This is a genomic window from Bacillus capparidis, from assembly GCF_017832095.1.
Lineage (GTDB): Bacteria > Bacillota > Bacilli > Bacillales > Bacillaceae > Bacillus > Bacillus gobiensis.
This window is the reverse complement of sequence record NZ_JAFDST010000001.1, coordinates 1-57,671: the sequence shown is the minus strand read 5'-3', so window position 1 is coordinate 57,671 and position 57,671 is coordinate 1. Positions and strand designations below refer to the sequence as shown.

Annotated in this window: 55 protein-coding genes and 1 pseudogene (1 of these 56 running past the window's edge); 23 read left to right on the top strand and 33 right to left on the bottom strand. The window is 42.1% G+C overall.

Features of this window, described 5'->3' with window-relative positions:
• Positions 1–212: the 3' portion of a spore germination protein gene (locus tag JOC74_RS00280; protein WP_053602418.1), read on the top strand. 7 nt of this gene lie to the left of the window's left edge; 212 of the gene's 219 nt are visible here — the last part of the coding sequence; the start codon falls outside the window, past its left edge; the stop codon is at positions 210–212.
• 50 nt (positions 213–262) lie between these two features.
• Here the strand turns inward: JOC74_RS00280 and sbcC are convergent, their stop codons facing one another.
• The 6 genes from sbcC to JOC74_RS00250 all read right to left on the bottom strand — a co-directional run bounded on the left by sbcC (position 263) and on the right by JOC74_RS00250 (position 14,032).
• Positions 263–3,652 (bottom strand): exonuclease subunit SbcC, encoded by a 3,390-nt coding sequence (sbcC, locus tag JOC74_RS00275; RefSeq protein ID WP_211086013.1) that lies wholly within the window; start codon positions 3,650–3,652, stop codon positions 263–265.
• Complete coding sequence (gene sbcD, locus JOC74_RS00270) at positions 3,649–4,821, bottom strand: exonuclease subunit SbcD (RefSeq protein WP_053602416.1); 1,173 nt, start codon at positions 4,819–4,821, stop codon at positions 3,649–3,651. Before sbcD ends, sbcC begins: the two co-directional genes overlap by 4 nt.
• A gap of 27 nt (positions 4,822–4,848) precedes the next feature.
• Positions 4,849–8,526: a helicase-exonuclease AddAB subunit AddA gene (addA, locus tag JOC74_RS00265; RefSeq protein ID WP_053602415.1), complete on the bottom strand. Its 3,678-nt coding sequence runs from the start codon at positions 8,524–8,526 to the stop codon at positions 4,849–4,851.
• Positions 8,513–12,013 (bottom strand): helicase-exonuclease AddAB subunit AddB, encoded by a 3,501-nt coding sequence (gene addB / locus JOC74_RS00260; RefSeq protein ID WP_053602414.1) that lies wholly within the window; start codon positions 12,011–12,013, stop codon positions 8,513–8,515. The genes addA and addB overlap by 14 nt, the downstream gene beginning before the upstream one ends.
• Positions 12,014–12,164: 151 nt before the next feature.
• Positions 12,165–12,935, bottom strand: a complete 771-nt coding sequence (locus JOC74_RS00255; protein ID WP_053602413.1) for a C39 family peptidase — start codon at positions 12,933–12,935, stop codon at positions 12,165–12,167.
• Between the two features lie 269 nt (positions 12,936–13,204).
• The gene (locus tag JOC74_RS00250) at positions 13,205–14,032 is read right to left on the bottom strand and encodes a helix-turn-helix transcriptional regulator (RefSeq protein WP_053602412.1); all 828 of its coding nucleotides are present in this window, start codon (positions 14,030–14,032) and stop codon (positions 13,205–13,207) included.
• A gap of 99 nt (positions 14,033–14,131) precedes the next feature.
• Between JOC74_RS00250 and JOC74_RS00245 the strand changes: the two genes are divergently transcribed.
• A complete protein-coding gene (locus JOC74_RS00245; RefSeq protein WP_225970323.1) occupies positions 14,132–14,998 on the top strand; it encodes an NAD-dependent epimerase/dehydratase family protein in 867 nt (288 codons plus the stop codon).
• 195 nt (positions 14,999–15,193) lie between these two features.
• Here JOC74_RS00245 and JOC74_RS00240 read toward each other — a convergent pair whose 3' ends face one another.
• Both JOC74_RS00240 and JOC74_RS00235 read right to left on the bottom strand, forming a co-directional pair.
• The gene (locus tag JOC74_RS00240) at positions 15,194–15,988 is read right to left on the bottom strand and encodes an SDR family oxidoreductase (protein ID WP_053602410.1); all 795 of its coding nucleotides are present in this window, start codon (positions 15,986–15,988) and stop codon (positions 15,194–15,196) included.
• A 113-nt stretch (positions 15,989–16,101) separates the two neighbouring features.
• Positions 16,102–17,421 (bottom strand): aminotransferase class I/II-fold pyridoxal phosphate-dependent enzyme, encoded by a 1,320-nt coding sequence (locus tag JOC74_RS00235; protein WP_053602409.1) that lies wholly within the window; start codon positions 17,419–17,421, stop codon positions 16,102–16,104.
• Positions 17,422–17,680: 259 nt separating this feature from the next.
• Between JOC74_RS00235 and JOC74_RS00230 the strand changes: the two genes are divergently transcribed.
• Entirely contained in the window at positions 17,681–18,835 is a 1,155-nt protein-coding gene (locus JOC74_RS00230) for an AbrB family protein (RefSeq protein WP_053605960.1), read from the top strand.
• 51 nt (positions 18,836–18,886) lie between these two features.
• Here the strand turns inward: JOC74_RS00230 and JOC74_RS00225 are convergent, their stop codons facing one another.
• The 5 genes from JOC74_RS00225 to JOC74_RS00205 form a co-directional block, all read right to left on the bottom strand.
• Positions 18,887–19,759 carry an ATP-binding cassette domain-containing protein gene (locus JOC74_RS00225; protein ID WP_053602408.1) on the bottom strand — a complete coding sequence of 291 codons (873 nt, stop codon included), beginning with the start codon at positions 19,757–19,759 and terminating at the stop codon, positions 18,887–18,889.
• A complete protein-coding gene (locus JOC74_RS00220; protein WP_053602407.1) occupies positions 19,756–20,151 on the bottom strand; it encodes a GntR family transcriptional regulator in 396 nt (131 codons plus the stop codon). The genes JOC74_RS00225 and JOC74_RS00220 overlap by 4 nt, the downstream gene beginning before the upstream one ends.
• Before the next feature lie 24 nt (positions 20,152–20,175).
• The gene (locus JOC74_RS00215; RefSeq protein WP_053602406.1) at positions 20,176–20,913 is read right to left on the bottom strand and encodes a hypothetical protein; all 738 of its coding nucleotides are present in this window, start codon (positions 20,911–20,913) and stop codon (positions 20,176–20,178) included.
• A 169-nt stretch (positions 20,914–21,082) separates the two neighbouring features.
• On the bottom strand, positions 21,083–21,583 hold the full coding sequence (gene lepB / locus JOC74_RS00210; protein WP_053602405.1) for a signal peptidase I: 501 nt from the start codon (positions 21,581–21,583) through the stop codon (positions 21,083–21,085).
• A 2-nt stretch (positions 21,584–21,585) separates the two neighbouring features.
• Positions 21,586–22,206, bottom strand: coding sequence for a TVP38/TMEM64 family protein (locus tag JOC74_RS00205; protein ID WP_053602404.1), 621 nt, complete (start codon positions 22,204–22,206; stop codon positions 21,586–21,588).
• A gap of 158 nt (positions 22,207–22,364) precedes the next feature.
• Here JOC74_RS00205 and JOC74_RS00200 point away from each other — a divergent pair, with 158 nt between their 5' ends.
• Entirely contained in the window at positions 22,365–22,727 is a 363-nt protein-coding gene (locus tag JOC74_RS00200; protein WP_053602403.1) for a YhjD family protein, read from the top strand.
• Between the two features lie 92 nt (positions 22,728–22,819).
• On the opposite strand, the gene JOC74_RS00195 is transcribed toward JOC74_RS00200, so the two are convergent.
• Positions 22,820–23,398, bottom strand: coding sequence for a competence protein ComK (locus tag JOC74_RS00195; RefSeq protein WP_225970322.1), 579 nt, complete (start codon positions 23,396–23,398; stop codon positions 22,820–22,822).
• Positions 23,399–23,663: 265 nt separating this feature from the next.
• On the opposite strand from JOC74_RS00195, the gene JOC74_RS00190 reads away from it, so the two are divergent.
• Entirely contained in the window at positions 23,664–23,897 is a 234-nt protein-coding gene (locus JOC74_RS00190; protein WP_053602401.1) for an IDEAL domain-containing protein, read from the top strand.
• Positions 23,898–23,970: 73 nt separating this feature from the next.
• On the opposite strand, the gene JOC74_RS00185 is transcribed toward JOC74_RS00190, so the two are convergent.
• The 6 genes from JOC74_RS00185 to JOC74_RS00160 all read right to left on the bottom strand — a co-directional run bounded on the left by JOC74_RS00185 (position 23,971) and on the right by JOC74_RS00160 (position 29,908).
• A complete protein-coding gene (locus JOC74_RS00185; RefSeq protein ID WP_376773342.1) occupies positions 23,971–24,621 on the bottom strand; it encodes a methyl-accepting chemotaxis protein in 651 nt (216 codons plus the stop codon).
• Between the two features lie 203 nt (positions 24,622–24,824).
• Positions 24,825–25,262: a protoglobin domain-containing protein gene (locus tag JOC74_RS00180; protein ID WP_158320285.1), complete on the bottom strand. Its 438-nt coding sequence runs from the start codon at positions 25,260–25,262 to the stop codon at positions 24,825–24,827.
• Between the two features lie 100 nt (positions 25,263–25,362).
• Positions 25,363–26,190, bottom strand: a complete 828-nt coding sequence (locus JOC74_RS00175) for a carbohydrate ABC transporter permease (protein ID WP_053602400.1) — start codon at positions 26,188–26,190, stop codon at positions 25,363–25,365.
• A gap of 15 nt (positions 26,191–26,205) precedes the next feature.
• On the bottom strand, positions 26,206–27,501 hold the full coding sequence (locus JOC74_RS00170; RefSeq protein WP_053605959.1) for a carbohydrate ABC transporter permease: 1,296 nt from the start codon (positions 27,499–27,501) through the stop codon (positions 26,206–26,208).
• Between the two features lie 27 nt (positions 27,502–27,528).
• Complete coding sequence (locus JOC74_RS00165; RefSeq protein WP_053602399.1) at positions 27,529–28,824, bottom strand: ABC transporter substrate-binding protein; 1,296 nt, start codon at positions 28,822–28,824, stop codon at positions 27,529–27,531.
• A 223-nt stretch (positions 28,825–29,047) separates the two neighbouring features.
• Positions 29,048–29,908, bottom strand: a complete 861-nt coding sequence (locus tag JOC74_RS00160) for an SDR family oxidoreductase (RefSeq protein WP_053602398.1) — start codon at positions 29,906–29,908, stop codon at positions 29,048–29,050.
• A 114-nt stretch (positions 29,909–30,022) separates the two neighbouring features.
• On the opposite strand from JOC74_RS00160, the gene JOC74_RS00155 reads away from it, so the two are divergent.
• From JOC74_RS00155 to JOC74_RS00135, 5 genes are all read left to right on the top strand, one after another.
• Positions 30,023–31,561 carry an FAD-dependent oxidoreductase gene (locus JOC74_RS00155; RefSeq protein ID WP_098945183.1) on the top strand — a complete coding sequence of 513 codons (1,539 nt, stop codon included), beginning with the start codon at positions 30,023–30,025 and terminating at the stop codon, positions 31,559–31,561.
• A gap of 163 nt (positions 31,562–31,724) precedes the next feature.
• Positions 31,725–32,357 (top strand): GDSL-type esterase/lipase family protein, encoded by a 633-nt coding sequence (locus JOC74_RS00150; RefSeq protein WP_053602396.1) that lies wholly within the window; start codon positions 31,725–31,727, stop codon positions 32,355–32,357.
• A 59-nt stretch (positions 32,358–32,416) separates the two neighbouring features.
• Positions 32,417–32,986 (top strand): histidine phosphatase family protein, encoded by a 570-nt coding sequence (locus JOC74_RS00145; protein WP_053602395.1) that lies wholly within the window; start codon positions 32,417–32,419, stop codon positions 32,984–32,986.
• A gap of 60 nt (positions 32,987–33,046) precedes the next feature.
• Entirely contained in the window at positions 33,047–33,565 is a 519-nt protein-coding gene (locus JOC74_RS00140; protein WP_053602394.1) for a DUF6886 family protein, read from the top strand.
• 3 nt (positions 33,566–33,568) lie between these two features.
• Entirely contained in the window at positions 33,569–34,090 is a 522-nt protein-coding gene (locus tag JOC74_RS00135; protein WP_053602393.1) for a P-loop NTPase family protein, read from the top strand.
• Positions 34,091–34,112: 22 nt separating this feature from the next.
• On the opposite strand, the gene JOC74_RS00130 is transcribed toward JOC74_RS00135, so the two are convergent.
• Positions 34,113–34,499, bottom strand: coding sequence for a VOC family protein (locus JOC74_RS00130; RefSeq protein WP_053602392.1), 387 nt, complete (start codon positions 34,497–34,499; stop codon positions 34,113–34,115).
• A gap of 132 nt (positions 34,500–34,631) precedes the next feature.
• On the opposite strand from JOC74_RS00130, the gene JOC74_RS00125 reads away from it, so the two are divergent.
• Positions 34,632–34,829 (top strand): DUF4177 domain-containing protein, encoded by a 198-nt coding sequence (locus JOC74_RS00125; protein WP_053602391.1) that lies wholly within the window; start codon positions 34,632–34,634, stop codon positions 34,827–34,829.
• A gap of 624 nt (positions 34,830–35,453) precedes the next feature.
• Here JOC74_RS00125 and JOC74_RS00120 read toward each other — a convergent pair.
• The 4 genes from JOC74_RS00120 to JOC74_RS00105 all read right to left on the bottom strand — a co-directional run bounded on the left by JOC74_RS00120 (position 35,454) and on the right by JOC74_RS00105 (position 38,375).
• Complete coding sequence (locus tag JOC74_RS00120; protein WP_053602390.1) at positions 35,454–36,722, bottom strand: M48 family metallopeptidase; 1,269 nt, start codon at positions 36,720–36,722, stop codon at positions 35,454–35,456.
• 84 nt (positions 36,723–36,806) lie between these two features.
• Complete coding sequence (locus JOC74_RS00115; protein WP_053602389.1) at positions 36,807–37,115, bottom strand: branched-chain amino acid transport AzlD family protein; 309 nt, start codon at positions 37,113–37,115, stop codon at positions 36,807–36,809.
• A complete protein-coding gene (locus tag JOC74_RS00110; RefSeq protein WP_098945182.1) occupies positions 37,108–37,812 on the bottom strand; it encodes an AzlC family ABC transporter permease in 705 nt (234 codons plus the stop codon). The genes JOC74_RS00115 and JOC74_RS00110 overlap by 8 nt, the downstream gene beginning before the upstream one ends.
• An 11-nt stretch (positions 37,813–37,823) precedes the next feature.
• Complete coding sequence (locus JOC74_RS00105) at positions 37,824–38,375, bottom strand: helix-turn-helix domain-containing protein (RefSeq protein ID WP_053602387.1); 552 nt, start codon at positions 38,373–38,375, stop codon at positions 37,824–37,826.
• Between the two features lie 123 nt (positions 38,376–38,498).
• Here JOC74_RS00105 and JOC74_RS00100 point away from each other — a divergent pair, with 123 nt between their 5' ends.
• Positions 38,499–38,903, top strand: a complete 405-nt coding sequence (locus tag JOC74_RS00100; protein WP_053602386.1) for a YhfM domain-containing protein — start codon at positions 38,499–38,501, stop codon at positions 38,901–38,903.
• A gap of 38 nt (positions 38,904–38,941) precedes the next feature.
• Here the strand turns inward: JOC74_RS00100 and lplA are convergent, their stop codons facing one another.
• Both lplA and JOC74_RS00090 read right to left on the bottom strand, forming a co-directional pair.
• Positions 38,942–39,931, bottom strand: a complete 990-nt coding sequence (gene lplA, locus JOC74_RS00095) for a lipoate--protein ligase (RefSeq protein ID WP_053602385.1) — start codon at positions 39,929–39,931, stop codon at positions 38,942–38,944.
• Between the two features lie 12 nt (positions 39,932–39,943).
• Positions 39,944–40,678, bottom strand: coding sequence for an MBL fold metallo-hydrolase (locus JOC74_RS00090; protein WP_211086011.1), 735 nt, complete (start codon positions 40,676–40,678; stop codon positions 39,944–39,946).
• Between the two features lie 152 nt (positions 40,679–40,830).
• Here JOC74_RS00090 and yhfH point away from each other — a divergent pair, with 152 nt between their 5' ends.
• The gene (gene yhfH, locus JOC74_RS00085; protein ID WP_082363669.1) at positions 40,831–40,965 is read left to right on the top strand and encodes a protein YhfH; all 135 of its coding nucleotides are present in this window, start codon (positions 40,831–40,833) and stop codon (positions 40,963–40,965) included.
• Between the two features lie 76 nt (positions 40,966–41,041).
• On the opposite strand, the gene JOC74_RS00080 is transcribed toward yhfH, so the two are convergent.
• Entirely contained in the window at positions 41,042–42,088 is a 1,047-nt protein-coding gene (locus tag JOC74_RS00080; protein WP_053602383.1) for a M42 family metallopeptidase, read from the bottom strand.
• Between the two features lie 130 nt (positions 42,089–42,218).
• Here JOC74_RS00080 and JOC74_RS00075 point away from each other — a divergent pair, with 130 nt between their 5' ends.
• Positions 42,219–43,109 carry an NAD-dependent epimerase/dehydratase family protein gene (locus JOC74_RS00075; RefSeq protein WP_053602382.1) on the top strand — a complete coding sequence of 297 codons (891 nt, stop codon included), beginning with the start codon at positions 42,219–42,221 and terminating at the stop codon, positions 43,107–43,109.
• A gap of 218 nt (positions 43,110–43,327) precedes the next feature.
• Here the strand turns inward: JOC74_RS00075 and JOC74_RS00070 are convergent, their stop codons facing one another.
• Positions 43,328–43,999, bottom strand: a complete 672-nt coding sequence (locus JOC74_RS00070; RefSeq protein ID WP_053602381.1) for a DUF3298 and DUF4163 domain-containing protein — start codon at positions 43,997–43,999, stop codon at positions 43,328–43,330.
• Positions 44,000–44,116: 117 nt separating this feature from the next.
• On the opposite strand from JOC74_RS00070, the pseudogene JOC74_RS00065 reads away from it, so the two are divergent.
• The 3 genes and pseudogenes from JOC74_RS00065 to JOC74_RS00055 all read left to right on the top strand — a co-directional run.
• Positions 44,117–44,458 (top strand): annotated as a pseudogene (locus tag JOC74_RS00065) (sensor histidine kinase); the annotation flags it as partial.
• A 319-nt stretch (positions 44,459–44,777) separates the two neighbouring features.
• Positions 44,778–45,785: a ketoacyl-ACP synthase III gene (locus JOC74_RS00060; protein ID WP_098945181.1), complete on the top strand. Its 1,008-nt coding sequence runs from the start codon at positions 44,778–44,780 to the stop codon at positions 45,783–45,785.
• Positions 45,786–45,832: 47 nt separating this feature from the next.
• Positions 45,833–45,988 (top strand): hypothetical protein, encoded by a 156-nt coding sequence (locus JOC74_RS00055; protein ID WP_192841133.1) that lies wholly within the window; start codon positions 45,833–45,835, stop codon positions 45,986–45,988.
• A 51-nt stretch (positions 45,989–46,039) separates the two neighbouring features.
• On the opposite strand, the gene JOC74_RS00050 is transcribed toward JOC74_RS00055, so the two are convergent.
• Positions 46,040–46,288: an alpha/beta-type small acid-soluble spore protein gene (locus tag JOC74_RS00050; protein ID WP_053602378.1), complete on the bottom strand. Its 249-nt coding sequence runs from the start codon at positions 46,286–46,288 to the stop codon at positions 46,040–46,042.
• A gap of 167 nt (positions 46,289–46,455) precedes the next feature.
• On the opposite strand from JOC74_RS00050, the gene JOC74_RS00045 reads away from it, so the two are divergent.
• Complete coding sequence (locus tag JOC74_RS00045) at positions 46,456–47,493, top strand: PTS sugar transporter subunit IIC (protein ID WP_053602377.1); 1,038 nt, start codon at positions 46,456–46,458, stop codon at positions 47,491–47,493.
• A gap of 130 nt (positions 47,494–47,623) precedes the next feature.
• Complete coding sequence (locus JOC74_RS00040) at positions 47,624–48,529, top strand: nuclease-related domain-containing protein (protein WP_053602376.1); 906 nt, start codon at positions 47,624–47,626, stop codon at positions 48,527–48,529.
• Between the two features lie 588 nt (positions 48,530–49,117).
• On the opposite strand, the gene JOC74_RS00035 is transcribed toward JOC74_RS00040, so the two are convergent.
• Entirely contained in the window at positions 49,118–50,167 is a 1,050-nt protein-coding gene (locus tag JOC74_RS00035) for an NAD(P)/FAD-dependent oxidoreductase (RefSeq protein WP_053602375.1), read from the bottom strand.
• A gap of 177 nt (positions 50,168–50,344) precedes the next feature.
• On the opposite strand from JOC74_RS00035, the gene JOC74_RS00030 reads away from it, so the two are divergent.
• The 4 genes from JOC74_RS00030 to JOC74_RS00015 are packed head-to-tail and all read left to right on the top strand — an operon-like array spanning position 50,345 to position 54,098.
• Complete coding sequence (locus tag JOC74_RS00030) at positions 50,345–51,193, top strand: ABC transporter ATP-binding protein (protein ID WP_053602374.1); 849 nt, start codon at positions 50,345–50,347, stop codon at positions 51,191–51,193.
• Positions 51,141–52,058 carry an iron-hydroxamate ABC transporter substrate-binding protein gene (locus JOC74_RS00025; RefSeq protein ID WP_053602373.1) on the top strand — a complete coding sequence of 306 codons (918 nt, stop codon included), beginning with the start codon at positions 51,141–51,143 and terminating at the stop codon, positions 52,056–52,058. Before JOC74_RS00030 ends, JOC74_RS00025 begins: the two co-directional genes overlap by 53 nt.
• 25 nt (positions 52,059–52,083) lie before the next feature.
• Positions 52,084–53,094 carry a FecCD family ABC transporter permease gene (locus JOC74_RS00020; RefSeq protein ID WP_053602372.1) on the top strand — a complete coding sequence of 337 codons (1,011 nt, stop codon included), beginning with the start codon at positions 52,084–52,086 and terminating at the stop codon, positions 53,092–53,094.
• Positions 53,091–54,098, top strand: coding sequence for a FecCD family ABC transporter permease (locus JOC74_RS00015; RefSeq protein WP_053602371.1), 1,008 nt, complete (start codon positions 53,091–53,093; stop codon positions 54,096–54,098). The genes JOC74_RS00020 and JOC74_RS00015 overlap by 4 nt, the downstream gene beginning before the upstream one ends.
• Before the next feature lie 134 nt (positions 54,099–54,232).
• Here JOC74_RS00015 and JOC74_RS00010 read toward each other — a convergent pair whose 3' ends face one another.
• A complete protein-coding gene (locus JOC74_RS00010) occupies positions 54,233–56,497 on the bottom strand; it encodes a YhgE/Pip domain-containing protein (RefSeq protein ID WP_053605958.1) in 2,265 nt (754 codons plus the stop codon).
• A 45-nt stretch (positions 56,498–56,542) separates the two neighbouring features.
• Positions 56,543–57,118: a TetR/AcrR family transcriptional regulator gene (locus tag JOC74_RS00005; RefSeq protein WP_053602370.1), complete on the bottom strand. Its 576-nt coding sequence runs from the start codon at positions 57,116–57,118 to the stop codon at positions 56,543–56,545.
• Between the last annotated feature and the right edge of the window lie 553 nt (positions 57,119–57,671).

Here is a 57,671-nt window from a genome sequence, read left to right as displayed (position 1 = left end):
CGATTGTCGGACCAATTAGCATCAATTCAATTTCAGGCGGTGTCGTAAACTTTGGAGACTCCTTTTATCTCTCACCAAAAAGCTCTTCTAAAACCGCGAGTGGTGCCGGAGCAGGAAATACAGGAGATTTCCTGATTGTTAATAATGGCATTAATGCAACAAACTATATTGATCCGGATGTCAACGACCAAAACATGGTAGGAAATGGGTAAAGCAGCTTCTCGTAAAAATGAGAAACTGCTTTTTTCTTTTGATTAATTTATTATGATATTTCTATTACAACCGCAGTTCCTTTGCCGCCAGGTTCGGATGGGTGAACGACAAGCTTTCGATGAAGCCTTTCCCTGAGCTCCTGCACGTGACTGATCACTCCGACAGAGAGATTATCCGATTGAAGTTTTTCCAGGGCGGAGATTACTGTATCCAACAGCTCCTGATCTAACGTTCCAAATCCCTCATCCAAGAAGAAGAATTGTAACGGATACTCTCCTCTCAGCTGAATTTGGGCAGACAATGACAAGGCCAATGCCAGTGAAGTTAAAAATGTTTCACCGCCTGACAAACTCGATACTGGCCGCTTAAAGCCTCCGTTCGCATCATCTCTCATGACAAAGCCGCCTTCTGAATCGACTTCTATCGCATACCTTTGCCTTGTCAGATTGCTAAGACGCGCGGATGCATCCCGGCTGACGCTTTCCAGCTGTTTCTCCGCCAAAAATTCGACAAAGCTGTTGCCTTTAAAGACTGTCTGCAATTTACTGAGTCTGTCAATGTCCACTTGAAGTTTGTTCAGTTGGTTTTCCAAGGTTGAATATCGCTCATGGCGGACCTTCAGCTCGATCAAAATTTTGTGGAAAGCACCACGCTCTTCCATTGCCGAATCATAGGCATCGTCTGCTTCCTTTTTCGCATCCACCGTTTTTTTCCATTCATCTTCAGTTAGGCATCGTCCTTGAAGCAGCCCTTCCACTCTTTTCAGATTTGCATTACATTGCTTTACTTGATCCTCAAAAGCTTCAACTTCTTTTTTCAAAATAGACATATCTTCATGAGAAAGTAAATGCTCATTGATTTCCTGCCAATCAGAAAACGGAGTTCCTGCTGTTTTCTCCTTCCATGCTTCTTCTGCTTTTAGCTTACCTTTCCTTGCGTCCTCAAGAAAGGACTGACTGCTTTTATAATCAGCTTCCGACTGAGTGAGACCGCCGAGAAGCGAGCTTTTTTGTTCAGTCAGTTTTCTTTCTTTTTCAGTGATATGATCCAGTTCCGCAGAGACATTGTCAAGCTGCTGTTGAAGTCCTGTCGCTTGGGAAAAAGCAGATAACTTCTGTTGTTTTTCTGCGATCGACTTTTGTAAATGCTCCAAGGAATAGTGAACATCCCATTTTTCTCGCTCCAGCAATTGAATTCGGTCGGAACGTTGTGTACGTGTCTCTTCCTTTTCCTGAAGAAACGTAACGCTCGTTTCAATCCGCTTGGAAAGCGCTTCAGATGCTTTATCCTTTTCGTCGATGGCCTTTTGCCATTCAGCAGCCTTAGAAACTTCGATTCCCTTAAAACGACCGGAAAACTCGCTGTGCGCTTGATCGATTGAAGCTTTTAGTTCAGATGCTTGATTGCCAATTCGCTCGCTTTCCTTTGCTTCAAATTCGAGTTTTTCTAGAAGCTGCTCCTCCTTTTTAGCCGTTTCTTTATATTTTTTCAGCAAACGAGCCGTTTTATCTTTCGATTCTTGAATATCCTGCTTCAGCTTTCTCCAATCCCACTCCATCTCCTCCAGCTGCTCGAGAGAAGGGGCTCTTTCCATTGCGGCGGCAGCTTCTTGCGCATTGCTTTCCGTGTTTTTTACGAAGGGCGCTTCACGCAGAAGATAGTCAGCTTGCTCCTCCAGCTTGATTTTTGTTGATAAAAATTCATCGGATAAAGGCTTTGCGCTTGAGATCACCTTCTCCAATCCCGCCATTTCTTCTTCAAAAGGATAGTCTGAGGAAGCCGCGTGGTGCTCCAGCCTTTGATCATGATGAATCGAGCCGCAAACGGGACAGGCTTCACCATCTTTCAGCTTTTTTCTCAGCTCATCAGCAAATGCTTCCATTTTGGCTTCCTCACGCCGTTCCGATAATTGACGGAGCTGATGCTGTGCTTCATGAACAGTATGGGTTAGTGTTCTTTCAGAATCACAAGTTATTTCATAAAGCTCAAGCAAGGTGCCAAACGCCTGTTGAATGTTTTCCTCAAGCGACTTCTTGTTTTTTGAAGCCTCATCAGCGAAGCGCTGTGTTTTCTTTATCGCTTCATCTGCTTCAAGTTTGCGTTTTAGCTCTTGGTCATACTGCTCAGTGATTCTGTCCATTTGATAGGCAAACTGACCGGCCTCCTGGCATTGTTTTCGTTCCTCACTTGATACAGCGTATGAAGTCAACTCGTTTTTTAAATCGTTTTGCTTTTTTTGTGCCCGATCGAAAAGTGAGGTTTCTTTTTCTAATTGAGCCTGCATTTCGCTAATCTCTTTATCCTTTTGCTGTCTTGCCGTTTCTAGCGTTTTTTCCTTTTGTTTTTCTTCTGAAAGTGCCTGTTCCACCTGTATGGCATGCACAAGCTTTTCTCTTTTTTGAAGAAGTTCTGGCTCTGTCTTTCGCTTATAGCTAAAAAAAGCCTCCTCTTCCTGCTGAGAACCTGTATATTCTTTTTTTCTTTTTTCATAGATACGTTCAGCTTCTTGCATGCGCTTGCTTGCTTCATCACATTTCTTTTGCGAATCAAGGCTGGCATCAGCGTATGGCTTTAAAGCTTCAGCGGTTTGTGAGAGAGCAAGCTTCTCTTTTTTGCTCTCGATGTTTTTTTGATTTTCATGTAATTTTTTTTGTTCTGCCAAGTAGCTGTCACGATCTTTTTGAAGCACCCAAAGTTCTTGAGTTTTGAGGTGGTGAGCTGCAGCTTCTTCTCGTTCAAGCTTACGTTTAAGAAGATTCTCTTCTGCCTGTGCTAAATTTGTTTCAGCCAGCTCGAGCTTCTCACTACTCGCATCGCCTAGTCCGGTCAGCTCCGCCATCATTTCGTTTTTTTCCGATTGGGCTTCGGCAGCCCTCGTACGTAAAGCTTGCATGAATCTGTCGCCGTATTGCTCCAGATTAAAAAGGCGCTGGAGCATTTGTCTTCTGTCCGCTCCTTTTAAAGAAAGAAATTCGGCAAACTTGCCTTGAGGAAGTACGACGGCTCTTGTGAAATCATCAATTGTTAATCCAAGGAGGCTTTCCACTTGGCGATTCACTTCACTGGCTTTATCAGCAATGACCGTTTGTTCTGAAGCAATTTCTATCAATCGGCAAAGAGACGTTTTCACTTTTGTATCATCGACCCTTTTAAATACACGTTCTACCTTATATGAAATCTCCGAGCTCGATTGGAGCGTAAATGTAAACGAGACGGACAGCTGGTCTTCCGCATGATTTAATATTCCGTGCGTATTGTTTGATGCGCGCTCGACCTTTCCGTATAAAGCCAGGGTCATTGCATCCAATATCGAGGACTTTCCGCTTCCGGTCGGGCCGAATATGCCAAACACCCCGCTTCCGCACAGCCTGTCAAAGTCTATCAATTGTTCTTCCCTGAAGCTGTGAAGACCTTTTATTGCGAGTTTAATAGGCTTCATTCCAGATTGCCCTCCTGTCCTGAAGATAGCTCCAAAAAGAGCTTGATCATTTCATCATCGGGAAGAGCTCCGCCTGTTTGCCGTTCATAAAATTTAACGAACATCTCATCAATCGGCAGCTGCTTCGTATGTATTGAATCACGAGAAGTTGCGCGTTCCTCATAAATCGGCCTAATATGAATAAAGCCGGGGTTCAGCTTTCTCAAGCGATGAATTTCTTCTATGGAGAGTTGATCTGAAGCATAAACTTCAAGGTCAATCCACGCGTTTTTGTCTTTCCCTTCCTCAATCCAGCTGTATACCTGGTTCAGCCCTTCCCGTGCCTGCCACTTCACAAGCGGTTTTCCGCTCGATAAGAAAATTTCCTTGAAAGCTGCTTTTTCACCAGCCTTTGCATCAATAATTGTCACCGATTTTGCGTAGCCCGCCTCTGAAAAGCTATACGCAAGGGGTGAGCCTGAATACCGCGCCAGTGTACTCGCCCGTTTAATCGTTTGCGGTCGATGCAGGTGTCCTAGTGCAACGTAGTCAGCGGCTGCTGGAAGGCTTTCTGCTGCGACAGTATAAGCACCTCCGACTTCTATCGGACGCTCGGAATCGGACTGGCTTCCTCCGGCTACATACAAGTGGCTGACGGCAATATTTACAGCTTCTTTCTTAAATGATTTGGAAATTTCGTGATAAGCCTGTTTGATTTTTTCATTGTAATGGTCCCGAAGCAAAGCTTCATCGAAATCGTCAGCCAGGACTTCATTCAGCCTGGCCTCTGATGGATAGGCAAGCGGCGAGACAGCAAGAACCTCTCCTGATTGCTTGATCGGAATATCTATCACGCCTGTTGTCGGGAAGCCCGCCAAATAAATAGGCTGCCCGTCGGTTAAAGGAGATGCAGCTTGAAGCCGGTCGGGATGATCATGATTTCCCGCGATGACGACAACAGGCCTCCTTCCTTTGTCAGCTAAAGATGACAAGCTCTCATAAAAAAGCTTTTCTGCTGAAGATGGAGGATTAACCGTATCAAACGCATCACCTGCCATGATCACTGCATCAATTTTTTCTTCATTTACAATTTGTTTCAGTTCATCTAAAAACGCTTCCTGTTCCGGCAGCCGGCTCCTGCCTTCAAGCGTTTTGCCAAGATGCCAATCAGCGGTGTGCAATATTCTCACGAAGCACTCTCCTTTCTCCTAGATTTTTTAGTACCAGATGACATGGCCGCCGTCAAAAAAGTACAAAGCTTGTCCAGAAAGCTTTCTCTTAGTAATTTGCTCGACCGCCTTTGAATAAAGCTCAATTTGCGTTTCGTATCGTTTGGTAAGAATCGGCTCTGCTGTTTTGAATCCTTCTTTATACTTGCCATATATCCGGTCTGTTTTATAATCGAGCAAAAACAGCCCTTCCTCTGTTTCAAATAGGCAGTCAATCACTCCTTGAACAAGGACGATTTCGTCACTGTGATCCGCAGCAGGCAATGACATACTGAAAGGCACCTCACGCTTGACCCAATTGGATCCCAGCAATCTCTTGGCAATTTCAGTAGAAAAAAAGCTCAGAATCTCTTCGAATTGGATAACGGAGCACTGTTCCTCTGTCAAATGCTCTTTTTCAACGAGCAAGCGAGTAAGTTCTTTCAATTGCTTTTCATCAGGTGCGGAATCGAGCGGAATATGCTGCATAACAGTGTGCATTGCTGTTCCTTTTTCCGCAGCATTCAAACCTTTTTTCATCATGAATGACGGTCGTTGAAACAGCATTTCTTTCGTCTGCGGAAATAGAATCCGTTCCCCATATTCATCCTCGAATTCTTTCTGTCTTTTAATCTCTGAAACAGTTTGTTTCGTACGGATCGTCGTGAATGCTTCTTGAGGATACGTCCACTGGAGCCTTTCTTTCGTTTCTTCTTTAAAGTCAAAACCGGCATCAACCGGCTGTCCCTCCTGAATGGAAGACAAAAACGTTATATTTGTTTCTTCATTAAGAGAAAATTCGGCGGCTTGGAGCTCCGAAGACGGTATGACGTTGATTGAAAAACGTGATGAGTGCCGATAGATCTCTTCGTTTGTAACATTCATTATATGATGAAAACATGCAGCGTCCCGATGGCGAATAAGCGCCGGACCGATAAAATCCAGATAGCTCTTGGCTTGGTAGCGCTCAAAATCGGGCAGCAGCCAATCCTTATGATTCGCAGATCGCATCCACATGCTTACAGATTTCTCTTGATCTTTACACGTACCAATCAAATATAATTTTTCCTTGGCCCGTGTCAGTGCTACGTATAAGACGCGTAATTCCTCAGAGAGCATTTCTCTGCGCATTTTTTTCTTCATTGCGGTTAACGCGAGAGTCGGGTAGCTGACACGATATTTTGGATGGATAAATTTCGAGCCGAATCCAAGCTCTTTATCCAGCAGGTATGGCTGATTTAAATCCATCATATTAAAGTTCCTGTTGATCCCTGCAACAAAAACGACAGGAAATTCTAAGCCTTTACTCGAATGAATCGTCATCAGCCTGACGACATCCTCCTGTTCACTAATGGCTCTCGCCGTTCCAAGATCATCTCCGCGATCCTGCATTCGTTCGATAAACCTCAAGAATCGAAACAAGCCGCGAAACGAAGTCGCTTCATATTGCTTTGCCCGCTCATATAAAGCTCTTAAGTTTGCCTGCCTTTGCTTGCCGCCCGGCATTCCTCCTACGTAGTCCAAGTAGTTCGTATCCCTGAAAATCTCCCATATCAGCTCGGCAACCGAATGATTTTTTGAGAAATCCCGCCATTTTTGCAGAAGTCTGTAAAAAGAGTCAAGTTTTTTAAAGGTCGAATCATCGGCAGGCACAGCCTCTAAAAATTCCTTGACTGCAGAATAAAATGGCTCTTTCTTTAGATGTATCCTAATTCGGGCAAGTTCATTTTCATCAAGTGAAACGACAGGGGATCTTAACACAGAGGCTAAGGGAATGTCCTGATACGGATTATCGATCACAGTTAGAACGGACATCATTATCGCAATTTCCGTCGCATCAAAATATCCCGAACTTAAATTGGCGTAAACAGGAATCCCCTGCTGCTTGAACTCGTCCATAATCGCCGGTGCCCACGGCATCGACCTGAGCAGGATGACGACATCACGATACTCGATGTTTCTCGTCATATTTCGTTTTCGATCATAAATTTGAAATCGCTCATCAATAAGCTCGCGTATCTTTTTCGCCATTGCCCTAGCTTCAAGCTGAACCGTCTCAAAACTCTCCTGATCCTCATTTTCTTCTCCACCGTTGGAGCGGTCGATTAATAGGAGCTCGGTTTCACAGCCTTCCAGTTCCGGATAATGGGCACCTTCCTTAAGTTCGGCATCGATGTCATACTCGATTTCCCCAACCTTTTCGCCCATCAACTGCTTGAAGAGAAAGTTTGTGCTAGAGAGCACTTCCTTTCTGCTCCTGAAGTTTTGGTTAAGATCAATTTTCATTCCAGAAGTTTTACCCGCAACCGTAAACCGTTTATATTTCGATAAAAACAAAAAAGGCTCAGCCAGCCTGAATCTATAAATCGACTGTTTCACATCTCCGACCATGAAAAGGTTGCCTGCAGCTTCTTCCTCATTTGAAACAAGCGATAAAATGGCTTCCTGTACAAGGTTCGTGTCCTGATATTCATCGACCAGCACTTCCTCAAACTGTTCACGATAGAATCTCGCCGCTGCACTTGGAAATTTTTTACCCGTTTGATCTGTTTCTGTTAAAATGGCAAGACACAAATGCTCCAAATCTGAAAAATCGACTAACCCTTTTTCTTTTTTTGCGGATTCAAATCTCTCACTATACGTTTTTACAAGCTCGACAAGTCTATGAATCACAGGCTTCATTTCATTTAAATCCTTTACCTGCAGATCCGGAGCACGCGTGAAATAATCTTTTTTCACTTTATCAATTTGTTTTTTTACTTGATTTCGGATATTCGTAGCTTCTTCCAGCAGTTCGGGAAGAAAGTCGTCTCCCTTACAAGGCTTTGCCCTTTTAAAAGTGACCTTCTGAACTCGGTCAAAAAGCGCACAAAAATCGCCGCTGTACGTTAGAAGTTCCTCCACTTGAGCGAGATCATCGCGGAAATTTTCTGCACGCGGAGAAGGTCCGCCTGGCTGCGAAGCGATTTCCAAGGCACGAAGCAGCTCCTGGCGGCAGCCCTTTAAAACCATTTGAATATCCTCCTGTATCACCCTATAAAACGGCATGTTTTCAACCTTGCCATCTTGATCCGCGTTATACAGATCAACGAGACGATCGAGCCATCCATTCGGGTCAGGATGAGACCTGGAAAATTCATAGAGCTTTTTTACCAACAGCTGCAGATCGACATCCGTTCTATCCCCGGTGTACCGGTCTACAAGGTCAAAAAAACCTGGATCGGCAGCTGCATACTCTTCTTCAAATACGTCTTCCAGCACTTCGTCGCCAACCAGCTCTCCCTCGGTTTGATCAGCAATTCGAAAGCCGGGGTCCAAATCTATTAAATAATAATATTTGCGCAAAACCTGCAGGCAAAACGAATGAAGTGTAGAGATACTGGCACGATTAATCAGCGAAAGCTGCCGTCTTAAGTGAAGTGAGCTGGGAGCCTTCTTCAGCTCTTTTTCCAGTGCTTCAGCTATTCTATTTTTCATTTCCGCAGCTGACGCATTTGTAAATGTAACCACCAGCAGCCTGTCAACATCGACCGGGTTGTTACGTGAAATCATCTTGGTAATCATCCGTTCAACGAGAACCGCCGTCTTTCCCGAGCCTGCTGCTGCCGCTACCAATGTGTCCTGGCCGCTGGATACAATCGCCTTCCATTGATCGTCTGTCCACTGGCTTCCTTCAGGCTTCCTCATCTTCTTGATCCTCCATTTTCAGCTTTTCTAGAATAACATCATCTTTTTCAGAAGCTAACAGCCTGTACTGATTTTCCTCCAACGATTCATCGAATTGGCAAACCGATCGATAGGAACAATATGTACAAGGCATTTTATCTTTTATTTTATACGGCTCAATCGCGATCTTTCCATCCATGATTTCCTCACCGGCTGTTTGGAACGTTTTTCGGATATGACGCCTTAAATTGCGAAACTGTTCTTCATTGACCACAGTTGAATCTGATCGAAGGCTTCCATCTTTTTTAAAACCGGCTTGAACGATTTCTGAACGCCCTTCCGTTAACGATTGATCCATGAGCCGAATTGCATCGCGGTCGTCTAGAAGATACCCCTTCATCTTGAATTGCTTATAGATTGCTTTTTCAATTTCATCAAACCCAAGCGGAACATCCGATTGGATTAAAGGATCATGAATATGAAAATAAAGCACTCCCGCAGGTACAGCCTCAGTCCCGAGCCATTCCTTGGAATACGTGACTGACATATCTAGATAGGTCAGCATTTGCAAAGCAATTCCATAATACACCTCAGATAGATCGAGGCCTCTGCTGCTTGACTTATAATCAACAATTCGAAGGAGAAGGCGTCCATTGTTTTCAGCTTGATCGATTCGGTCAATTCTTCCGGTTAGTTCCATCGTTTGGCCGCTTTTCAGCTGAAAACGCATCGGAGGAAGCGGTCCTTTTTTTCCAAAATCAAGCTCGAGACCTGCCGGAGCGAACCCGCTGGCTTTGGCGTGCTCACTTAAGATGCTGACTACCCTTGCGATAATTTTTTCGAGTTTCTCTTTCATATACTGATAGCGGCTGCTGCTCAGCAAAATCTCTTTTTGCAGACGTGGAGCAAGGTGATTCACTGCTTCATGAGACAAAGTGGCGCTCTCTTTTTTTGTCACATCACTCCAATTGATCCGGAGCTCGTGCAACCGGTCCGAAATCAGCTTTAACGCTGAATGAAAGAGCTGGCCGATATCAGGCGCCTCAAGCTTATAAAACTGTCTGTCCTTCAAACCGAGTCCGTGCGAGGCAAAATGGGAAAATGCGCATGAATTAAATCGTTCCATTCGTGATACGCTGCCTTGTAATGTCTCCCCGTATAAATCCTGGCTCACCTGCTTTTCCAGCTTGCGAACTTCATTTTTATAAAAAAGGCTGGACAAAATCCTTTTTGTAAACAGCTTTTCCGGCTCATTCATAAGAAAATTGTACGTACTCCACCAGACATCGCTGATAGGATATTTGCTTTTCCAAAGCCGCAGCTGCGATGCCAAATACGACAATGCAACATGCTTATTTACGATAAAATCAAGCTGTGCCTCATCTGAATACTGTTCGGGCTCGTTAATGAGCAGCTTTTTTTGATGCAAAGGAAACCATTCTTCCACTCTTTTTATAACAGGAGACGGAAGCATCGCCTTCCCCTCAGCATCTGCGATCGGATAGGAAAGATATAGTTTTGAAGACGCGCTTGCCATCGCCAAATAAATAAGAAAATTTTCATCCAGCAGGCGCTCTCTTCCCGATGGTGAGAGCTCGATGCCGTTTCTTACGAGCCAATCCCTATCGTCCTCAGAAAGTACACTGTCGTCTGAAGGATTAGCTGGAAGTACGCCGTCATTTGCCCCTATGATAAACGTACATTTCGTACCGTACATTCTTGATATATCCATATTTCCGATAAATATTTGATCGAGAGCAGGCGGGACAAGCGCGTAGCTTAACGACTCCACACCGGTTTCAATCATCTGCTGAAAGAGCTGGATCGAGATGTTCGTATCACCCATCATTTCAACAAACTCTTCCAGCATTTGAACAACCGCATTCCAAACCTGATCGTGCTGTCTCGCTTCAATGACCTGTCCTTTATCCTCTGCTTCCTGCCTTAGCAAATCAAGCTTTTCCGGGATTTGAATCTCTTCTAAATACGTATAAAACGCAACACCCATCTCTCTGACGGATTTTGCTTTCTTCAGGCGCTTCTGCAAAGAGTATACTGGAGCTGAAATCCATTCCCTCAACTCATTCAGCATGGTCTCCATCTCCACTTCCTGGTCGGTTAAAGGAAATTGGTCATCCAGAGATGAATAGCGGCGATATTGAAATCGTTTATTGTTTGTCCATTGGTCCCCTTTGATTCCATAAGAAATACAGTAATTCTCCAATTGATCAATTTGCTCTCTAATTTTCTGTTTGTTTCCTTTCAAAGGATAGAGAAGCTCAGTTTTAACGCATCTGAAAACAGCCTCGTACCTCCAATTCCCTGTAATCATATCCATTGTTGAGCGCAGAAGCTCAATTAGAGGGTGATTTTGCATTGGTTCTTTTCCATCTATGAAAAAGGGAAGCCCGTAATCTTTGAATACCTCTTGGATCGTTTCTTTGTAATCCGCAGTATTTCTTGTCAAAATCGAAATATCTTTATAACGGTATTCTCCTTTTCTCACAAGGGAATGAATTTCACGCGCGATTCCTTCGATTTCCGTCCGTTTGTTGGAAGCCTCTAGAATTGTAAGGCCATCAGCCGCGTCACCATAAGGGATCGTCGGTCGAGCTTCGAATGTCTTTTCCAAATGGGCAAGCTCCGGACTTGCAAGTTGCCTTTTCGTTTCTGAAAACGGAACAATCTCCGGTTCAACATTCAGTTCCTTCGCCTTTTGATACAGTTTGTGAAAGGTTTTTCCCGTCATGCGAAACAAGTGCAGCTCATAGGGAAGGTGCTGGGTAAATGGACGATCTGCTGTCAAGCTGATTGTTACCCCTTCACTGTAGATCATCAGCTGCTCAAGAATGCGGTACTCTTGGGCTGTAAATTGATGAAACCCATCCACGTACACATGAGCCTGTTTTATTTCTTCCGAATAAGGTATTTTTTCTGACAGTAAATTTAAATAATCCTCCGAATCCAAATAATGCCCTTCAAGAGTAGTTTCCAGCTTTTGATAGAGCAGATAGAGGTCATGAAGCTTATCTGCGAGAACCCGTTCCTCTCCAAAATGAGAATTGCTGCTTCCTTCCATCACCTGACGCAGATCGGCAGGAGAAAGCGCATACTGCTTAAATTCTGTAATCATTGCCGCAGCTTGTTTAATAAATCCTGATTTATCACTTGCTTTTTGATAGACCTTAAATTCATGCTTATGCTCTTCGATCAGCTTTCTGAGCAGCATTTGTACACCTGTTGTGCCTAAAAATTGCCTGCCCATGCCGCCTTCCTGCTGGAGAATTCTCCAAGCAAGCCTTGAAAAGCTGTAAACTTGTGCTCTGATCATCCCGCCAAGCTCTTCTGTTTTAGCAAGCTCATATTCCATTAAAAATGTCATTTGATCCGGGACTAAAAAAATGATTGGCTTACCAAGGGGGTCTTCTCGAAGTTGATCCCTTATGCTGTTTAAGATGGCGGTCGTTTTCCCACTCCCCGATCGGCCTACTAAAAACTCTACTTTCAAACTGTAAGACTCCCTTCGCTTTCTCTTTATGATCTATCCATATTTTATCTAAAGTTATTCGACTTGACTACCTGAAGAAAATGCCGTTTTAGATGTAAATAAAATAAAAAAGTGCAGTACGGAAATCCACTGGCTGCACTAAAGTTCTTTCTTATTGGTGAATAACCATCATTTGTTTTCCAAGCTGATTAAGTGATTTTTCAAACGGCGCTCTGTCAACTTTGCGATTTTTATAGCCATACGGATCGTTGACAAACACACGTTTTTTATTATACCCTGTTACGACTACGCTGTGAACGCTATAGGTAATCTCCACTTTTCCATTCGGAGTCTCCCATTGCTCGATGTCATCTACTTGTGTAAAGTCCGCGGTCGTAATCACCCAGACAGGATTTCCCTTGCTTAACTCTTTGTACATTTCGTTTAGATCTCGTCCGGACAAATCTGTTACTCGGTTTCCTGCATATGAACGGGCTAGCTCATAGACCGGTTCGTGATACACGCCAAGCCCTGGTCCATCCTCCATATTGCCGACAAATCCTTCATTCGGATCACCTTTTAGGCCATTCTCATAATTTAAGGGAACCTTTTTTACTTTGTCCGCCAGCTCATTTTTTGTCACATCAAACCCGTTATATTGAAGCAGCATTGCCAAGCTTGTGATCTCACAGCCATTATAGAGTCTCGGGTTATCCAATTGATTAATCAGCGGGACATTTTTAGGCTTGACTTCGTTCTTTACCGGGTCTGATTCCTGGACGATTTTTGGTTCTTGTTTTTCTTGATCCTCTACACTGTTGATTTCGTCTTCTTTTAAATCTACATTATTCCCCTCAGCTTCATTGTCATTATCAAAACCAATAAAAAGAAAGGCAGCTAATACAAATACAAGGATAAATGTAAAGATGGCTTTGCGTATCATGAACTGAAATTGCCCCTTTATTTGATTTTTTCGTTTAGTTTAGCAGAAGAAGAAGTGAAAAGCGAAAGAATTGTCTAGTGCATGGTTTACCAAAAAATATGTAACAAAAAAGTTCTTTACTAAATCCGTTATCCAACTTTAGCTTTTAGTTCAGAAAGAAGAAGGGATCCTTTCTTCTTTCTGAACTAATGATCCCGTAATTTACTAAGCAACTGAGAGATTTGACCCCTATTATGTGATTGGCGCTGTTCCTGGAAGCAAAACTTTTCTTAAGTTCCCAGCAAACTCTTCAAACGCTCCGCAGTTGATGATGATGCGGTATAAATCATGATCTTTAGCGCCGGATTGTTTGGTTGCTGTAAGGTCACATGCTCAAACTCCATCTCCCCGATCAAGGGGTGACTCCATCGCTTGTGGCAATCGGTGACGATTTTTACGTCATGCCGCGGCCAACAAGAACGGAATAGTTCACTTATCTCCATAAATTCCTCTATTAGCTCCTTAAACCTTGCGTCATGATGGAAGTACGCATAATCTGCACGAAATCGTGCAATCATGATATGCGCTTTTGCTTCCCAATCCATGTTGTCCATTTGAAGCAATGGATCCGTCAAAAACCGTCTTAACCAATTGGGCTGCTGCTCCATTTCCTTAGAGAATGCAGGTAGGCGAAAAACAAACTCCGCCGCTTTATTCCATATCAACAAATCCCAACTTCTCCCCAATACAAAAGCAGGGTTAGGTTCAAGAGCTAGCACCGTTTGCTCCAAACCGGTACTCACCTCTTGAGTCGCTTCATCTTTCTTCAGATCAATTTGCCTTGCCAACATGTGGAGATGGCGGCACTCATCTACAGACAATTGCAACGCTTCTGCTAAACTATCCAGCACCTGTTCGGATGGATTTACTTCTCTGCCTTGTTCTAATGAGGTATACCAGGAAGTACCTATATAGGCGAGTTGTGCCACCTCTTCACGACGAAGACCAGGCGTTCGACGTCGACCATATGACGGTAACCCCACATCTTCCGGGGTAAGGCGTTCTCGACGCGCCCGCAAAAATTCACCAAGCGATACGTTGGAAGAAATCTCTTTCATAGACTAGTCCCCCTTACCCTGACACTGCCAATCGTACGATAAACACGGGAGGGCAGTTGATTCCACCATCTGTAATACTACTAGTATAGCACTGACAATATGAGGAGGTCATTGAGAATGAATGTTTTCGTAACTGGGGCAACAGGAAAAATAGGTAGCCGATTTATACCACGTTTGCTTCAACGTGGTCATAACGTTAAAATTTTGGTTCGTGATCCTGCGAAGGCGGATTCGTTTCAACAGAAAGGGGTCGAGGTTTTAGAAGGTGACCTACTGCAAACAGAAAATCTCGCTAACGCGTTGCAAGACATTGATACCGTGGTACACCTGGCAGCACAATTTCGTGGAGTAGATGAAGCAACTGCGAGAATATCAAACATCGATGCCAGCATTTCTTTAGCGGAAGCTGCCCTGAAGGCAAACGTTCCAAGGTTTGTGTTTGCCAGCACGAATTTAGTGTATGGTGCAAGTAATCATAGCAGACCGAGCCGTGAAGATGATGAGCTGCGACCTGCGTTCCCTTATCCGCAATCGAAAGCGGCAGCTGAAGAAAATTTGCTTAGGCTCCATCTTGAGCAGGGATTAGGACTTCGCATCGTACGGTTTGCTTTTGTCTATGGTGAGGGTGATCCCCATGTTTCCGAATTTCTGCCGATCATGAGCAAATGGAATCCTGCTAAACGGCTTCATATGGTGCACCATGCGGATGTAGGACAAGCACTGTTGCTTGCCGCCTTCACACCGGACATTGATGGCCATATTTATAATGTTGCTGATGACTCCCCTATAACGGTCGCAGAGTTGTTTCAGCTCAACGGGTTGCCTCATCAAGAATCGGAGGAAACCTTGCAACAAGGGCTTAATCCATGGGATATGATCGTGGATACTACGCGCATAAGGGATGAATTAAACTATCGTCCGATCTTCCCCTCGTTCTACACGGCAAGGGAGGCAGGAGCATTATAAAAGTTCCACCTTAAGCCCTTTATCGGGGCTTTTTCAGGTTCATATCATGCACCTAAGTTACCTAAAAGATCCAGTAAGTAATAAACAATCCTGCGAGAGGAACAGCAGGGTGAAGGTGGCAATGATGGAGATTCTTAGAGGTGCTACTCAAGAAAATAATAAAAAGACAACGCCATAAAAAGCGTTGCCTTCTCCCTAACCTCTTATAAGCGATTCAGCGCCATCAATATACATCCGTGTGCCGGTGATATGATTGGAGGCATCGGATGCAAGGAAATGCACCAAATCAGCAACCTGTTCAGGTTCACCGCTTTTGCCTCGAAGCGGCTTGTCTCCTTCAGGAAATTCAACCGGGATTTTTATTTTCTCCAAACTGTCTTGGTCCGGATATGTACGGTTATCAATGTTCGTTGAGATTGCTCCGGGACATATAATATTCACGCGAATTTTGTAGCGCGCCAGCTCAAGAGCTGCCATTTGCCCAAATGCTGTCTGGCCTGCCTTAGACGTACTGTAGGCGGAAAAGCCAAAGTTTGAAAATACTCTGTTTCCGTTGATTGAACTGGTAATGATGATGCTTCCGCCTTTTTCTTTCATGTAAGGCAGTGCATACTTCACTGTGAGAAATGTACTTTTTAAATTTGTTGTCAACGTTTTGTCCCAATCCTCAGGTTCAAGCTCCTCTATCGGCGCGATTCTTCCATTGATTCCGGCATTTGCAAATACAGTATCGATTTGTCCCCATTTGCTGTAGATAGAATCAATCGCGCTTTTTAACTCAGCAGGATTAGACACATCAGCTTTTGCTGTAACCGCTTCGCCATTCGCATTTGTGATCTTGTCTTCGACCCGCTTTGCATTTTCCTCATTAATTTCGATCAGTCCTACTTTTGCACCCGCTTTTGCTAAACGAACGGCAGTTGCTTCGCCAATTCCTGATCCAGCTCCTGTAACAATTGCTACTTTTCCATTTAACATTAAGTTTTCCATCATTTAACCACCTTTCATTAGCGTACATTTTCCGTTTTTCTTGAAAATTAAACATGGTTCCTTAAAAAACGCCGGACATCCTTTCAGGTGTCCAGCGTTTACGTGCACTCTCTTTATTTTTCCAATGCTTCCTTCTGTTGCTCTTCGACTTTCTTAGCTGCTTCATAAATCAGTGTATACAGCTCTTCGAGATCTTCTTCCTCGATGCAGGAGAAAGCTACGCGAAGATCTGATTGACCTAAAGCGATCGTTCCGATGCCGTATTCTTCAAGAAGAAGTGTCCGGACTTTTTCTGCATTCGCTGTTTTCAGCTTCAGACACATAAAATAGCCTGAGTTAAACGGGTAATACTCCCAAGCACTTTCGAATTTACCGCTGTCGAGAAGCGCTTTAACTTTGTTTGCTCTGCGTTTCATTACCTCGAATTTTTCTTCTTTTTGCTTTTTGTATTCCGGCGATTTCATCGCTTCAAGCACAAACGTCTGCGAAGGATGAGAGCCGCTTGACGTTGCCGCGCGAATGATTCCCAATGTTTTTTGCTCTAACGCTTGAAGAAGCTCTTCACTTTCTGCTCCAAACGTAAGGAATCCTACGCGGAATCCCCATACATAATCTTCCTTCGTTGAACCGTCAACCTTCAATGCTAGTACATTCGGATGAATATTGCTTAATTCGGAAAAGAGCGATTCCTTCAAGGAGTTTTCGAAAAACAAGCCATAATAAGCGTCATCCGTAATGACGACGAGCTTAATTCCCTCTTTGGCACCTTCTTCAATTGCCGCCGTAATTTGCGCAGCTTCTTCCTTGTTAGGTGTATAGCCTGTCGGGTTATTAGGAAAATTCAACAAAACAATCGCTTTTCCTTTTTCTTTTTGATTTAAAATGGTTTGGCGAAGGCCCTCAGCATTAAAACCGCCATTTTCATTAAAGAAAGTGTACGAGGTGATTTCAGCACCTCTTCGGACGCCGAACGTCAACTCGTAATTTTCCCAATTTTTATCCGGCAAAATTACGGAATCCCCCTCATCCGCAAACAAATCTGCTGCGATGCTTAACCCGTGTGTCAGTGCATTGGTTACAACAGGAAGGCTGAACGTTTTTTCTTTTAAAGACGGGCTTTCTTCCAGCAATTTTTCCCGCCATAACGAACGCAGTTCCGGCTTACCTGCTGGCGGGGCATACGGATAAAGATCTTTTGGTGAATATGCGGATAAGTTCTGTTGAAACACATCCAGATGCATGGGCTCTCCGTTTTCAAGCGCAATTCCTATCGTCGCATTAAATTTTGAAGCCTTCTTCTTCGCTTCTGCTGATTGGTTTAAAATTCCTACTTTCGGAAAATAAATTTCCTTTCCAAGCTTGCTTAGCATGGCAAATATATTTGGGTTTTCACGATAAATGGTTTTATTTAGTTGCTCGGCTAATGAATGCAAGCACATCTCCTCCAAGTTCTAATGATAAATTCTGCTCTCTAGTATAACACTATATGAAAACGCCTTTTAGGGAAAATGTGATTTTTTTCCGAAAAAAATCATCTTTTCGCTTACAGCTATTTTAACTCACAATTCAAATTTATTATGACTCTCGAAAAAATTTTCGTAATTTACCAATCATAAAAAGTATAATATAGTGAAAGAAGAAATTATTTTACTAAATGAACTATTTTTTATAGAAAAGGAAGAAGGGTTTTTATTGAAAGGAAACAAGCTGATCCTTCGTGATATATGGTTTATTCTTCTCTGTACATGCGGCGGTTTTCTTCTCTCATTAACGGGGATGTCCATTGGATGGATGATTGGGACTCTCATGGCAGCGTGCTTTTTTTCATTTTTACGCCCGGCTTGGTCAGGAATTCCCGATGCCGGGAAAGGGGTTAATAAGCTTTGGCTGAACCTTGGCCAATTGATATTAGGGGTCGAGCTCGGACAGAAATTGAACGGATCGGTCGTTTCTATTTTTTTGGAGAACTGGCTGACGGTAACCATCATGCTGATCTTATCCATCGTTTTCGCCTTGCTTACAGGTTTGTATCTGTATCGATTCAGTCAAAGCGACATATTGACAAGCTTTGTCGGTACAGCTCCTGGCGGCATGTCTGCGATGCCGGGAATTGCTCAGGAGGTTGGCGCCAATACAGCGACCGTCACATTGGTTCAAACCATCCGGGTGCTGCTTGTCGTTTTGACGATTCCGATTTTAGTTTTCTTCCTGCACTCTCATGACATCGGTGGTTCTTCACCTGCCGCACCAGCAGCGATTCCCGCATCAGCAACTGGACAACTCTCGTTAGCAGGCATTGGGATCACGGTCTGCTTTTTCTTAATTGCATGGGCAGGCGCTTTTGCAGGAAAAAAACTTAGAATTCCTGCCCGCTGGCTGCTGGGTAGTATGCTCGCTGTTGCTATTACGCAAGTCATCAGCGGAGCACTCGGGTTTGAGCCTACGGCTTGGTGGCCGCAGGGGATGAATGTTATTTCCCAGCTTTTTTTAGGCGCTTCGATTGGCTCCCGTTTTCATAAAGAAATGTTCAGAGGTGTACGAAAAACGCTAACCGTTGCTTTTACTGGTTCAATCGGCTTCGTTATCGCCATGCTTTTATGCGCCTTAGTCGTCTCCAAGGTGACAGGAATTTCACTGACAACCTCTATTCTCGCCTTCTCACCCGGCGGAATAGCTGAAATGGCCAGCACTTCAGTCGCCTTGCATGCAGATTCGACTTTTGTCGTAACTGTTCAGGTTTTGAGGCTTATATTGGTTATTGCCATGCTCCCGCCGTTGTTTCGATTTCTGCATTTAAGGACAGAGAGGGTAAAAAGGAAAAAAATTCATTCCTTGAAAACGAGATGATTGGAGCGGCACGAAGAAAAAAGACAGAACCTGATTCTAAGTTCTGTCTTTTTAATGCTGTTTAGCTGTTTTTTTACTTAGCTCTGTCAAAATCTCTCTAAGCTCTATCGCCTGTGTATGCACTATATCTATCCCATAGTTTTTCAAAGTCTCCATAGTCGCAACATGATTCTCAGTTATCAGCTCTGTCCCTCTTGATTCCACCCGCACTATGCCCGGAGTCGGTTCGTTTGAATGGATAGGTTGAGATATCCATATTCGCTTCCAGGATTCTTGAAGCTGGTCCTTTTCATAAAAACCAAGCATTTTCCCTTCTTCGATAAGCAGGATATAGTCAGCGACTCGTTTCATTTCATCACCGGAATGGGTCGAAAACAATATCGTCTGTCCCTCTCCGCGCTCCATATAGTTCACGATTTCCTGATCCAGAGCTGTCTGGCTTTCAAAATCCAAGCCAGCATACGGTTCATCCATCAGAAAAAGCTTGGAGCTTCGGCTAAGATGCAGGCCGAGCATTGCTTTTCTTTGCATACCCCCCGATAAAGAATCCAGCTTCTTCTTGATCGGTATCTTAAAGCTTTTCATATATTCAATAAACGATTCCTCCGACCAATCGTCAAACGAAAGCCTGTATAAATTAGCAATCTGCAAAGGAGAGAATTTACCATACAGCTCCATCCCTTGAGAAAGATAAGCCGTATCTTTTTTCGCTTCCAAACTGCCGGCCTTATGGCCAAAAATAATTACTTCTCCTTGCTCGGACTTGATTAGCCCAGCCAGAAGCTGCAGCAGTGTCGATTTTCCAGAACCGTTCTGACCTGCTAACGCAATCACGCTGCCGGCCGGAAGTTCGGTTTGAATCGGCCCTAAGGAAAAGTGCTTGTCTACCGTTTTTTGAATCTGATTGATCAGTATCCCGTTCATTTTTTCTCCTCCATATATTTTCTGATGATTTCTTCTGCCATTTCTTTAATTTCTTCCAGCGTATAGTCGTGCTGCATCGCAACCTTGACTGCCCGATCCAGTGTTTGCATGACGGTCATTTTTTTCGTTTCAGCAATCTCCCCTGCTTCAATCTCAGCTACAAAGGTCCCTTTTCCTTGGGACGTTTTTATGTAGCCGCTCTGTTCAAGGTTTTGGTAGGCACGACGCGTTGTAATGACGCTGCATGCTAAGTCCTTGGCAAGTGTTCTTATGGAAGGCAGAGAATCTCCGGGCCTTAAATGTCCGGAAACAATGAGCGCCGTTAGCTGAGTTTCAATCTGATGATAAATCGGCTCTCTGGAATTTTCCTCGATTTGTATTGGAAGTTTCATACATGATTGCTCCTTGCCCTCAGTTTACACATGATAATCTACCTTCTTTGCCAACCTTTTCGCTTCAAGAAAAGCAAGTACATTACTGATAAGGAAAACTAGCAAAGCGATGCAAACTGATAGGAATGGAGCATTTGTCACGATATCGAACGACCATCCAACCAACCCTTTCCCAGTAAAGAAATGAAGTGCTGCGAAAAGAATAATGACACTCGAATAAAGCAATACATTGTAGTTGATAAGCTGTTTTATAGAATATTTGCCGCCAACATCTCCTGCGGCTAAGAATGCTCCTGCTGATGCTGCAATAAGTGCCCACAAGAGAATAAATGCGACTGATTGGCCCAAAGAAAGCTCTGAGAAGAGAGGGTTACTGTTAGGTAAAAGGAACGCTCCTGATACCCCCACAACTGCCGTGAGAAACGTATAGAAAAAAGAAAGGATTAAACGGCTTGCCAGCAAGACCTCCTGCTTAATCGGCAGCATGGAGGCTTGAACATAAAATGCATTGGCATATAGATGGCTTTTTATTTTCACCACTCTGAAAATTTGGAGCCTCCCTGAATACGGATAAAACATAACAAAGATACATAAGACCAAATCTGCGATGACGGCTCCCCAATTTTTTATATCCCGGTCAATAAAAAAACCAAAGAAAAAAGCAATGATAGCAGCCATAAAAAGCTGGCGCAGCAGCTGATTCACAGGAGTTACCTTTAATTCATACGCCACGAGCCCCCACAATTGTTTTTGATTTGCCACGTTGTTCCCTCCAATAGTGTTTATATGTTTATATACAGTAATACACAATCATCTTTTTTTCAAGCTTTTTTCGCAAAAAAAGAACGCGTTACCAATTCATTGCCCGGGGAATTTTCATATACAAAAAAAGAAGAGTGAATAAATCCCCCTCCTTTTAAACGTATCGTAATTAATCCGATACAATCCCCACTACATCACGATTTGAAATAAATCCGAAATGACGGCTGTCAAAGCTGTGTATTCGGTTGTCTCCCATTACAAAATAACTATTCTCCGGAACTTCCTTTTCACCTGTTACTTCTTTCAAAGTAAAATCACCTGTTAACGGGTAGCCTTGATTAACTGTCTTTAAATCCTTAAGAAAAGGTTCATTAACAGGTTTTCCGTCCACATACAGCTGATCCTTGTCATATTCAATCGTATCTCCCGGCAGTCCGATCACTCGTTTGATATAAACATTATTTTCAGGACCATTAAATAAAAGGATATCGAAGCGCTTGATTGTTTTGAAATGATGGGCGTACTTATTAATCACAAGCTCGTTTCCCTCTTGAAAGGTTGGGTTCATGCTGATTCCTTCTACCTTGTATTCAATAAAGACTACATTTTTCACTTGTATTCCCAACACAAGACAAGCTACTCCTGCAATCACCCAGAATTTTTTTTTCACTATCAACGCTCCTCTCTCTCGTTTTCCCTCTTCACGAACTTCACATTAAGACGCTGTTCAAGACGTTTTCCAATAATCCACAAAAGAAAAATGACCGAAGCAGCAATAATTGATCGTATAGGTTGAGTGATTAGCGCTTGTAAATCGTAACCGATAAAGCTGATCATAAAAATCATCACAAGCTTTCCGGCAAACACGGCGAGCAAAAATTGCCAAACACCTATTTTTGACAGACCCGCGACAACATTTACTGCAGAAGAAGGAGTAAACGGAAAGCAAAGGAGCAAAAACAACGGACCAAACCCTCTTCTTTCCACCCAGTGCATCAGTCTTCGCACGGACTTGTGTCTGCGAACAAAACCAAGCAACCGCTCTTGTCCAAAACGTCGAACCAAAAAGAAAACAAAAAATGCACCCGCTGACGAACCGAGCCAACTTAAGACAAACCCTTGCCACAATCCAAACGAATTGGTATTGGCAACCACAAAAACAACCAGAGGCAAAAACGGAAGAAACGCCTCAATAAATGGCAATAATATCGCAATAAACGGACCGAAAGCCCGATAGGATTTAAACAGCTCTGTTAAATTTTCATTCGAAAAAAAATTGAGGAATTCTTGCACTTCGATACTCCTTAAGATTCGTCTCTCTTTATTCTACACATTTATCAAAAAACTTTAAATCATTCGTTTCATTTTTCGCTCTCTTGAAATAATAACAGAAAATATGTAAAATAAGAAAAGAACATACGTTCGCTACTTGGAGGAAAGAAGGTAAGGATATGTCAAGAATTCCATCAAATATCCAAAACATGATTGAACAAGCCATTTACCTCCCGATGGCTATCGCTATTTTAAACCGTGATCTAACGTTCATTAAAGAAGGACCTTTTAAATTAAAGGATCCTTATTTACATCTTATCGAGGAATCGCTGAAATTAGCACTAAAGGATTTATCTGAAGTAAAACAAGAGCTTAGGAGGAAAAGAATTCGGATACGAAAGGTCAAACAGGATGAAGGATTTACGAAGTACTCATTTCTTTATGACGGATACGAGGAAATGCATAAGTATTTCAATCCCCGTATCCGTGAGCAGGTGAATCTTTTATTAGAGCATTATTTATTTAAAGCCGACCCTTCTTAGCATGCTTTGCATAAATACCCGGGGCAGACTATAACTTAGCCATCAGAATACCCCTGCTCCAATGAAAATTACTGAGGTAATAATTCTTAAAGCTAGTACCTTTTTCTTATTTCACGCAGGATGTAATCGTAGAAAAGCTTGGCTTGGTTTTCTGGAGATAATTCCATAAAATCAGGCAGGTTTGCAGTTTTTGTTTCAAGTCGATCCAAAAATTTGGTTCTAAGCCATGCTGTACGTTGGACTTGATGTTTAAAAGAGGCGGATGAAACAGGGATCTCTAAGGTGCGGCCGTTCTTTAAAAGGACTTTCGTGTTATCCAATTCTGTAGAATTACAGTCATCCACATGCTTAAGCGAAACCCATCCGCATTGTGGACGGCTTGAGGAAAAGGTTGGAAACATAAAAATATTATTAACGTGGTCAACCGCTATTGGCGGTTTATGGGAAACGTTAATCATTTCAAAGGTTCCCGCTTTTCTTCCAGCATAGCTTGACCCATAGTAGCGACAGCTTCGGTCAATAATTTGCATTGGTTTCAATTTGACCTGGAATGACTTTTCTGTCTCAATCACAAGCGAGTAAATGCTTTTTTCTTTTTGCAGAGGCAACACTGCAATGGTTGAACTATTTACCTCGTACGATTTTCTGATTTCATCATTATTAGGATTCAATTGCATACCTCCTGGTTTTGATAGGTATATTATACTATTAATCTACCATTAATATATACATTTATCTATAATTTTACAATATATTTTCCAAACCATGCGTATTTCTGCATTTTCCGCGTATAAATTAGGTCTTTTAGACTGCTATTTTTCAAAAAACCTTCTATCCACTCGACTCCCTGTACAACTTGTCTAAAAATTTTAAATATTTATTGATTTTTTCGCCAAAAGTCCATATAATATAAAAAAGGCATCAGGGGGAATCTCTATGAAAGAGAAAAAAACGTATGCTGAGCTCATGAAGTCCCGTAACACTCAAAAGGGCAATGAACTTGATGTGACGATGCTTGATGTTTATATTCAAATGGTTTTGGACGAAGCGTTATTTACGCGGCGCTTGACAACACTAACTGAAAAGATAAATAAGGCTCTGGATAATCGAGATGAAGAGGCTTTCATAGCTTTATCAAGAGAATACCAGAAACTGTTGGAAAACACATAATGCCGATCCTTTACGGATCGGCTTTCTTATTTTCTAATATGAAGACTCTTGTCCAATAGAGTTCAGCTACCCATTACCTGTTTGTAAGGTCCATTAACGAATCGATAGAAGCTGATACGTGAGAAATCGCACCCTTTACGTCCTCAAGATCATTGATAAAGGAGAACACCTCTTGATTAATCTGGCTGTCCTCGATTTTGCTCATTTTCATGTTTTCAACAATCTCATCAAACAACAGATTCACAGAGGTCATCTTCTTTCCGCTTTCTGTGACCATTTCATTGACTTCTGATACATGGCTGGAAACGATGGAAATCTGTGTATTTGTATTTCCGATCAAATTTGATACGGTGGAGACCGATTTTTTTGTTTCTTCCGAAAGCTTTCTCACTTCACTAGCCACCACCGCGAACCCTTTGCCGTGCTCACCGGCGCGAGCTGACTCAATTGAAGCGTTCAAGGAAAGCAGATTGGTTTGCTCCGCAATCTTGGAAACGATTTTCACGATGTCCCCAATTTCATTTGCAATGACCTCCAGCTTCGACATCTCTTCTTCAATTCGATTCATGCTTTGCTCAATCTGATTCATTTGCGTTTGCTGGACGTCAAGTTCCGCTTTTCCGTTAATTGACTTTTTTTCAACTTTTTCAGAGGTTTCTGCTCCTGCCTTTGAAAGAGCCGCTACATTTCCTGATTTGCCGGTTAATCTTTCAACAGAATCCATTGTCTCTTGAAAAATATTTGCTAAGGATTCAGACGTCTCCTTTATTTTAGTATGGAGCGTATCCCTTTTGGCTTCTTCCACATCGCGATGCCTCGTATATTCCGCTTGAAAAAGCATCCAGGACAAGCTGCTGCTCAAGGTTCAAAATTTTTGTCGTTGCCTCCATTGCCCGTCTCATTTCTTGCTTATCCATGATATGCTTATCAAAAAGGATGATAAATGATAAAAGCAAATTCTAAAAATGCACATATGTACCATTTGGGAATCAGCCCGATCCGAAGATGAATATGTGCGATTCTTTTTCTTTTTTCTAAAAACTCTTCTTCTATCCTTCCTGTGAACATTTCCTGGATATGGATCATCAGCGTTTTTTTTAACCTCTCCACTGAGCTGTGCCGATTGATCGTTTCTTCGAGGGAGCTTTCTATCGCAAGGTTTTGATAAAATTTGTTGACGATAGTTTCAATCTCTCTGCTTACGATTGGTTTAAGACGTGATAAAATCTCAAGATCCTCTTCCTCCAGGCTGATCATTTGCAGTTGTCTTTTCATCTCCCCGCTTAATTCTGAATTGATTCTTTGCCCCGTTCCGGCTTGCAGCCACTTAAAAATAAGCGGTTCATTCTTTTTACCAAATAACAAAACCATCCGCCTCCACTGTATAAATTCGTAATTTTAATATCGGATAGCGACGGCCATTTTTTAACAATAAAAAAGCCCCCTTTATCAGGGAGCTGATCTTTCATTCTTTTACAGAGCCTGATGTAAGTCCTGACACAATTCTGCGTTGAAAAAGCAGGACGAGTATGACAAGCGGAACGGTTACGATGACAGTCGCTGCGCTTATTTCTCCCCATGGTATCGTGTATTGCCCTCTGAACATGGCGATGCCGACGGGAACCGTTTTAAATGGTTCATCTGTATTAATGGTTAAAGAAAATAAAAATTCATTCCAAGCCGCGATAAACACGAGAATGGCAGTCGTAAAAACGCCCGGTACTGCAAGGGGAAGCACGACCTTGAAATAGGTTTGCATTCTGGTTGCGCCGTCGATTCGGGCGGCTTCCTCCAAATCGAAAGGGATTTTCCGAAAAAAAGTGACGAGTAACCAGATGGATAGCGGCAAAGCAAAAGTAGTATAAGGGATAATCAGTCCCAAATAGCTGTTAGTTAAGCCAACGTTTCTTAAAAAAAGATAGATCGGCGAAATCGTTGCTATCTGCGGAAACATCGACACGGATAACACGATGCCAAGAAACAATGTTTTTCCTTTAAAATCAAGCCTGGCGATCGCGTAAGCGGCAAATGCTGCCACAAACACGGTATAGGCTGTTGTAATTCCGGCAACTACGGTTGAATTCCACAAATACTTAATAAACGGATATTCAGTAAACACTGAAACGTAATGCGAGAATGTGGGATTAGAGGCAAACCAATCGAAAGCCCTTTCCCCGAACAGCGCGGACAAGGGTTTGATGCTGGCAAGCAAAATCCATAAAAAAGGAAACATGACGAAAAAAACAAATAAGATTAAGCCAAGATAAAAGAAAGGTCCCGCTTTTTTTTTCACGGTTGCACCACCTCCTTATTTTTTGTCAGAAATGAGGTCTGATCCGAGCAGCTTAATATAAATAACGGATATAACCGCCACACATAGAAAGACGATAACAGAGATTGCCGAGCCTTGACCGAAATTGGTTTGGGAAAACATGATTTTATACGCATAAAGAGAGATTACCTCTGTACTGTTTGCTGGTCCTCCTCCAGTCAACACATAAATCAAATCAAAGACACGGAAGGCATCCAGCGTTCGAAATAACAATGCCACAAGGATGCTCGATTTCAAAAGTGGCAGTGTAATCGTGACAAACCGTTTCCACTTTCCCGCACCATCAATCGAAGCTGCTTCATATAAGCTATTTGGGATCGTTTGTAATCCAGCGAGCAACAAGAGAGCCATGTAAGGCGTCGTTTTCCAAACGTCTGTAAAAATAATGGAGAACATCGCACCTGCCCCACTTGTCAATAAATCTCCCATCGACTCGAACAGCCCAATGTCAGACAAGTATTTTGCGATAATTCCGTTTTGGCCGTCGTATAAAAACTTCCACATCAAAGCCGATACAGCTGTCGGAATCGCCCACGGAATAAGAATGGAAGCACGTACCATACCTCTTCCAAAAAAGCTTTTGTGAATTAACAGGGCGATCGCAAGACCGATAATAAGCTCAATGCAGACCGAAATGACGGTAAAAAACAACGTATTATAAAGAGAATTCCATAGCCTCATGTTTGAAAATAAATTGCCGTAATGAGCTAATCCGATAAAATTCGGCTCTACCACAGCATCGTCCATGCGTTTTGCAAGCCCCGTGATTTTCTCATCTTTTTCCAGAGCTGCGATTCCAGTTATCAATTCACTTGCTTGCTTTGATTTTTCAGTATAGTTTTCAGCCTCTTGTTCATTCAAAGAAACCATCTTCTCTTCAGAAGAAGGGGTTTCGAATTCCATCAGCTTCGTATTAATTTCATCATAACGTTCGTCAGAATACTCCCTTACGTCCTCATCCAGGCTCGTCAAAACATTGACCGCTTCATCCAGTTTCCCCTGTTCATTCGCCGGTATTTCTTTTACTTCATCTAGGGCTGCCACAAGAAATGGCTGGGTATCCAAATATACGGATAAATCAAGCTGGTGCTCATATTGAAGCGTTGAAGCTTTTGGGTCATTCAGCCTGTAATCAAACAGGCTGAAATAAAAGGACTGGATGACGGGCCAAATGGCGACGACAAGAATCAGTACTACAGAAGGGATAATTAACAGATAAGCCAATCTGCGTTCAGCTTTTTTCTCCCGGCTAACTTTAACTTTTGTTGCCATCTCACTCATCCCTTTTTTGAAAGACACTTATTGACCAAGCACGGCTTTCAGCTCTTTCTCCATATTTTGAACTGCTTGTTCCGGTGTAACCTCTTTTGCAATCGCTTTGCTCAGTTCAATTTGAATCACTTCGGATACTTCAGGATAATTGGCAGTTACCGGTCTTGGCACGGCAGTCTCAAGGCCTTTTTGGAAGCCTTCTTCAGCAAAGAACGGATTTTTCTCAATGATTTCTTTATCTTCGTATAAAGCCGGAATAGTAGGTGCGAGTGCCCCGTAAAGCGCTCCAATTTTTTGCCCTTCAGGTCCGGTCATAAATTTCACAAATTCCCAGGCTTCCTTTTTATGCTTAGAAAACTTATTAATTCCGGTCATCCATCCGCCAAGCGCGGCCGCTGTCCCTGCATCCCCTGCTGGAAGAGGCGCCACTCCAATCTTATCAACAATTTTCGATTGCTCAGGATCGTTAGCAAGACTATATTGGTACGGCCAGTTGCGGATTAACGGGGATTGACCTTCGATAAACGCGGTATGTGATTCTTGTTCGATAAAGGTCGTAACGTTGTCCGGAACAGCATCCATAGTGGCTACTTCAACCATTTTCGCAACACCTTTTATCGTTTCAGGCGAATTGACAACTACCTTTCCGTTATCATCGAGGAATTTTCCGCCGTAAGAAGAAATAAATTCAATTCCGTTACAAACTAGACCTTCATATTGCTTCGCCTGCATTAGATACCCATACTTCATACCGTTTTTCCCTTGGTTTTCTTTTGCTGAAGCAATTAGCTCATCCCACGTTTTCGGCACTTCATTCTCAGCAATAATATCTTTTCGATAGAATAAAAGACCGGTATCAATATACTTAGGCATCGCCCACTGCTTCCCATTAAACGATGCTGCAGACACAGCTCTCTGATTGTAGTCTTCAAGTTTAATATCTTTATCCTGCTGCAAGAAACGGTCGAGCTCCACCAAATACCCCGCCTGGGCAAATTCTGCCGGCCAGATGGTATCAAGCTCCATCACGTCGATTTCAGATGATCCCCCGTTAAACATCGTAACGTATGCATCGTGCTGCTGCCCTGTGTCAGCAGGCATTTCTCTGAATTTCACTTGAATTTTCGGGTTTCGTTTATTAAATTCTTCTACAATTTTTTTCGTTCCTCCAGTCGCGTCCTGCCCCTTCGAATAAACGATTGTTACGACTTCGTCTTTCTCTTCCTCGTTTCGCTTTTCTCCGCTTGTCGAGCTGCTGGAACAACCACTAATAACGAGAACAAAAGCCATCAACAATAAAGATAGCGCTTTCATTTTTAGCATAAATAAATCTCCCCTTTTGTTTTGTCGGAAAACCTATCAGTCTTGCAATCTCCCTTCTCCCACTATGAAATCGCTTACAATCTATATTATAACTAAGCATTCAGAAATTTCAAATCATTAATGTAATTTTATATTTTATTTTTTAGAAAAGCTGGAAGAAGTTGTTCGATCTTTTCCGTAAAGAAAAATCAACCCTTTGATAAGAAGAGTTGATTTTCTTTTTCTAGCCATTTACAATGCTTCCTCCGTTGATGTGAATCACTTGTCCAGTCACGTAGGATGAATCGTCGGATGCAAGGTAAACGTAAGCAGGGGCTATCTCTGCCGGCTGGCCAGGGCGCTGCATCGGAGTTGTTGAACCGAATTCCGCCACCTCTTTTTCTGTAAAAGTTGAAGGGATAAGTGGTGTCCAGATTGGCCCCGGGGCAACACCGTTGACACGAATTCCTTGTGTAGCAAGAGAAAGCGACAACGAACGAGTAAAGGTAGTGATCGCGCCCTTCGTCGACGAATAATCAAGCAGCTTCTCATGGCCGGCATATGCTGTTATTGAAGTCGTATTAATGATTGTGCTCCCCTTTTTTAGATGCGGCAGCACAGCTTTTGTTAAAAAGAACATGGAAAAGATATTCGTGCGAAACGTCCGTTCAAGCTGTTCTTTCGTAATTTTCTCAATCCCAGTTTGCGGGTGCTGTTCTGCAGCATTGTTTACGAGAATATCAATGCTTCCAAACGTGTTTTTCGTTTGTGCAGCCGCTTCATTGCAGAAGGCTTCGTCACCTACATCTCCTTCAATGAGCAAGCAGCTTGTCCCTTCTTTCTCTACCAGCTCTTTTGTCTTTTGGGCATCCTCTTTTTCATTTAAATAAACAACAGCTACGTTAGCGCCCTCTTTACTGAACAAAACAGCAACTGCTCTGCCAATCCCGCTGTCGCCGCCGGTAATAATCGCTGTTTTCCCTGCCAGCTTTTTATCTTTTTTTGGGAAATCAAACACTGGAGTGGGATTCATGACATGCTCAAGGCCCGGCCGCTCATTTTGATGCTGTGGCGGGAGCACTTGTTTAGGTGTGTTCTTTGTCAAGTACAAAAACCTCCTTAGATAAAGTGACTATTTTATTATGTTTTATTTTTCCTTCTTCATGCATGAATACTTTCATTTTGGAAAAATTAAGGAATACAAATATGGGGAGGTGCCATTTTGACAGACTCTATCGAAAAAAAACCAGAGCCGATCTGGCGAGAATCATGCCAAATTAAAAAATTTCCGGCATTAGAAGAGGATAAAACAACAGATGTTACGATCGTAGGAGGCGGTATTACAGGTATTACGGCAGCCTACGAGCTGACAAAAAAGGGCTACTCGGTTGTCGTTATTGATGCAAACGAGCTGTTAAACGGAACAACCGGCCACACTACAGCCAAAATTACAGCCCAACATAGCCTCATCTATCACGAGCTCATTCAGCATATGGGCGTTCCAAAAGCAAGGCTTTATTATGAGTCTAATCGAGCGGTTATCACGTATATTCAAAATATAGTAAAAGAGCATCAGATTTCTTGCGATTTTTCTCCGCAGGACGCCATTCTTTGGACCGAGGATGAATCTGCAATTAAGAAGCTTCGCCAGGAGGAAGAAGCTTATAAACAAATCGGCATCGATCGAGAGTGGTTGGACGAGCTTCCCTTGCCAGTGAAAAGCAAAGGCGCACTCGTTATGAAAAATCAGGCACAATTTCATCCGTTAGCTTATTTAAAGGTTCTGCTGGAACAAATTGTTGAACAAGGCGGCGAGATCTATGAACACACGGTGGCAGTCGATATAGAAGATACGGATAACGCAGATCACCCAAAGGTCTTATTAAAAAACGGTAAAAAGATTTCGAGCAAATATGTACTCATATGCTCCCATTTTCCGTTTTATGACAGCGGCTTTTATTTTTCAAAGCTTCATGCCGACAGGTCGTATGTGATGGCTATTAAGCCTAAGTCTCCATTCCCAGGAGGCATGTACTTGAATATTGATACGCCTGTAAGATCGTTGCGAGAAACGATGCACAACGGTGAAAAAATACTTTTGGTAGGCGGAGAAAGCCATCAAACCGGCCAAGGCTACGACACGGAAGCTTACTACACCGCTTTGGAGGACTTTTCTGAGAAAACGTTTGGCATTGATCAAATCATCTCCCGCTGGTCGGCGCAAGACTTGATTTCACTTGACAAGCTGCCGTATATCGGTCCAATCACCCGAAAGAAAGAGAAAATATTAATCGCCACAGCCTACAAAAAATGGGGCATGACATCAGGGACACTCGCTGCCCAGCTATTAACTGATTACGTTACTGGTAATACAAATCGAAGCCATGAACTGTATCGTCCCGGACGCTTCTATCCTGATCCTTCCATTAAGAAGTTTATCCAGGAAAATTCTGATGTTGCCGCCCATTTAACGGAAGGAAAAATCGATTCTCCTGAAATTGGACCGGGTGAGGTCGGCAAGGACGAAGGAATGGTCGTAAATGTGAACGGTTATCGAACGGGAGCATATCGCGACGAGTCAGGCAAGCTTTTTCTCGTTGATACGACATGCACCCATATGGGATGCGAAGTCGAATGGAACAGCGGCGACCGCACATGGGACTGCCCTTGCCACGGCTCACGCTTCTCACACACAGGCGACGTGATCGAAGGACCTGCAATAGAGCCATTGGCAAAGAGGGATTCAGAAAAGCTGTAATGTACTGCCGCTCTTTTTTTGAGAGCGGCAGTTTTTTTATATTAGGAAGCGATTGTCTCTTATTAAAACTGCATGAAATAATTTTTCCAATTTTGTCCGTGTCCATTTCCCTTGCAAACGAGTACTTATAATTATCGAATGTAAGAGGAAAGGAGGCATCATCATGCCGCTTTATTATACGGCACTTGGGGATTCTCTTTCTGTCGGAGTAGGTGCGGGCCTGTTTGGTACGGGCTTTGTTGAGCGATACGAGAAAATGATCGAGGAGGATCTTCATATAGACGTCTATCTTCATGTTTGTGCTCGTTCAGGCCAAACGACGGGAGAAATTCTTCAAATGCTTAATCAGCCTGATCATATACAACGATTATCTAAAGCAAACATTATTACGATTACCGCGGGTGGAAATGATTTAATCGACGCAGTGCTCGAATATTATAATGACCCCGATGAACAAATATTTTTAGATGCCCTCGCAACATCCCGCAACCATTTTCGTTCAATTCTGGAACGTATTGCAGAGCTGAAAGAAGGAAAATCCGACTATATGATTCGAATCGCCAATCTATACAACCCCGTCCCTCAAGTTCCATTAGCCAAGAAATGGATTTCGCGTTTCAATAAACATTTGCAGCAGCTAGCAAATGAACCTCATGTAAAAATCGCCGATCTCTATTCAGCGTTTCAAAACCATACAGACGAGTATGTATCGGTCGACAACATTCATCCTAATCAACTTGGCTATCAAGTTATCGCAGAAGAAATGAGAAAAACAGGATACAAACCGCTTGGGTAAACATCTGGTCTCGGGTAAAATAGGAGAGAACGAATCTTATATTTACCGGGAGGATCATGATGACAGCCATTTGCCTAATCAGACATGGAGAAACAGACTGGAATTTACAAAGAAGGCTTCAAGGTAGCACAGATATTCCTTTAAACTCAACTGGTTTAAATCAAGCTGATAAAACCGGGAAGCATTTAAAAGACACAGAATGGGACGTCATTGTGGCTAGCCCCTTAATCAGAGCGAAAAAAACCGCTGAAATCATTAATGAATATCTGCAGCTCCCATTAATCGAAATGGAAGAATTCAAGGAGCGCGATTTTGGGGATGCGGAAGGAATATCGCTAGAAGAACGAACGGAAAAATACCCTTCAAAAAATTACCCAAACCAAGAAACGATTGAGGATTTTACTGAACGGCTTATGACTGGATTAAAAAAAGTTCAAAAAGAATTCCCAAATAAAAAAGTATTGGTCGTGGCGCATGGGGGAGCGATTCATACCATCCTTACCACTATTTCCAACGGAGAAGTCAATTTGGACAACACCCCCCTTGTCAACGCCTGTATAAGCAACATCCAATTCGCGGAAGAAAAGTGGAATGTCTCGAATTACAACCTGAGCGAACATTTACTCTAATAAAAGTGAGTGCCGGAGTTTATCCGGCGCTTTCATTTTTCTCACAGAAAGGATAAAAGCATGCTGTTCCATATAAGCGAGGAGCCAGACTTATCTGTATTCGCACCTAGAATCGCAGTGAATTATTCTCATCTTCCGCCTGTCGTTTGGGCCATTGATCAAGAGCATTTGCCCCATTACTTCCTGCCGCGTGACTGTCCGAGAGTCATCTATTGGCAAGGTGAACAAACTAACGAAGCAGATACAAAACGATTTTTTAGTCAGTCCACTGCGAGAAAGGTGATCGCTGTCGAAAACGGTTGGCTGGCACGAATCCTGAACACCCCTCTCTATCAATATAGCTTTGAACCAGCGCCATTCACTCTGTTCGAAGAAGCAAAAACAGCCGGATACTACATAGCAGAAACGACCGTCGCTCCTATTGCGACCGAGTGCATACCGAACGGCCTTGAGCAAATCGCACAAGCAGGGATTGAAATTCGAGTTACTCCTCATTTGCAGTTGATCAGGGACCAAGTCATTTCCTCCACCTTAGATTTTTCCATCATTCGATTTCGAAATGCAAGAAAGGAGATATGATTTTTGAAAAAAATTATGGTGCTTGGGATTTCTCCAGGAGTCGGGAAATCAACGTTTGCGAACGAACTTGGAAGAATTCTCGGAATCAAGGTTCATCATTTGGATGCCTATTTTTGGAGAGCAGGCTGGATACAGGCTCCGCCGGAGGAATTTGCCGAAGCCCAGCAGCAAATCGTCCAGAACAACGAATGGATCATCGAAGGCAACTACACCGGCACCTACGAAATTCGGTCCAGAGAAGCGGACACCATCATTTACCTTGAGCTTCCTTTGTCACTATGTTTGTACCGGGTATTTAAGCGCTACATCAAAAACATTGGAAACACTAGGCCGGATATGGCTCCAGGCTGTCAGGAGAAGCTAGACTTTGAATTTCTAAAGTTTATTATGACCACCTATTATCCTCGGAGAAAAAAGATAAAGAAGCGGCTCGCTTCCTTTCAACCCATTGGTGAGGACAAAAAGACTGTGATCTTGAAAAACAAAAAGGAAATTCGGACGTATTTAGAAGAACAAAAGTTATGAAGAATCGGGGACTAGGAAATTTTTATAATGGTTTTCTTTCCCCATTCCATTCCAAAATTTCAATACGATTTTCAAATGGATCTGCTAAATAAATTCGATCGGCCTCCGGAAGGCGGTTATCTGATTTGTATGGATAGGAATTTGCTTCCAAATGTTCGATAAACGAAGGCAAATCCTCAATTTCAAACGCGGGATGTGCCTTTTTTGCCGGCACGAACGGATCTTCAATTCCTACATGGACATGTATGGAACCTTTTTCAAACCAAACGCCGCCATTCTTTTTTAATTGAGATGGTTTATTAATTTCTTTAAAACCTAGAATCTGAGTAAAAAAATGACGAGCAGATTCTTCTCCCTCTTTTGGTGCGGCTAACTGCACGTGGTCAATTACTTTAAATTGAAATGACATCATTATCTCCCCTTTCCACTATTAGCTTACTGTTTATTTTTGAAAGTATATAGCTTAAGATTAAGTTTTTCTTATTAAACTGAAACTTTTGACATTATCTTTCGTAATCATATACGAAAGGAGAGTTATCACTTGGCTGTATTTGAATACAAAACTTTGAAATTTATTCCTCAGAAAAAAGGCTTTGTTTCCTCTAGTTTTGAATTTGACTCTGAATTAAATCGCCTCGGGCAAAATGGCTGGCAGGTCACAACTTCATTCACAAATGAAATAAGCGGCACGACCACTGCTGTCTATTACACACTTAAAAGGGAACTCCAAGAAAAATAGCCTTCCTGATACAGGAAGGCTACTTTTTGTCCTTGTGAAGGTAACTTTGTTATCTTTTTTTGCGATTTTGCCTGATTTATTTTCGATCTTTGGACTTTATTTTCGATTTTGACAGGTTATGCACGATCTTTACATTTTGTGCGCGATCTCAACCTGAATACACGCGATCTTCTCATTTTATGCGCGATCCCAACCGAAATACGCGCGATTTTCACTTTTTATGCGCGATCCCAATCGAATACGCGCGATCTTCTCATTTTATGCGCGATCCCAATCGAATACACGCGATCTTCTCATTTTATGCGCGATCTCAACCGAAATACGCGCGATCTTCTCATTTTATGCGCGATCCCAATCGAATACGCGCGATCTTCTCATTTTATGCGCGATCCCAATCGAATACGCGCGATCTTCTCATTTTATGCGCGATCCCAACCGAAATACGCGCGATTTTCACTTTTTATGCGCGATCCCAATCGAATACACGCGATCTTCTCATTTTATGCGCGATCCCAATCGAATACACGCGATCTTCTCATTTTATGCGCGATCTCATCCGAAATACGCGCGATCTTCTCATTTTATGCGCGATACCCAACCTGATTACGCACATTCCAACCAAAGTCACTCGCGATCTTCCCCCTTTTTATAGTTGTCCAACGATTGTATCCGTTCCATGATCGTTGGGTGTCCGTAGCGAAAGAATTTTACTAGCGCAGGAGGGTTCGTTTGGCTTAATCCGGCTATTGAAAGCTCTTGAAACGTTTTAATGCCGGCTTCTTTATCCTCTGTCAGCTCGATGGCGTATTGGTCGGCCTGCCGCTCCATAAATCTTGACACCGTGTTGTTTAATGGAGAGGATAGAAAAGATAAAATTGCAACGATCGCCAGCAATAGTGGCAATGCAGCCAGATCGTGCTTCCCTTCAATGTTTAGCATCGTCCGGTAGCGACTGGCTAGCCAGCGGTAAATCTTATCGATGAAATAAAGACCCAACAGTGACATTAGCAAATATCCCCCGAGTCCGTAATAGACATGCTTCATTACGTAATGACCCATTTCATGCGCCATGATGAACAGAATCTCCGGTTTATCCAATTCCTTTAAGGTCGTATCCCATAGAACAATCCGTTTATTGTTGCCTAGACCGGTAACATATGCGTTTAACGTGTTCGTCTTTTCTGACATATTGACTTCATACACTTGATCGGCAGGGATTTTTGCTTCGTCCGCAAGTGCCAGAATATCAGCCTTCAATTCCTGGTCCTTCAAAGGGTAAAAATCATTGTAGAGCGGGTCTATGACGACCGGCTGCAGAAAGAAAAGGAATAGCGTAAAAGGGACGGTTATCAACCAAGCGTATAGCCACCATCTTTTTTCACTCTTTTTTAATAACGCATAAAAAACAATCGTTACGAGCGTCATGAGCGGAAAGCTGATCCAGAAATCGATGACCTGATCCTTGATCCAGCTGCCTGTGCTTTGTGCGGAGATGTCGTAATTAAGTGCGATTTGGTAGCTTATCCAATCCAATGGCAGGCTGCACAAAGCGACAATGACGCTTAAGACAAACACATATCCGGCAATCCGAAGGTAGGAAAACCTGGTTGCCCTTTCCAACACGCTTTTAATTTTTTTCGAAAAACCGGCGACCAGAAGAATAAAAAAGACCAGCCAGTCGAATGGAATTTTGATAAAAAACAAAAAGTTTCTAATTTTAGAATATTCCTCTGAAAGGATTAGTTCCCGTCCGGTCATAAAGGTTGCCGGATCTGCAGGAGTTCCTTTGACCGAATCCGGTACAGAGCTGTCCCCTGACTGAAATATGTACAAATAAATAAAAAGGCCGTATAGCACATAGGCAAGTACAGCCCCTGATATCCATCTACGCAACAGACTCTCACTCCTTAACTCGGGGATTAATCTTATTTTAATCCAATTTGTCCTAAGATAGAACTAAGCTGTATGTTTATTATCTTAAAAAAACAAGTAGCTTAGTCCTGTCAATGCAACAATCGTTCCAATAACGACGACGATCACATTCGCCCCAAGATAAGAGAAAATCACCGCAATGAGTGTTCCAGCGACACCATACATGATTTCTTCATGAATGAGAAACACACCAGGAATGATTAAAGCGCCAAGAATCGCATACGGTACATTTTTTAATACTTTTTGCAAAAAAGCGGGCAGTTTAAAGGATTGAAAAGCCACAAGCGGAATCATCCGCGGAATATAGGTAACTGCTGCCATGCCCAAAATCATCCAAACGATAGAACTAAGCATGTTTCTTCCTCCTTACCAATGCATTATCAGCCCACTCGATCAACACAGCAGATAATAGCGTTGCGCAAACGATCGCCCATCCAGTTGACAGAAGATGATAGGCATAAAAAAACAGGTGAAATAAACCGGCACATACTGACAGCCAAAGCGCCTTTTGGTGTTTTTTTACCGATGGAATCAAAAGGGCAATAAATAAGGCAAAAAGTGCAACCCCCATACTATCTTGGATAATGACCGGAAGCTGGGATCCTGAAAGATGGCCAACTACACTAAAGGCTACCCAACATACATATCCAATCAAACCAAGCCCCATCATGTATGACGTAGTCAGTCTCTCATTCCGTACGGCAGCAACCGAAAATGACTCATCTGTAATCCAATACGCATAAACCGCTTTTTTCAGCCACCTGTCCCTTTCGACTATCTCATTTAACGTAGTGGATAATAAAAAATGACGAATATTGATAACAAAGGTCGTAAAAATAATTTCCACAGCACTCGTCTGAGCAGCCAAAAGGCTTAATGATGTGTACTGAGAGGCACCGGCAAAAACAATCGCACTCATTAAAAACGTTTCATATAAAGAAAGCTCCGTCGACTTGGCAATCAGCCCAAATGTAAATGCTACAGGGATATATCCGATGGCAATCGTAAGACCTGAGCGAATGCCTTCTATAAATGTGAGTGGATTTTTCAATTTCTTCACCCCTACGAATAATAAATGAAATGAAAAACAGAAGCTTTCTTTCCGCCCCTGTTTTCGTAGCAATGCGGACCGTTTGCTTCAAAGCTTAAAGCGTCTCCGTCAGAAATCACATACTCATTTTCACCAATAGTTATATGTACAGTTCCTTCTGACACCAATACGTATTCCTCTACGCCGCTATGGTGGCCATCGGATTCGTGTCTGCACCCGGGCAATAAATCAATGAAGTAAATTTCAAACTTTTTGTTTTGATCGAAAGAAAAATACGGATAGACATGATAGTTGTCATCAGAACTTTTCACACAAGGCTGGTCTTCTTTTTTTACGAGCGTTGCTTTTTTCATTTCATCTTCCAATATTGATGAAAAGGAAACCTTCAGCCCATTGGCAATTTTCCAAAGCGTTGAAACGGTGGGAGAAGATGTTCCCCGTTCAATTTGGGCCAGCATCCCTTTGCTGACACCCGTTAACGCAGAAAGCTGATCAAATGTATAATTTCTCTCTTTACGCAGGCGCTTCAAATTGGCAGCGATTTTCAATTGAATGTCTTCCACTCGTCCACCTCCAACATAACATATTTTTGTTTAATATATTATACAAATCAACCACAAAAAAGAAAAGATAATTTTTAACAAGTTGGGAAAACTTTTAACAGGACAATCTACAGGAGTGATTTTTTGAGAAAAATAATTGTTAGTGTGCTGGTCGCAGGGTTGGTGATTGTTACCGGTGTTTATGTATATACACTTTTAAGCAGGCCATTTGATACGGAAGATGCCGAAGAAATTTATATACTTCCTACCGATCCTGCCTCAAAAGAGATCATACTTGATGAGAAGGTGGATGTCGTTAATTTTATGAAGCTTCTTAATCAATCAATGAAGAAAAATGAAGCAGGTGTTATTGATACGAGCAAGCCGGATTATAATGGGCAAATTAAAATGAATGATGACCATTACGAGCCCTTCCAGCTTTGGATGAATGGAGATCAAAAGGGAACGATATTTAATAATGGAAATTATTATCAGCTTACTAAAAGCGATTCACGACAGCTGTTTCGATTAATTGATAGTCATAAATAAGAGAGGATCTCTTTTTATAGAGACTCCTCTCACAATGTTTAATAAACCAATTCCACGAATTCTTCCTTTCGGATGTTTCCAAAATAGTGCTTGAGATCCACATCCTCAATTGCTTTTTCAATCGATTTTCTTTCATAATTGATTCCTGACAGTTTATTTTCAATATCCTCAACATTCCCGACTCCGAAAAAGTCACCATATATTTTGCATTGATGGATGACGCCTTTATGAACCTCCAGGCGGACATCGATGCTTCCGATGGAAAACCTTTTCGAGTGCTGAAGATTAAACTTTGGCGATTTGCCGTAATTCCACTCCCAATTTTGGTATCTCTCCAATGACAGTTCGTTGATTTTTTTCCAGTCGTCGTCTGTCAGTTTATACTCAGGAACTTCACCTTTTGTATCAAAAATATAACGGAGCAGCAGCTCTCTAAACTCCAAAGTGGTCATTTTCTCTTCAAAAAATTCACTAATGTTTGCTACTCTGCTTCGGATCGATTTAATTCCTTTTGATTCAATTTTGTCCTTCTTCACATTTAATGCAGACACGACGTGCTCGATTTCCGAATCAAAAAGCAAGGTGCCGTGGCTAAACATTCTGCCGCGCGTTGAGAATTGGGCATTACCTGATATTTTTTTCCCATTTGCGATAATATCATTTCTGCCGCTAAGCTCGGCATCTACGCCTAATCGCTTTAACGCTTCAATCACCGGTTCCGTAAATTTTTTGAAATTATGAAAGCTGTTTCCGTCATCTTTTGTAATGAAGCTGAAATTCAAATTACCTAAATCGTGATAGACCGCGCCTCCGCCTGACAGCCGTCTGACGACGATAATCCCATTATCATCTACATATTTCGTATTGATTTCTTCAATCGTATTTTGATTCTTTCCGATAATGATGGATGGTTGATTGATATAGAACAGCAAATACGATTCTTCCGGGTCCAAATTTTTCAGGCAATATTCTTCGATCGCCAAATTGATCCGCGGATCAGTAATGTTGTTATTGTCAATAAATAACAAGAGGTTTCCTCCTTATTTTCCCCACACAAATCCCGTTTCCGCAAGATCAACAGGTCCTTGGAAAATCGTCTTTGCTTGCTCCTTAAGCTCCTTATGATTCCCAAAATGCGGCAAATGCGTGAGCATCAAATGCTTCACGTTTGCTTTTTCCGCAAGACTGCCAGCTTCAAGACTGTTCATATGTCCCGCATTTGTCCCATCCTGATCGGCGTAAAAATTACATTCAGAAATCAGCAGGTCGGCATTGTCTGAAAATGGAACAAACTCTTCGACGAAGCTGGAATCAGCAGTGTAAACGACTGTATGCTCCCCATCACTGATTCTCATTGCGTAGCAAACGACGGGATGCACAGTTTTTAAAAATTCGATAGTAAATGGACCAATCGAGAGCGTCGCTTCTGGATCATACGTCTTTCCTTCGGTATGATCCGGGTGTGTTAACTTGGCAACATGTTCTTCGTCAAACGGATGTCCGTAAATCGGCAGGGCAGCTTCAACTTTCCCCAGATGAAAACCAATCATTCTCGCATATTGCAGCGGTCCAATATCTGCAACATGATCATGATGATAATGAGAGAGGATGACGGCATCCAATTTTTCCACTGGCAGGTAGTTTTGAAGCTTGGACAAAACAGCGCTTCCGCAATCAACAAGAAGTGAATATCCATTTGACTGGAATAAATAACCTGACGTTGCTCCATCCGCTGACGGAAATCCGCCCCAGTGGCCTATTACTGTGATTTTCATTCGATTCACCTCATTTATTTCTATTCTCTCTTTTCAATATACCCATTTTTCGTTGGAAATGCATGCATTCTGTATTTGTTACAAAACAGATGTTGACTATTCTTGTACTGTTATAATACAATAAATCTATCAAAGGAAGCGGAGGGATATTCATGTTAGGTAAAATCACTGAATTTTTCAGAAACTTGCCAGCCAAAAAATGTTCAGACTGCGGGAATAAGATGGAAGAACAGCATGAATGTTATTCAAACAAATGTAATGAGTGCATGAAAATTACTAGTTTATAAGTGAATAAGATTTTCGGACATCGACGCCCTAGATTGTCCAATAATAAAGGCAGACCAGAATGAAGGTCTGCCTTTATTATTCTTCTGCCATTTTCGAATAGACATAGTGGTACAATAGCTTACCTGAGTTCTCAAGCGACTGTTGGTGCGTTCGTTCAAATGCATGAGACGAATCAATTCCTGGTCCGATTAATCCATGGACGATATCATGTCCGGCACGAATGGCAGCTGAAGCATCAGATCCGTAATAAGGATAGATATCAAGCTTATATCCAATATCATGCTGCTTGGCGAGCTGCACCAAATGTTTTCTAAGCCCGTAATGGTAAGGGCCACTTGAATCCTTTACACATATGGAAACTGTATATTCATCCGTTGTTTGGCCGTCTCCTATCGCACCCATATCCACCGCCAAATATTCGACAGTCTCAGGGGTAATATTAGAGTTTCCGCCATAGCCGATTTCTTCATTATTAGAAATTAGGAAGTGAGTCGTATACGGCAGCGGTTCACTTTCTGATTTTATTTGCTTGATCAGCTGAAGCAAGAGCGCAACACTTGCTTTATCATCGAGATGCCTTGATTTGATAAAGCCGCTCGGTGTGAGCTCCACCCTTGGATCAAATGAGACAAAATCGCCGACCTCGATCCCAAGCGCTCGCACTTCTTCTGCATTTTTTACAACTTCATCAAGGCGGATTTCCATATTTGCCTGATTCCGCTCTGCTTTTGCTGAATCTTTGTAGACATGGACGGACGTCTGATGCATCAGAATGGTTCCCGTGTATATCTTTCCGGACGCTGTTTCAATTTGGCAATACTCGCCTTCAATCGAATGATAATTGAAGCCGCCGATTCGATCAATTTTTATTCTGCCGCTCGGTTTGATCTCTTTTACGATGGCTCCAAGTGTGTCCACGTGCGCAGTCAGCGTGCGGTGCCGGGAAACTTCCTTACCTTGGATTGTTGCTATCAACCCGCCTTTTCGGTTGCGCCTCGACTCTACTTCCCATTCCTTCAAGAGGTTTTCCACGTATGTAATTACTTTGCCGGTGTTTCCCGAAGGACTCGGAATGGAGACAAGCTCTTTTATTAAATGCATGGTTTCATTTGTATCAGTCATTCTCGTTCCCCTCCTTTATGTAGTTATTATTATACAGTTGTAACGGGCAGGTGTCATAAGTTTCACCTGAAGTATATCCAACAATAGGGTGTTATAATTTATATTATTACACTCAAACCGGAGGGATACGATGAACAAAGTTGCAGTGTTAGGTGGAACTCGTTTTTTTGGAATCCATTTAGTTGAAGAATTGATTAGACGCGGAGTTGAGGTCACTGTAGCTACAAGAGGGAATTCCAATATTCCTTTCCCAGACAAAGTGAAACAGATTGTCTTTGATCGAGAAGATGCTGAAGATTTCCGTCGCGCATTTCAAGGTACGAGCTGGGATGCGGTCTATGACCAAATTTGCTATACTTCACAGGATGCCTATACCGCAATCGAGGTGTTCAGAGACAAAACAAAGCACTATATTTTCACGTCCTCCATGTCTGTTTATGATTTAGGTGAAAGCATAATAACGGAAGATGTATTTGACCCGTTTTCCTACCCGATTGTAATGGGGACAAGAGAGGATTTCACTTATCAGGAGGGAAAGAGGCACGCAGAAGCCATATTTCATCAAAAGGCACCCTTCCCGGTTACATCCGTCCGCTTCCCTATTGTTCTGGGAAAAAACGATTATACAGAGCGGCTGACGTGTCATATCGATCGTATCTTAAAAAAACAAGAGATTTATTTTGATCATCCCGAATCAAAAATTAGCTTTATCTCAGAGGAAGAAGCCGGAACTTTTTTAGGTTGGCTGCTTGATCGTCCCGAGAACACTCCGTTTAATGCTTGTGCTTCAGGTGCAACTTCATTACGGGCGTTACTAAGCTTGATTGAAAATGAAACCGGCGAAGAATTTCTTTTAGCGAAAGAAAAAACGGAGGATAATGCCTCACCATATAATCTTCCTGAATCCTGGACTCTTTCAAATGAAAAAGCGGCTGCCGCTGGATTTTCTTTTAGTGATCTAGATAATTGGCTTCCGCATTTGGTTCGTGACGTAACTGCGACGAGAAAACAGCTTCTATAAATTTTCTTGCTCCTGAGATTATTTACTTCTCCGGAGCTTTTTTTATATCGCGAGATTCAATTTATGTGCCACTTGCCACGTTTTATGTACTTCTTTGCTCTCTTATGTGCCTCTCGCCTGTTTTATGTGCTTCTTTGCCTTTTTATGTGCCTCTCGCCTGTTTTATGTGCTTCTTTACCTTATTATATGCCAAAAAGCGGCAGAAAAAGATCCGCCGCTTACTTGTACACGCTGCTTGGTATCACAATCACCTGATTGCCCGAAACATAAGGAGCAATGTCATATTGCTGGAAAACTAAAGCGATTCCATCATCTGTAAAGAAAAAAGCCGTGTTCTTATTGATTTTTACATCTTCTTTTTTTAGATCTGGATAAAAAATATTTGGACGAGCTTTCGCATATTGATAAACGTAATCCGTTACTTTGGCGAACTTCTGTTGATTTGTGAGGATATCGTCCAACTTCACCCTCTTCTTCTTCAATAGGTCATAATTGAAGGACTGAACAACAGTGTTGCCATGAGCGCCGCCTGTAAAAATATAATCACTCGTTAAAATACTAAGCTTATTGTTCTTATTGTACTTCACGTCAAAATCACTTTGATATTGCGGCTCATAGCCATACTTCTTGGCAGCCTCTAGATTATCTTTGTATGCCTTATAAGATTTCTTAATATAATTGGTAAAGTCGTTATTAATTTTTCTTTCAAACGATGGATTGCCGACAATTCTGACCTGCGGGTATTTAAGCTCCTTAATATCCTTATAATATTTAGTATCTACAATTACGTTTTCCCTTGGATTTGCTTCTGCTTTGGGATGAAAGCTTAACGAAGCTGCAAATAGTAAAATACTTACCATTACTACTACCCTAACGTATTTCTTGCGCATAACTCCGCCTCCGTTATTCTGGTTGAATATGCAAATTGGAAGTATCCACTTCTGCATAAATTCAGTCTGCGCAATTTCAGAAAAATTATTATGTGGATTGGCAACCTAACGGAAGGCATAAAGGGCAAATATGATACCGATAAAATCAAGCAAGTGTTCTTAAACTTGTTTCACAATGCGGTTCAACACACCGACCCTAATACCGGGAATATAAAACTTTCGCTAATGATCGCAGACAATCAAGTCGAACTTTCAATTAGGGATAATGGTACCGGCATAGAAACAGAAAATCTCCCATATATATTTGACCGGTTTTATCGGATAGATCGTTCTCTAACACGACAGTATGGCGGAGCTGGCCTAGGTCTCTCAATAACCAAAACCATCGTTAACGCACATGAGGGAACAATTGCTGTAAATAGCCGCGTCGGGAAAGGTTCGACATTTCTTATTTATCTTTCTAATATAGTAGGGAGCGCCTCGGCGCTCTCCTTTTTGTTGACGTTGGCTCTTCCTCTATTTCTATTGGCCATAAGCTTATGCTTTGACTGCAGCAACGGATTCTTCGAATAATTCCACCTCCTTTGCTGCTCTAAATTTATCCAGCAGGAATTGTTATTAAACCCTTTGTACGACCTTAATTCTTTCACAACGACTCACCTATAATCATTCTATGTTATGAAAGGTTCTTTTAAATTCGAGAACTCATTCAAATTTTTGGAAACAGATAAATTAGTATCTGGTCATAATATCTAGTGCTATAATAGTGGATAAAGGAGTGAAAGCATTGAATTCGAAAGCACGAATCACCGCGATAGGAAGTTATGTTCCTAACAAGATTATGTCAAATGATGATCTTGAAAAAATTGTAGATACCTCTGATGAATGGATTGTACAGCGGACGGGAATGAAAGAGAGACGAATTGCTGCAGAGAATGAGTTTACTTCAACATTGTGTATTCGTGCTGTAAATGACTTAATTAAAAGATATGGCGTAAATATACAAGATGTCGATATGATTATAGTTCCTACGACGACTTCAGATTTTGCCATTCCGAGTACGGCTTCCATGATTCAGGATGCTTTTGGAATTCCTGAAGCTGGCGCAATCGATGTAAATGCAGCCTGTGCCGGATTAACCTACGGGCTGCATCTTGCAAACTGCCTTATAACCTCTGGTTTGCATCGGAAAGTTCTCGTTATTGCCGGAGAGACTTTATCAAAGGTGACCGATTATACTGACCGTACGTCCTGTGTTCTTTTTGGAGATGGAGCAGGGGCAATGCTCGTTGAATACGATGCAGAACAGCCGAGCTTTCTCTCGTATATTCAAGATACGAAAGGAAGCTCTGGAAAACATTTATACAGGACTGCTTTACGGAATGAATGGTATGGAGAGCCGCTGAGGGACAGTGAAAAAATGGTCCAAAACGGGCGTGAAGTGTATAAATGGGCGACACGAACAGTTCCTGAGGGAATGGAAAAATTACTAGAGCAAGCGAATATAAAAATGAAAGATCTCAACTGGTTTGTTCCGCACAGCGCCAATTTGAGAATGATTGAATCGATTTGTGAAAAAAAAGGCTTTCCCATCGAAAAGGTATTGACCAGCATGGTATATTACGGAAACACCTCTTCTGCATCGATTGTACTTGCCTTGGATCTTGCGGTAAAAGATGGCAGGGTGACACAAGATGATGTCCTTCTTCTCATTGGCTTTGGTGGCGGCTTTACCTATACAGGGTTGATTGTAAAATGGGGAGTTCCATCAAATATTAAGGAATGATTCAGAAACACTCCGGGCAAACTAGCGGAAAAAAGGAGTGTCTATGGATGAAAAAACATCGCCAACGTACGGATGAACCAACTGTTGCAGAAGGTATCGACACGGAAGATGAATTGAAAGAAGATGCCAGCCCCGAGGAAAAAGAAAGAGGAGAATATACAAACGTCACAACCTTGTCGTTAGATGAAAATGACCCGAGTTAAAAAGAGCATGGTTTGCAGTTGAATTACTCCTGTAAACCATGCTCTTTGTTGTTATTTTTTCAGCTTTTCTTCAGCCATTTTTATCATTTCTCGTACCATTTGCCCGCCTAAGCTGCCGCCGATTTTACCAGCTTCTTTTGAAGTAAGATTGCCGTTATACTTTTGATCGAGAGGCACTCCCACCTCTTTGGCCGCTTCATATTTTGCTTTTTGCGGATCTTGAGTGTTTGCAATTCTTGCTTTTAACCTGTCAACACCAGCACGAGCTTCAGGAACTAATAATTTATTTCTTCTTGCCATGAACATCCCTCCTTTTTCATCAGGGTTCCCTGATCATCGTTCCATTATGCTCGAAATACTTTTTCACGATTTCGCGGTAAAGCATTAAAAAATTTATTGACTGTTGTCAGAATGTTTTCTATAATTATCTCCGTTATAAATGAGTGTGGAGATAGGAGAATAGAGGTATGAAAGAATTTTTCAGCAAGTTGCTTACAGGAATGAGTATCGGGATAGTCGTTTCATTAATACCGAATGCTCTATTAGGAGAAATACTTAAGTTATTGATTCCTCATTTTCCTGCATTACAGCATATTTTCGATATCACCGTATTCGTAATGAGCTTGTTGCCAGTTATGATTGGCGTGATGGTAGGGATGTCGTTTAAACTAACATCTATCCAAACCGCAAGTGTAGGGATTGCGGCAATGGTTGGCGGCGGTTCCGTCCAAAAAACAGCAGAAGGATTATTTGCCCTAAGCGGCATTGGAATCGTAATTAATACTGGAATAACCGCAGCACTAACGGTGTTATTCGTTCAATTCATTGGCGACCGATTAAAAGCGTATTCCATCCTTTTGATGCCTACGTGCAGTATTTTAATACCAGGTATGATTGGTTATTCAATTCTGCCTTTTGTTAAGACTTCTACGGGTATCATCGGTGTTGCGGTTGAAAACGTGACGACTTTACAACCCGTTATAATGTGCATTATTATTTCTGTTATTTTTTGTCTTATTATTTTGTCACCTATATCCACAGTAGGTGTTGCCACAGTGATCTCACTTTCCGGTATAGGATCAGGTGCAGCCAATCTAGGAATTGTTGCAGCAGGTGTAGGGTTAGCGATAGCCAGCTATAAAGCAAACTCTCTTGGAACCGCATTGGCTCATGTATTAGGCTCTCCGAAAATTCAAATGAGAAACTTTTTTATGAAACCGAAAATCGCTTTTCCGATGCTGATCACCGCAGTCTTTCTTGGTGCATTAGCCGGACTGTTAAACATTCAAGGAACGCCTTACAGCGCCGGATTCGGATTATCAGGTTTGGTCGGACCGTTAAATTACATGACATTTGCTGAGGGCGGTTGGACAGTTAAAAATATTTCGATCATGGTAGGGACTTTCTTTGTTCTTCCGGTTTTATTGAATTTAGGTCTTATTTATATTTTTTCTAGGAAGTTGAAAATGATTAAGGCGGAAGATTATAAATTGCATTTTGATTGATCAAGAGAAAATGGTAAACAAATAAAAACATCCTTTCTAGCTCAAGAAAGGATGTTTTCGTCATTTTATTTTTGATACGGTTCACTGGTATAAATAAACTTGGAGTTTCAAAAAAGAATGGATGTGGACAATGCCTTATAAATCTCGTATTGAATCTGCTGAATTACTCACTCTGAAATCTTTAAACACTCGAATGAATTTACCTAACAAAGACAAGCAACATTACTTCAACCTTAAAAAGGGCTATGAAGGGGAGTTAATATTTGATTCACTAACAGAAAAGCTTAAGTGTGAATGCATTATATTGAATGATTTGCTGCTCAAAGTAAATAACTCCATGTTCCAAATCGACTCACTGATTATTATTTCAGAAACCATCTACTTTTTCGAATTGAAAAATTATGAAGGAGATTATTATTATCAATCAGATAGATTATATAAGGAAAACAAAACTGAAATTATTAATCCCTTAATCCAACTGAGTAGAAGTGAAGCCTTGTTACGCCAGTTACTCCAAAATCTTGAATTTAACCTTCGCGTTGATGCTTCAGTCGTTTTTATCAACCCTAAATTCACCTTATACCAAACACCTCTAGATAATCCTTTTATTTTTCCAACTCAGGTTAAACGTTATTTACAAAAATTAAATACAACACCTACAAAGCTAAATGGAAAACACAAAGTATTAGCTGACAAATTAATATCGATGCATATCGAAGATTCTCCTTTTAAGCACGTCAAGTCTTATGAGTATGATGAACTGCAAAAAGGAATCACTTGTGAAAAGTGCAATTCATTTTCAATTTACGTTGAGGGAAGAAAATGTGCTTGTAAAGAGTGTGGACACGAAGAATTGGTAGCAGTTGCCGTCATGCGAAGTGTGAACGAATTTAAGCTTCTTTTTCCTAATCTTAAAATTACTACAAATGTAATTCATGAGTGGTGTAAAGTGGTAAAGTCTAAAAAGAGGATAAGACGGATTTTAGAAAAAAACTTCAAAATTGTAGGGGTTCATCAATGGTCCTTCTACGAATAAAACAGACCTAATTAACAAGATGCCGCCATAATAATTTTTAAAGCTTTATTAAGGACTTAAGGACTTTTCCCTAGCTCGCATACTCTTTTTTGTCCTTCACAACTCCTATGAAGGACTTTTCTTGAGCTCTCTTACCACTTTTTGTCCTTCACTAGCCGTATGAGGGACTTTTCTCGAGCTCTCTTACTCTTTTTTGTCCTTCATAACCCTTATGAAGGACTTTTCTTGAGCTCTCTTACCACTTTTTGTCCTTCACTAGCCGTATGAAGGACTTTTCTCGAGCTCTCTTACTCTTTTTTGTCCTTCAGTACCCGTATGAAGGACTTTTCTCGAGCTCACATACCCTCTTTTGTCCTTCAATACCCGTATGAAGGACTTTTCTCGAGCTCACATACTCTTTTTTGTCCTTCACTAGCCGTATGAGGGACTTTTCTCGAGCTCTCTTACTCTTTTTTGTCCTTCATAACCCTTATGAAGGGACTTTTCTCGAGCTCTCTTACTCTTATTTGTCCTTCAGACCTCCTATGACGGACTTTTCCCGAGTACACTTACTCCCTTTTGTCCTTCCCCCCCTTATACTTCCTGCGGCTATCTCAACATCCCCTGTACAATCTCCCTATTCCGCTCCTTAAACACCTCATTGTGCGAAGACACCATTGCGCTTTTATTCGCGTCTGGCTGGATATACTGTTTTGCTTTGTTTACGGCGTTTGCGGCATCCTGGAAAGCGCCGGAGATTAAGTGCAGTTTTCCATCATGTTTTAAAATATCTCCGGCAGCGTAAAGTCCGTCAACGGAGGTTTCACTGACTGCGTTGCCCGCAATATAATGCTCGTCTGCCCTTTCAATCGGAATGCTGCTATTTTCCAGCAAGGTCGTATCGCGTTCATAGCCATGATTAATAATTACTTCATCTACAGGCAAGTATGAGACCTCTCCCGTTTGATGGTTGGTCAGCTCGACCCGTTCAATCACGTCATGATCAACACCTGCAATTAATTTTGTAATTGTCGTATGAAAGAAACAAATGGCAGAAATGTTCATGAGCTGGGAGACTTGCGCTTCATGCCCTGAAAAGGACTCCTTTCTGCAGGTGACATACACTTGTTTCGCAAAGGGCTCGATTTCATTGGCCCAGTCGATCGCGGAGTTCCCGCCGCCGGAAATGATCACCGTTTTATCTCTAAATCGTTCTAACGACTTAACTGTGTAATTTAAATTCGACACTTCAAATCGCTCGGCCCCTTCGATTTCAAGCTTTTGCGGGTTCAATATTCCGCTACCGACTGCAATGATTACTGTTTTCGAAATATGCGTTTGACCGGAGGCATCCTGCAAAACAAAAAGACCTTCTTCATTTCGAGAGATCGACTCCACTTTTTCATTCAATACAACTTCAGGGTCGAAGGTTAACCCTTGCTCGACAAGCTGTTCAATTAATTTTGCACCTTGAATCGGAGTCTGTCCTCCAACGTCCCAAATCATTTTTTCCGGATAGACGTGCAGCTTTCCGCCAAGCTGAGGCTGATATTCAATAAGCTTTGTTTTCATTTTTCTAAGTCCGCTATAAAACGCGGAGTAAAGCCCTGCCGGCCCTCCGCCAATAATTGTCACATCAAATATATCCTGTTGTTCCATTTCCGATCACTCCTCAGCAATCTCATACAATTGATATTCATTCTCAATTAAATATACTCTTTTCTCATCATTTTTACAACCTAAATAAGTATTGACAGCAGAAAAAGTTACCTTTATATTAGTAATTAATTTGAAACTGATAATCATTATCATTTAATAGATTCGGAGGTGCAGTTCATGATCCGCCTATATACAGATGATTTAAACGTCGGCTATGGTGATCACTTGATCGTTAAAGATCTCACAGTCGAAATTCCTGATAAAAAAATCACTACTATTATAGGTTCAAACGGCTGCGGGAAATCTACCCTATTGAAAGCCATTACTCGGATAATTTCTCCTCAATCTGGAGCAGTTGTCTTAGACGGAAAACATATTTCAAAAGAAAATACTAAAAAACTCGCTAAAAAAATGGCGATCCTTCCGCAGAATCCGGAAAGCGCTAGCGGATTGACTGTTGGCGAACTGGTTTCCTATGGGCGTTTTCCCTATCAAAAGGGCTTCGGACGATTAACGAAAAAGGATTTCGAAGTCATAGACTGGGCCCTTGAAGTGACCGGAACAATAGATTTTAAGTTTCGCTCTGTAGATGCTTTGTCTGGCGGTCAGCGACAACGCGTTTGGATTGCAATGGCTCTCGCGCAAGAAACGGAAATGATCCTACTCGATGAACCGACCACCTATTTGGATATGGCTCATCAGCTGGAGGTTTTGGAGCTTTTGCAAAAGCTGAATGAAGAACAGGAGCGAACGATCGTGATGGTCCTTCATGACTTAAACCAAGCGGCTCGTTTTGCTGATTATATCATCGCTTTAAAAGACGGAGAAATAATCAAAGCCGGAGCTTGTGAAGAAGTAATAAATCATCATGTTTTGAAAAAAGTCTTTCAAATTGATGCTGAAATTGGATGGGATCCCCGAACAAATAAACCAATGTGTATCACATACAATCTAATAAAGGGAGAAGAAAAAAATGAACAAACGATTAGCGACCGCATTCCTGCTGGTATTCGTGCTTATTCTTAGCGCATGTAACAGCGGAGCAACAGAAAAAGAAAGCAATTCAAATGAAGAGAAAAAAACAATTACATACCAATCTGAAAATGGACCCGTTGAAGTCCCTGCTGATCCAAAGCGAGTAGTAGTACTCTCTTCCTTCACAGGGAACGTTATGTCGTTAGGTGTAAACGTTGTAGGCGTTGATTCATGGTCGAAGGATAACCCGCGTTTTGGAGAAAAGTTAAAAAATGCGGAAGTAGTTTCCGACGAAAGCTTAGAAAAAATTATTGAGCTCGAGCCGGATTTAATCATTGGTTTATCCAATATTAAAAACGTTGATAAATTAAAAGAAATTGCACCTACCGTAACTTACACGTACGGAAAAGTAGACTACTTAACTCAGCACATAGAGATTGGCAAACTGTTAAACAAAGAAAAAGAAGCGACAGCTTGGGTCGATGACTTTAAGAAACGCGCGCAATCTACCGGCGAAGACATTAAAGCAAAAATCGGTGAAGACGCGACTGTTTCTGTCATCGAAAACTTCGACAAACAGCTCTACGTTTTCGGGGATAACTGGGGCCGCGGTACAGAAATTCTTTATCAGGAAATGAAATTGAAAATGCCTGACAAAGTAAAAGAAAAAGCGCTCAAAGCAGGTTATTACGCGTTATCAACTGAGGTTCTGCCCGAATTTTCCGGTGACTATCTTATTTTTAGCAGGAGCAAAGATACGGACAATTCGTTCCAAAATACCGATACGTACAAAAACATACCAGCTGTCAAAAACAATCAAGTATTCGAAGTTGATGCAAAAGAATTCTACTTTAATGATCCGTTAACATTAGATTACCAGCTCGATGTTTTTAAAGACCGCTTTCTTGGCAAATAGATTCTAAAAGAGATGATGAGAAATTATGGCGAAAGTAAACCAACCTTCTATTCCATTCGCATATAAAATGCTTGCAGGCATTGTAGTATTAGCCAGTATGTTTGCTGCTTCCATGGTATATGGGGCAGCTGACGTCTCTGTCAAGGATGTTTGGCTCGCACTTACCTCCGGTGCCGCAGGCGAGAAAATTTCAATCATCCGTGAAACTCGTTTGCCTAGGGAAATTGCGGCGATTTTTGTCGGGTCGGCCTTAGCTGTTTCTGGAGCAATCATGCAAGGAATGACGAGAAACCCGCTGGCCGATCCTGGATTACTTGGCTTAACGGCCGGGGCAAATGTGGGACTGGCGCTTACGCTAGCACTTGTCCCTTCAGCAAACTACTTCGGTATTATGGTTGCTTGTTTTATCGGTGCTGGTGTTGGTGCGATAATGGTGTTCGGTATTGGCGCAATGAAAAAGGGTGGCTTTTCTCCTTATCGTATCGTGTTGGCCGGGGCGGCTGTTTCTGCCTTTTTATATGCGATCGCTGAAGGAATTGGCATCTATTTTAAAATCTCAAAGGATGTCTCCATGTGGACAGCCGGAGGATTAATCGGAACGACATGGAGCCAGCTGCAAGTCATTGCCTCATTTATTTTGCTGGGCATTTTTATTTCTTTCATTCTCTCAAGACAGCTTACGATTCTTAGTGTAAGCGAAGAAGCCGCTGTAGGACTCGGGCAAAAGACGATCCAAATAAAAACGATTCTTTTTCTTGTCATTATCCTGCTCGCTGGCGCTTCAGTTGCGCTGGCTGGCAAAATGGCATTCATCGGATTGCTCGTTCCCCACGTAGTACGTGCGATCGTTGGGACGGATTACCGTTTTGTCCTGCCCATGTCTGCCATTTTTGGAGCGGCTTTTATGATGTTGGCCGATACGCTTGCCCGTACGATCCAAGCACCATTTGAAACACCTTTGGCGGCAATTGTTGCGATGATGGGCCTTCCTTTCTTCCTGTTCATCGTGAATAAAGGAGGCAAAGCTTTTTCATGATTCAGCCGGCATTACAAAAAAAACAACGAATCATTCTGTTTGTTTTACTATTGCTCATTTTGGTGACAATCGTTATCGGAGTCGGAATGGGGTACTCCTCTTTGTCCTTCGACAGGGTGATTCTAACCCTATTCGGACATGGGAACTTTAAAGAGGAATTTGTACTGTATTCTATTCGCCTGCCGCGAATGCTGATAACACTCCTAGCAGGTATGGCACTTGCGTTATCAGGGGCGATTTTACAAGGAATCACCCGCAACGATTTAGCTGATCCCGGCATCATTGGAATAAATTCAGGTGCAGGTGTAGCCATCACTGTTTTCTTTTTATTTTTCCCGATTGAACCAGGCTCCTTTGTTTATTTGCTTCCGCTTATCGCATTTATCGGGGCTTTTCTCACAGCCTGCCTGATCTATTTGTTTTCATACAACAAAAATGACGGACTTCAGCCTGTCAAATTAATTCTAACAGGCGTCGGGTTTTCCACTGCCCTTGCCGGAGTCATGGTTGTACTCATTTCATCTGCTGATCGTGCAAAAGTAGACTTTATCGCAAAATGGATCGCCGGGAACATTTGGGGTTCGGATTGGCCATTTATTTGGGCGCTCCTTCCGTGGTTAGCAGTACTCATTCCATTTACTTTATACAAGGCAAATCGCTTGAATCTCCTTGGACTCAGTGAGCCTGTGGCAATCGGTGTTGGCGTATCGATCGAAAAGGAACGCATCGTATTGCTTTTAACAGCTGTTGCGCTGGCAGCCTCTGCCGTTTCTGTCACTGGAGGAATTGCCTTTATCGGTCTTATGGCTCCTCATATGGCAAAGGCGTTAGTCGGACCTAGAAATCAATTATTTATTCCCATCGCCATTCTGATTGGCGGCTGGCTGTTACTCTTTGCTGACACCATCGGCCGCGGGCTCGTAGATCCCGACGGTATTCCGGCAGGCATTATGGTCGCATTGATCGGTGCGCCATATTTTATGTATTTGTTGTTGAAGAAATGATCCCTTGAGAATTCAATCTCAAGGGATTTTTCGACTTACATCTACCTGTTTTTAAAAGATATCCGACCATAATCAGAATTTATCCTCCCCAGCCCAAAAAAACAGCACTTTTTCCAAAGAAAAAGTGCGTTAAGTTAAGCCATATGTTCCTCTGTATTATTTCTCTTTAAGGACCAAGCAAAGTATCCCCACGTCAACAGCATCATGACAATGGCAAAGCTTCCAAGTATGCTCGCCTGCTGCCACATTGTTGAGAAATTCCCGGTGGAAATCGCCGCACGGAATCCTTCAATGCTGTACGACATAGGCAAGAAAAAGTGAATAATTTGGAAAAATCTTGGAACAAGCTCAATTGGATACGTTCCGGCACTTGCTCCTAATTGAAGTACCAAAAGAATAACTGAGATAAACCTTCCCGGGTTCCCCATCGTCGTAGCCAGAAGCTGAGTAATGGACATAAAGGTCAAGCTCGTAATAATGGAAAACAAGTAAAAGCGCCAGATGCTTTCCGGTTCAAGGCCAATTCCAGCGATGAGTACAGTCACTGCAATTACGGCTTGCAAAATTCCGCCGAGCAAAATCACGCTGAATTTGCTCATAAACCAGCTGAATGAAGAATGCGGTTCTGCTGCTGGCTCCTTAATGGGGAATATCACCGTAATCATTAATGCGCCGACAAACAATGCCAATGATAAAATATACGGCGTTAAGCCTGTTCCATAATTTTCAACTGCGTTCATTTTATCGGAATCAAGCTGTACCGGATCCGCAATCATTTGCGAATTTTTATCTCCGGCTTGAATATCTCCGGTTTTATCAGCCGTCTTCTCTAGTTCATTAGACAATGTTTCAGTGCCTGATGCTAGATTTCCTAATCCGCTTTCTAACGATTTCGACCCTTCCGCAAGCTGAGATGATCCGTGTTGAAGTCCATCTGTTCCACCTGCTGCCTGATCAAGTCCCGCCGCAAGTTTGCCGCTTCCAGTAAGCAGCTGCGAAGCTCCTTTATTGGCTTCATTTAATTTACTGATAAATGTCTCCATTCCAGATAGTAGCTGCTTTTGACCATCATTCAACTGGCCTGCTCCTGAATACAGCTGTTCTGTAGCAGCTGTCAGCTTGTTTACTCCGTCTTCAATTGCAAGCTGACCTTGGTACAATTTGTTGATGTTTTCTGGGAGCTGCTTGATTTTTTCCAGTTCTTCTGGGGACGGTAAGCCTTCAAGCTGCTTTTTCAATTCATCAATTTGAAGGTCAACACTTTGTAAAGATTGAAGAGAATCCTGTCCTTCTGCCTGGTTTACTTTTTCCTTAATCTCAGCTTTTTGCTCCGGAGTAATACCTTCTACCGAATCAACGGCTTGATTCACTCGTTCGTTTTGCGCTTGCTCAAGCGTCCTTATTTGATTCAATTGGTTCTGCAGTTCTTCGGCATTCGATACCCATCTCATCAGCTCTTTTATTTGTTCCGGATCAATACTATCTGCAAATTGCGCCAGGCGCTGTGCATTATTATTCAATTCCTTTAACCCCGCTGTCTGCTGCGGAAGTTTAGCTGCCAGCTCTTGATGGCCATCTAAACTTTTCTTCAGTCCGGACTCGAGCGCTGCAGAACCGTTCTCTGCCTGGTCTGCACCTGTATAAAGCACTGAGCTTTTGGAGGAAAGCTGCCCTAAGCCCCCGCTTAACGTTTGCTGCCCATTATTTAATTCATGGGCACCCCTATCAAGCTCCTGTATGCCTTGATTTAAAGTGGCAGAGCTTCCCGCAAGCTTCTGTAAGTTTTCGCTTAATTGCTCGCTTCCTGATTTGGTTTCCTTTGTACCGGAATCAATTTCTTTTGCTCCGGAGCTCGCTTCTTCCATACCTTTAGCAATCTTATCAAAGGTGTCGAACATAACATTGACATATTGTTTGGTAACCTCTTCTGCGACTGAAGCCTTTAACTGTTTTATGGCGTTATCGCCAATTTGGGCTGCAGCATAATTACTGCCGGCATTTGTATGGTACTTCAGATCAAGCTGCTGTGGATCTTTCTCCATGACAGTCGTAGCTTCATCTGAAAAATTTTCAGGAATTTCAACCACCATATAATACGTTTCATCGTTTAAGCCTTGCATAGCCTTCTTTTTATCGGTGAATTTCCAAGTAAACGAATCGTTGTCTTTCAATTCCTTCACCATCTTATCACCAATATGAAGATCAGTTCCTTCATAATCAGCACCATTGTCATTATTTACAACAGCGACCGGAAGTTTATCAACTGAACCATACGGATCCCAATAAGCCGTTAAAAACACTCCGCTGTAAATAAGCGGAATAAACAGAACACCAATTAATGGAATCAACAGCTTTTTGCTCGTTACAATCTCTTTCCATTGTTCTTTTATTATGTTCACCTGCAAAACCTCCACATCATCCATACCACCTATTTCTTCGGAAGATTATTTTGCCGTTAATTTTTTCTCTATAAAAAGCTGAAGCAGATTGGCAATCGTCTCTTTCTCAAGCGGATCGTGTTTTTTTTCCCAGTCAAAGATGAGAGCGATATACAGCTTATACATCGTAAATGCCAATAATTCCGAATGACAATTTTCGATTTCACCATCTTCAATCGCTTGTTCAATTTTAGTTTTTATATAAAGAATGATCATCGATTCAATTCGATCGATAACTTCCTTTACTTCTGGCGTACCCAGCTGTGCGCTTTCTTGAAAAACCTTTATGGTCAACAGGTGGGACTTACGGTATTCCAAAATGGCAAATAACGCCTGATGCACTTTTTCGTGAAATGGCATCTCTGTTTCCATCACTTCATCCGCCATTATTCTCATTTCTTTAAAAAGGGAGGAAAAAATCTCATCAAAAAGCTCTTCTTTATTTTTAAAAAAAGTATAAATCGTCCCCTTTCCGACATTGGCCATCTTCGCTACCAAATCCATTGTGGTTGCTTTGTAGCCAAATTCCGTAAATGCTCTTGACGCTGCATCTAAAATAAGCTGCCTGCGATCTTTTCCCAATGACAACACCCCTCAAAATGACTAAATGAACAATCCGGTCAGTAAGTACTCAATTAATGTATCACAGTTATTATTTTTTGACAATTGAAAAGTATTCAATAGAAAAGGGAGCTGACAAGTTTTTTTAGTTTTCGTTTGTAGCCTGAGGAATGTTTAATACAACTGACTTTGTCGATTCCTAACAGGATAAAAAGGAGTACGTGATCCATAGTTAAAGGCCTTCAGCCGGGTTATGAAGGACATAACTGCGCAAGTGAGCCAAAGAAATATTCTTCATCTGCGTTGTGAAGGACAAAATGGCGCAAAAAGACCAAAGAAATGTCCTTCATCTACGTCGTGAAGGACAAAATGACGCAAGAAAGCCAAAGAAATGTCCTTCATCCGGGTGCTGAAGGACAAAATGACGCAAGAAAGCCAAAGAAATGTCCTTCATCCGGGTGCTGAAGGACAAAATGGCGCAAGATAGCCAAAGAAATGTCCTTCATCCGGGTGCTGAAGGACAAAATGCCACAAGATAGCCAAAGAAATGTCCTTCATCCGGGTGCTGAAGGAC

What these genes read in the sequence shown, in the direction of transcription:
- sbcC (WP_211086013.1), bottom strand. Translation starts at nt 3,652, where the DNA reads ATGAAGCCTATTAAACTCGCAATAAAAGGTCTTCACAGCTTCAGGGAA.
- addA (WP_053602415.1), bottom strand. Translation starts at nt 8,526, where the DNA reads ATGAGGAAGCCTGAAGGAAGCCAGTGGACAGACGATCAATGGAAGGCG.
- JOC74_RS00255 (WP_053602413.1), bottom strand. Translation starts at nt 12,935, where the DNA reads ATGATACGCAAAGCCATCTTTACATTTATCCTTGTATTTGTATTAGCT.
- JOC74_RS00250 (WP_053602412.1), bottom strand. Translation starts at nt 14,032, where the DNA reads ATGAAAGAGATTTCTTCCAACGTATCGCTTGGTGAATTTTTGCGGGCG.
- JOC74_RS00245 (WP_225970323.1), top strand. Translation starts at nt 14,132, where the DNA reads ATGAGGAGGTCATTGAGAATGAATGTTTTCGTAACTGGGGCAACAGGA.
- JOC74_RS00240 (WP_053602410.1), bottom strand. Translation starts at nt 15,988, where the DNA reads ATGGAAAACTTAATGTTAAATGGAAAAGTAGCAATTGTTACAGGAGCT.
- JOC74_RS00225 (WP_053602408.1), bottom strand. Translation starts at nt 19,759, where the DNA reads ATGAACGGGATACTGATCAATCAGATTCAAAAAACGGTAGACAAGCAC.
- JOC74_RS00220 (WP_053602407.1), bottom strand. Translation starts at nt 20,151, where the DNA reads ATGAAACTTCCAATACAAATCGAGGAAAATTCCAGAGAGCCGATTTAT.
- JOC74_RS00200 (WP_053602403.1), top strand. Translation starts at nt 22,365, where the DNA reads ATGTCAAGAATTCCATCAAATATCCAAAACATGATTGAACAAGCCATT.
- JOC74_RS00190 (WP_053602401.1), top strand. Translation starts at nt 23,664, where the DNA reads ATGAAAGAGAAAAAAACGTATGCTGAGCTCATGAAGTCCCGTAACACT.
- JOC74_RS00185 (WP_376773342.1), bottom strand. Translation starts at nt 24,621, where the DNA reads ATGGATTCTGTTGAAAGATTAACCGGCAAATCAGGAAATGTAGCGGCT.
- JOC74_RS00170 (WP_053605959.1), bottom strand. Translation starts at nt 27,501, where the DNA reads ATGGCAACAAAAGTTAAAGTTAGCCGGGAGAAAAAAGCTGAACGCAGA.
- JOC74_RS00165 (WP_053602399.1), bottom strand. Translation starts at nt 28,824, where the DNA reads ATGCTAAAAATGAAAGCGCTATCTTTATTGTTGATGGCTTTTGTTCTC.
- JOC74_RS00150 (WP_053602396.1), top strand. Translation starts at nt 31,725, where the DNA reads ATGCCGCTTTATTATACGGCACTTGGGGATTCTCTTTCTGTCGGAGTA.
- JOC74_RS00145 (WP_053602395.1), top strand. Translation starts at nt 32,417, where the DNA reads ATGACAGCCATTTGCCTAATCAGACATGGAGAAACAGACTGGAATTTA.
- JOC74_RS00140 (WP_053602394.1), top strand. Translation starts at nt 33,047, where the DNA reads ATGCTGTTCCATATAAGCGAGGAGCCAGACTTATCTGTATTCGCACCT.
- JOC74_RS00130 (WP_053602392.1), bottom strand. Translation starts at nt 34,499, where the DNA reads ATGTCATTTCAATTTAAAGTAATTGACCACGTGCAGTTAGCCGCACCA.
- JOC74_RS00115 (WP_053602389.1), bottom strand. Translation starts at nt 37,115, where the DNA reads ATGCTTAGTTCTATCGTTTGGATGATTTTGGGCATGGCAGCAGTTACC.
- JOC74_RS00090 (WP_211086011.1), bottom strand. Translation starts at nt 40,678, where the DNA reads ATGAAAATCACAGTAATAGGCCACTGGGGCGGATTTCCGTCAGCGGAT.
- yhfH (WP_082363669.1), top strand. Translation starts at nt 40,831, where the DNA reads ATGTTAGGTAAAATCACTGAATTTTTCAGAAACTTGCCAGCCAAAAAA.
- JOC74_RS00080 (WP_053602383.1), bottom strand. Translation starts at nt 42,088, where the DNA reads ATGACTGATACAAATGAAACCATGCATTTAATAAAAGAGCTTGTCTCC.
- JOC74_RS00075 (WP_053602382.1), top strand. Translation starts at nt 42,219, where the DNA reads ATGAACAAAGTTGCAGTGTTAGGTGGAACTCGTTTTTTTGGAATCCAT.
- JOC74_RS00070 (WP_053602381.1), bottom strand. Translation starts at nt 43,999, where the DNA reads ATGCGCAAGAAATACGTTAGGGTAGTAGTAATGGTAAGTATTTTACTA.
- JOC74_RS00055 (WP_192841133.1), top strand. Translation starts at nt 45,833, where the DNA reads ATGAAAAAACATCGCCAACGTACGGATGAACCAACTGTTGCAGAAGGT.
- JOC74_RS00050 (WP_053602378.1), bottom strand. Translation starts at nt 46,288, where the DNA reads ATGGCAAGAAGAAATAAATTATTAGTTCCTGAAGCTCGTGCTGGTGTT.
- JOC74_RS00045 (WP_053602377.1), top strand. Translation starts at nt 46,456, where the DNA reads ATGAAAGAATTTTTCAGCAAGTTGCTTACAGGAATGAGTATCGGGATA.
- JOC74_RS00040 (WP_053602376.1), top strand. Translation starts at nt 47,624, where the DNA reads ATGCCTTATAAATCTCGTATTGAATCTGCTGAATTACTCACTCTGAAA.
- JOC74_RS00035 (WP_053602375.1), bottom strand. Translation starts at nt 50,167, where the DNA reads ATGGAACAACAGGATATATTTGATGTGACAATTATTGGCGGAGGGCCG.
- JOC74_RS00030 (WP_053602374.1), top strand. Translation starts at nt 50,345, where the DNA reads ATGATCCGCCTATATACAGATGATTTAAACGTCGGCTATGGTGATCAC.
- JOC74_RS00025 (WP_053602373.1), top strand. Translation starts at nt 51,141, where the DNA reads ATGAACAAACGATTAGCGACCGCATTCCTGCTGGTATTCGTGCTTATT.
- JOC74_RS00020 (WP_053602372.1), top strand. Translation starts at nt 52,084, where the DNA reads ATGGCGAAAGTAAACCAACCTTCTATTCCATTCGCATATAAAATGCTT.
- JOC74_RS00015 (WP_053602371.1), top strand. Translation starts at nt 53,091, where the DNA reads ATGATTCAGCCGGCATTACAAAAAAAACAACGAATCATTCTGTTTGTT.